The sequence below is a fragment of the Methylobacterium sp. Leaf94 genome (genome assembly GCF_001426045.1).
In the GTDB taxonomy this organism is placed as follows: domain Bacteria; phylum Pseudomonadota; class Alphaproteobacteria; order Rhizobiales; family Beijerinckiaceae; genus Methylobacterium.
Genome location: NZ_LMRM01000064.1, coordinates 1 through 56,536 on the forward strand (window position 1 = coordinate 1; position 56,536 = coordinate 56,536).

Sequence of the window (56,536 nt, forward strand, 5' to 3'; positions counted from 1 at the left end):
TGTCCGTCGTCAGATGATTTGGGACATTCAGCGGTGTTCAGGAGCGGAGGCTCTGGTCCATCTGGGGTGAGAGGTTAGGCAGCCTGCGCGTGATGGCGCAAGCGGCGATCCATCAGGGTCTGGCGCTTGATGCGTTCCCGCTCGGCCAGGATCCCTTCGCCGCGTCCGAAGTAGACGTCGGCGGGTGTGAGGTTGCTCAGGCTCTCATGAGCTCGGGCATGGTTGTAGTGTTCGACGAAGTCGGCAATCTGCGTCTCCAGCTCGCCGGGCAAGTAGGCGTGTTCCAGCAGGATGCGGTTCTTGAGCGTCTGATGCCAACGCTCGATCTTGCCTTGCGTTTGAGGATGGCATGGCGCACCGCGGATGTGGGTCATGCCTCGGCTGGCGAGCCAGTCGGCCAGGTCGCTGGCGACGTAGCTCGGCCCGTTGTCGGAGAGCAGGCGTGGCCGCTGCATCACCCGCGCCTGATCGAGCCCAGCCGCACCCAGCGCCAGGTCGAGCGTGGCGGTGACGTCGCTGGCCTGCATCGTCGCGCACAGTTTCCACGCCACGATGTAGCGTGAGAAGTCGTCGAGCACCGTCGACAGGTAGTACCAGCCCCAGCCAACGACCTTCAGGTAGGTGAAGTCCGTCTGCCAAAGCTGGTTGGGCGCGGTGGTCTTGTCGCGGAACTCCCTTGATGACGATATAGGCCGGGCTGGTGATCAGGTCCTGAGCCTTGAGGAGCCGGTAGACGGTCGCTTCCGAGACGAAGTAACGGCGCTCGTCGGTGAAGCGCACCGCCAGCTCACGCGGACTGAGTTCAGGCTGCTCCAGAGCCAGGGCAACGATCTGCTCGCGGATCTCCGCAGGTAGACGGTTCCAGACCCGGCTCGGCTGCGAAGGATGGTCCTTCAGCGCCTCGAGGCCGCCGCGCTGGTAGGCGTCGTACCAGCGGTAAAACGTCGAGCGCGTGATGCCGAGCTTGTCCAGGGTGGCACGCACCGGCAGGTGGGATTGCTCAACCAGCCGGATGATCTCCAGCTTCTCAGAGGCCGGGTACCTCATGCCTCGTCGCCCCCAGCCCCGCTCATGCTTTTTTTGAGCAGACGATTCTCCAGGACGAGATCAGCTACGACCTCCTTCAGCGCCCCTGCCTCGCGGCGCAGATCCCGCACCTCATCCGTAGTGGCAGCACGAGCCGTGTCCCCCGACAGGCGCTTCTTGCCAGCCTCCAGGAACTCCTTGGACCAGCCGTAGTACATCGAGGCGGCGATCCCCTCGCGTCGGCACAACTCGGCGATGCTGTCCTCGCCACGCAAGCCTTCCAGCACCACGCGGATCTTCTCCTCGGACGAGAACTGCCGACGTGTGGCCCGACGGATGTCCTTGATCACCGCTTCTGCCGGTTTCTTGGCCGGTCCGGATGTCTGCTTCATCTTCGCTCCTCAGGGGCTACGATGAACCAGCCATCCTCCGTTCGTGAAGACCCTCAATCTGTCTCACAGGTGCTGACGTCGGACANTCCGGATGTCTGCTTCATCTTCGCTCCTCAGGGGCTACGATGAACCAGCCATCCTCCGTTCGTGAAGACCCTCAATCTGTCTCACAGGTGCTGACGTCGGACACTGAAGGAAGAACCAAGATGGTACTCCGAAATCATCCCTGCGGGCTGGCTCTGGCGGCGCTCGTTTCCCTCTCGACCCTTTCCGAGGCCGCGTACGCGCAGGCAAACCCGAAGGCGTTGCCCGGCCCGACGGAGGAGCAGCTCACGAAGCTGAAGGGCATCTACGAGGATCTCCACGCCAACCCCGAGCTCTCGATGCAGGAGAAGCGCACGGCCGGCATCGCCGCGAAATGGCTCAAGGATCAGGGCTTCGACGTCACCGAGGGCGTCGGCGGCACGGGCGTGGTCGGTCTCCTCCGCAACGGCGACGGTCCGACCGTGCTGCTGCGCGCCGACATGGACGGCCTGCCGATGAAGGAAAACACCGGCCTTCCCTATGCCAGCACGAAGAGGGGGACCGATCCGGCATCCGGCCGCGAGACGGCCATCGCGCATTCCTGCGGGCACGACCTGCACGTGACCTGGCTGATGGGCGCGACCCAGATCCTGGCCGCCAACAAGGACAAGTGGCACGGGACCGTGATGGCCGTGTTCCAACCTGGCGAGGAGATCGGCGAGGGGGCCAAGGCCATGGTCGACGACGGCATGGTGAAGCGCTTCCCGAAGCCGGTCGTCACTCTAGGGCAGCACGTGCTGCCCTTCCCTGCAGGGCAGGTGCGGCTCGCCAGTGGCCCCGTGCTCTCGCGGAGCGACAGTCTTAAGGTGACGCTCTACGGACGCGGCGGGCACGGCTCCGGCCCGGAAACGACCATCGATCCGGTGGTGATGGCCGCCGCCACGGTGATGCGGCTCCAGACCATCGTCTCGCGCGAAGTCTCGATGAGCGACAGCGCCGTGGTCACGGTCGGGTCAATACAGGCTGGGTCGAGCGCCAACATCATCCCGGACGAGGCGCAGCTTCAGCTGAACGTCCGGACCTACGACGATGCGGTGCGGGACAAGGTGCTCGCGTCGATCAAGCGGGTCGTCGACGGCGAGGCCTCCATCTCCGGCGCCCCGAAGCCGCCCCTCCTCACCATGCTAGGGCAGTTCCCCCTGACGGTGAACGACGAGGACGCGACGGCCAAGGTGGCCGAGGGCCTGAAGCAGCGACTAGGGGCGGCCCGGGTGCAGCCCGCCAGCAGCGCGAACGCCAGCGAGGACTTCACCGTCTTCGCCCGCGCCTGGGACGTACCGTCGGTGTTCTGGTTCGTCGGCGGGACCGACCCGAAGCGCTACGCCGAGGCGGAGCAGGCGGGGACCCTGAACGCGCTGCCCGCGAACCACTCGCCTGAATACGCCCCGGTTCTGAACCCGACCCTGCGCATCGGTGTGGAGACGATGCTGGCGGCCGCTGGTCAATGGTTGGTTGCGACATCTCCGGCGTCAGGGGCACGCTGATGGACGGCTCTCCCGGCAGATAGGCCTACCTCTCGACCAGGAAGCGATGTCCGAATTTTGGTAGGCGAGGCTGAAAGCGGCCAGACTGGTCTCGACCCAACTTGGTAGTTGAAGGTCGTTTCTATCGTCCTCAGAAACGGACCTTCCCCGTAAAGGCTTACGGAATGGGCATGTGAGATTGTGTATCTTACGCCCAATATTTAATTCCATATGTTATGGACATCAAGCATCCAGCAACAATCACCGCCCGCCGCACCCATTCGGCTGGCAAAATCCTTATGAGATAACCTCCCATAAAGCCGCCTATAAGCGCTCCTAGCAACATAATAAAAGTTTCCGGCCAACTTATTGCGCCTTGAGTAATAAATATCGTCGTGGATGCGACGCTAACAACAGTCGCAAGTAGGTTTTTGAGCACCTTAACCGTGCGAATATCCCGGCTGACACTGATCGACAAAAGTGCAGTCAGGATGACACCGAGCCCCGCACCGAAGAAGCCGCCGTAGATGGAAGCCACTCCGATCACCGCAGGACCAGTCATTGTATCGACGGGTCTCGGGCCACGTTTCGCCTGGTGGGCCTGTATCGTTGGTGCGAACGCAAACAAGATCGTGGCGAACGCGATGAGCACCGGCACAGGGCCGGTGAACAAGGCTTCGGGAAGCCAGAGCAGGAGAAGTGCACCTGACGCGCCTCCGAGGAGGGATGCGGCAGTCAGCCACCCGAGGCGGCGGTCAAAGGGCGGCCATCGACCAGGGTCCGCGAGGACAGCGATAAGATGACCCGGCATGATGGCCACGGCATTCGAAGCATTGGCGATCACGGGAGGCAGGCCGACTTGGAGCATAGCTGGAAACGTGATCAGCGTCGCGCCGCCCGCTACCGCGTTGATCACGCCGCCGACCGCTCCTGCCCCCATCAGAAACAGTGCCGTCATCCAATCCATCACGCACCTCCAGCACCGGTTGTGATGGCTGCGAGACGAGATGTCTGGAACGTTTGTGACCGCTCTCAGGCAAGCTGGTAGCGGGAGGGGGTGGTCCCAAAGGCATGCCTGAACGAGCGGCCGAAATGGCTTTGGTCAGCAAAATCTGTCGCCGCAGCCACCTGTGCGGGGGGCGTACCCGTCCGTAGCATCTGACGGGCATTATTGAGGCGGAGCATGCGTCTGTAAGCATGAGGTGGCATGCCGTGGTGGCGCGAGAAGCGGCGCGTGAAACCCTCTCGGCTCAAGCCAGCCTGGGCTGCGACGCAAGCGATTGACGCAGCCCCGTTAGAGGAAGGCATATCTGGGAAGAGTTCCGCCAGCGGCCTCGTCATGCTCATCAGGGCTATGGAGTGGTCAGAGTGAACGTAGAGATTGAGGGATACCGTGTCTGGAGCACAATTAATCCCCTGGTGTGGGACACCAGCAGGTATGATGCAGGAGCTTCCAGCCGGTACATCGATGTAGCGGCCGCCGACCAGGAACTGACGCCAACCGGTTAGAACGAAGCTGATCTGCGCTTCTTGATGGAAATGCTGGACGAGAGATTTATTGTAGCCATCACAGCACACAGCCAGCTCGATATCTTGACTAATACTTGACCGCACGTAGCGCCATGACACGGAACCTCCTCCTCTCACATGATGGGACCGACTACACCCGTTGAGATAGTCCGCGACTGCGTTCAGGATGCCACCCCTCGCACAAACGTCCGCTTCACATGCTATCTCATCCAAGAGCGGACCGGCAAAAAGCCACCCAGGTCAGACGTTGGTTACTGCCTCAACGGACTGGAAGCGGACTCTCCAAGGGTCAGAATGAGGCGCAGGTAGCACCTCGAACGGTCAGGCCGATGGGGTTTGACCCTGATTACCGACAGGTCTCGTCGAGGCGTTCGTACAACGTGCCCAGGCCGGAGAGATCGATGTCTTCCGAGATGGCCTCATGCCACCGGTCGAGGATCCGAATTCTGAGGCGACGTCCTTTGACGATGTCTCGGGCGGCGTCGCCCTCGATGCGGATCGCGCCCTCCGTCTGCATACCCTCCGAGGGAAAGATCGGCGTCGAGGCCGGTCCGTCGTCGATGCGATATTGGTAGTTGAAGATCGAGTTCCGCGGCAGTCCGGTCACGGTGATCCGCCCTCGGGTGACCTGGACGCGGGACGGGGTCTTCGGCGTCAGGACGCACGTGCCGCCATCATGGCCGGCGTCCAGCTTCCTGAGATCCCAGTTCCCCTCGCTGGAAAGCACGGCGCCGGGCGCTTGTGCCGTGGCAACATTGGCGGCGAGGCAAGCCAGGCAAACGAAGATCGGCAGCTTCACGACGGTTCCCCTCCACCGACTCATTGACCCCCGACGGCCCCGCCGGTTCCATCGAGCTGGTGGCTGCATCGCTTCGGCTCCCCGGTGCGTTTGCCTGCCGCCAACCCATCGGCGGATGGGACTGACCCAGCCGCGAGCCGGAGATGAACCATGAGCGATAGCTACCCCTCAATGACGGCGCTGCTCGGCCTCCTCGCCCTGGCCGGGTATCAGAACCGCGACAAGCTTGCCGAAATGCTGGGTGGGGCCGGGCAGGCCTCACCGGCGCCGTCGGCGACAGGAGCTGGGTCCGGCAGCACGAGCAGCGGGTTGGGCGGACTCCTGGGCGGCTTGCTCGGCGGCCAGCAGAACACGGCTCCCGGCAGTTTCCTCAACAGCGGTCTCGGTGAGATGCTAGATCGCTTCCAGCAGGCCGGACAAGGATCCGCCGCGCAATCCTGGGTCGCCCAGGGTCCGAACCAGGACATTGCCCCACAACACCTGGAGCGGGCCATCGGTCCCGACGTCCTGGCGACCCTGACGCAGCGCACCGGGCTGTCCCGCGAGGAGCTTCTCTCCCGGCTGTCCAAGGAACTTCCGCAGGCCGTCGACCGCTACACGCCGGAGGGCCGGATGCCGGCTTAGTCCCTTGCGGACCGGCGCTCCCGGCTCGTGTCGAGAGCGCCGCTCTCTGTGCTCCGTCTAACTTTATGCCTCGGCAGTACCCCGATTCCTGCTGCGTTCGATCCCTCGCGACGCAGACGATTTCATGGGACACGACATGCCGACGCCCTTTTACAGTCTTCCGAAAGCAAACGGGCTGAAATTGACCCAACATAATCGTAGGGATCGGCATCAGCGCTTCCCGAAAGCAGCCATTCGTCGGCCGTCCGCAACTTCGGCTTGGGGTGGAGGCTGTGTGAAAAGAGCGCTTGGTGATCAGGCTGACCTGACATCACGGAAGGTTGCCCTGAGCTTTTGCAGGACATACGAGTCGTTGGTGGCGACCTCGTAGAAGCTGCTGTCGATGGCGCGCACGATCAACACGGGCACCGTAGCGCTCGCATTCGCGTAAGCCTGAAACTCGCCCCAGATGACCTGCTGGGTTCCGTTCGCGAGGTCTCGCAGCCGATCTCCCTTGATCCGCCTGCCGGAGGTCGCAAGCTCTTCGAGACGTCCGGCCTGTCCGCCCGTCGCATCGAAAGCTGCATCGTATGCGGCGACACCGCTCACCATCCATGAGCATTCGATGGCCTGCGCTCCGAGTGCTGCCAGGATATGACGCAGATCAAAATCAAGCATGCTGTCGGTCATGTCGTATATGCGAACAGTGTGCATGGCCGATCTTCCTGTTCGAGGTTCATACTCATTATGATAGTCTTTCTCCCAAGGCGGGAGATGAAAGATGGCACGCTTTGTCGAAGCAGCAGACCGTGATCAGGTCACGTTGCTTCCTGCCTGTCTGGACGATTACGTCGCCCAGGATAACCCGACCCGCGTCGTCGATGTGTTCGTCAACGAACTCGATCTGACGGCCATCGGCTTTGCCGGCGTGACGCCCGCCGCCACCGGTCGACCGGGCTATCATCCCGCGACGCTGTTGAAGCTCTACCTGTACGGCTACTTGAACCAGATCCCCTCCAGCCGACGCTTGGAACGGGAGGCCGGCCGCAACGTCGAACTGATGTGGCTGATCGGCCGCCTCGCACCCGACTTCAAGACGATCGCGGACTTCCGACGCGAGAACGGGGATGCGCTTCGCGCGACCTGCCGGCACTTCGTGATGCTCTGCCGACAGGTCGGTCTCCTGGCCGGAGGCGTCGTGGCCGTTGACGGCAGCCGGTTCAAGGCCGTGAACACGCGCGACCGGAACTTCACCCCGGCCGCGGTCCGCAGGCGCATCGAGCAGGTCGAGACGAGCATCGTGCGCTACCTCGCGGCCCTCGATACCGCCGACCGTCAGGAGGCCGAGGTGACAGAGCTTCGGACCCCGCGCCTGAAGGAGCGGCTCTCCGCACTCCGGGACCGGCTGCGCGCGCTGCAGGCGATGGAGACGCTCGTCGAGGCCGCGCCGGACCGACAGATCTCGCTGACCGACCCCGATGCGCGGGCCATGGCGACGAACGGCAAGGGCACCGGGCTCGTCGGCTACAACGTCCTGGCAGCGGTGGACACGAAGCATCACCTCATCGTCGCCCATGAGGTGACCAATGTCGGCCACGACCGCACCCAACTTGCCAACATCGCGGGGCAAGCTCAGGCCGCCGTGGGCGAGGAAGCCATCCAAGTCCTCGCGGATCGCGGCTACTTCTCCGGCGAGGAGATCCGGGCCTGCGACCGGGCGGGGATCGCGGTCACGCTGCCAAAGCCGATGACATCCGGTGCGAAAGCCGAGGGCCGCTTCGGCAAGCAGGACTTCGTCTACCAGGCGAGCGACGACACATACCGCTGTCCGGGAGACCAGACGCTGACCTACCGCTTCGAGGGCATCGAGAACGGGATGACCCTGCGACGCTACTGGACATCGGCTTGTCCAACTTGCCCGATCAAGAACCTTTGCACGCCTTCCGAGCAGCGTCGCGTCACGCGCTGGGAGCACGAGCACGTGTTGGAAGCCGTGCAGCGCCGGCTCGACGAGAACCCGAACGCGATGCGTGACCGCCGCCAGACGGTCGAGCACGTGTTCGGCACCCTCAAAGCCTGGATGGGAGCGACCCACTTCTTGACCCGGGGGCTGAAGAACGTGGCCAGCGAGATGAGCCTGCAGGTGCTCGCCTACAACATGAAGCGGGTGATCGCGATCCTCGGTGTCGGCCCACTCATCGCAGCCATCCGAGGCTGAAAGCCCGGCCCCCTGGCGCAATGCGCTGTCAGATCTCTTCTGGCCGCAAATGCGTTCTCACACAGCCTCGGTGGAAAGCGGACCCTTGCCTGGTAGGCTCAAAGACCCTGAGAGGCCGCTGGCGGCTGCATGAACTCGATCGTCGCGCCGTCAGGGCCAACCGCGTAGATTACCCGCGTTCCGGCCCGTTCACCGCTGGTGATCGTCTGCGGCGTGCCTTGTGTTTTCCAGCCGTAGGCGACGATCCTGACCAAGAGCGCATCGATGTCGTCGACCACGAGGGCCAGGTGCGCGAAGCCCGGGTCGAACGGTTTGGCTGGCACGTTTGGTCGGTCCGGACCCTGATACTCCAAGAGTTTGATCGTCTGCTCCGCCAGAGAAACGATCGCCAAGCGCACCTTCGCCCCGTGCGCTCCGGTCACCTGACAAAGAAACTCGCCCCCCATCTCGCTCGTCCGCACGAGCTGCGCACCGAGACAATCGACCCAGAACCAAAGCGCCTCATCTAGGGAGGCTACCGCGAAGCCGACATGGTCGGCACGCTGCACCTGAATATCTACGTGGTCCGTCATACGAGCCGTCCTACCGACAAACGGGGCGTGCGACTGCAATGGGTCATGAACGGGTGCAACGGTAGTGTCTGCTCCTGCCAACGACCACCCGGAAGCAGACCGTCGCAAATGCACCCAGGGCGGAAGGGCTGGGTTCGTTCGAGAACGCCTATGTCCGGAACGGTATTATGTCGGGGTAACCGACTGCATCAAACGCGCTGCATTCCCGAAGCGTGCGTGGCCTCCTCAACTTTGCCGCCGAGGAGGCCGGGCTTCAGATTTCGGTCCCTTCCGCCAGAGCGAGCGCGTCTTCAACGTCCACGCCGAGGTAGCGTACCGTACTCTCGATTTTGGTATGCCCGAGCAGAATTTGCACAGCGCGTAAGTTGCCTGTTCGCTTGTAGATCAACGCGGCCTTTGTTCGACGTAGGGAATGTGTTCCGTAGTCCTCGCGCCGTAGCCCTATGCCTGTCACCCATTCATCTACCAGACGGGCGTACTGTCGGGTGCTTATGTGCGCTTCATGGTCGATCCGGCTGGGAAAAGCGTAATCATCAAGCCCGCCCCCTCGACACCCAAGCCAAGTCAGAATGCTGGTACGTGCTGGTTCAAGCAGTTCGAACTGTACCGGCCGTCCAGTCTTTCGTTGAACGACGATGACTCGCGCCCGCACCTGCTCGCCGCTGACAAGCTCACCGATCTTCAATTTGACGATGTCACAACCGCGCAGCTTGCTGTCGATGGCGAGGTCAAACATGGCACGGTCACGTACACGCCGCTCTCCATCGAGCCAGAAACGGATGGCCCAAACCTGCTGAGGTTTGAGAGCGCGCTTGGCGCCGAGCTTCCGTCCTGCGTTCCACGGTCGGCGGCTCTTGAAGGCTGGGTCGTGCTCTGAATGTCCCATTTCTCGTCTCCCAACCGGCCCATGCCGGCAGGGAGAGAAAGGGTGCTACGAATGTAATCTGCGCTCCACCGGTTCGACGTTCGGGAGCTGTGCCACTTAGCTGCCAAGCTTAGAATGCAGTCCCGCTGTGTCCGACCCATTGCGAACCTTGACGGTTCGCACTGACAGAGGCTCATGAAGTTATCCTGCCTGCCGCTGGAGAGCATCGGCCTTGGAACCACGCCTGAGCCTCATCACCCTCGGCGTCGCTGATCTCGGTCGAGCGACGGCATTCTACGAGGGGTTGGGATGGCCCCGGCGCGTGCAATTCGCACAGGGTGTCGCCTTCTTCCAACTCGGCGGCTTGGGCTTATCGCTGTATCCACGTGCTGACCTTGCCAAGGACGCTGGCGTACCTTTGGAGAATCGCCCCTCTCAGGGCTTCACGCTCGCCTACAACACACGCAGCCGCAACGAGGTGGGCAAGGTGCTCACGAAGGCGGAAGCTCTCGGTGGACGGATCACCCGGCACGCGCAAGATGCAGTTTGGGGCGGCCATCATGGACACTTCTGCGATCTGGATGGCTTCCTATGGGAGGTCGCATGGAACCCGGATTTCATTATCGGCAACGATGGCTGCCTCATCCTCCCCGCGTAGTCTTTCTTCGCGCGATGAGAATGTCCGATTTCTGCCCAGCCCAGCTGTGAACTCGCATCGGTCGGTGTCCATTTACGGGAGCCATTGCGAGGCTTCTATCGAGCCTCTGGAAGAGGGCATCTCCTGGCGGGCCTACAAGTAGCTTAAGCCCGGCAACGCCGCCCGACGTTTCAGGCCGACCATCCAACGGCAGGCGAGCCAGAGCGGGGGGACCAGGGCCGCGGCGACCAGCCAGATCTGCACCGGTGCTCCCGCCTCGATCCGGCCGGAGGGGTCGCTGAGGCCGAGCGCCAGTGCGCCGTCATGGAGCAGTCGCAGCAGCCAGAGATGCGCGAGGTAGAAGAACAGCGGCGCGCCCCCGAAGGTACTTAGAACACCGAGGCTTCGCGCCGGCACCGCCTCGAACAGAGCGAGGAGCCCGATGCCGAGGCCCAGGGTCAGCAGCAGGAAGTCGGCCGAGGGCGGGTATTTGGTCAGGTTGACGAAGGAGAGCGCGGTGAGGAGGGGCGTCGCCCCCGACTGCCATGGCACCGGCTCACCGTAGCCGTTGAAGCTCCGCAGGATCAGGAACGCAAGGAGTGCCGCGCCGCTCATCGCCATGAGCCATTTGCGACGAGAGGCCGGTCCGACCGCTCCGGCGAAGAGGGGCCCCATGGCGTAGCCCGCCGCGATAACGCCGAACCAGGGCAGCACGGGATAGGAGGTGCGCGCCACGCCCCAGGGTAGTTCGATGAAGCCCCGCTGGTGCAGGATCGACCAGAGCACGTAGCCTGTGTCGCCCGGCTGGAGCACGAGTCCGTCGAGCAGGTTGTGGCCGAGCATCACCGTAGCGGCGAAGACGATGAGGGCAGCGCGCGGTATCCAGAGCAGGGCGGCCAGCGCCACCATGCTGAGGCCGATGGCCCACATCACCTGCAGGTAGAGGATCGGTGGAGCGAGACTGCGGGTCCAGGCGAGGCTGACCAGCGTCACCTCCATGAGGATCAGCAGGAGGCCGCGCTTGAGCAGGAAGGCACTAGCCGCCCCCCGGTCGCCATGCTTCTGCGCATAGAGGCTGGCGGAGAGGCCGGTGAGCAGGATGAAGACCGGCGCGCAGAGATGCGAGGTCAGCCGGGTCATGACGAGGTCGGGCGGCGTGAGGCTGAGGTCCATCGGGTCGCGAACCTGGGCGTGCAGGTAGACGAACTCCCGCACGTGGTCGACGAGCATGAGCAGCATGACGAGGCCGCGTAGGGCGTCGATGGAGACGATGCGGGACCGCGGACCGTGCGCTCCTTCGAAAGTTGCAGGTCTCATCGCGCGCGCTCCGTTCCGATCCGATGCAAGAGCCGGCCGACATCGACTGGTGTCCAGACTGCGCCGCCGCGCGGCTTGCAGATCCCTCGCCGCGTGAGCTCCAGGGCGAGGCACTGGGGCGTCTGCCCGACTACCCCACGCATCGCGTCGATAACCGGCATGAGATCGAGAGCGTAGCGGCGGGCGCGCGCGGACGAGGCCCCGCGTCCGGCATCCCCGCGCCGGACGCGGGCGGCGGAAACGTCACGGGGCTGGGTCGGCACCGCGCTGGCATCCTCGGAGGCTTCGTTCCGGTTCGGGCGCATCATGCAGGCCATCTGGAAAGACGACGGTAGGCCAGCGCGGTCAGGAACAAGGCACCTGCCGTGAGACAGCCGAGAGCGACCAGCGCCTGGTGTTCGGCCGCTGCGCGCGGGACGCAGGGCTCGAAAGCCGGCACGGCGTCGTAGGCGGTGAAGTCGAGACGCGCGGGGCAGCCCTCACACACCGGGACTGGATCGCGGGCTTGGGCGAGAATGCGAGGCTCGAAGAACGCACGCAGGTCCCGGCGATAAGCGGCGCCCGACGCCAGGAAGGCGGAATGGCGCTCTGCGTCGGTTCCCGCCGCCATCTCCAGTGCGCGTGCGAGGACGGTCGCGGGTGACAGGATCGCCAGGCGCCGGCTCCAGGCCGCCACCGCCCGGGAATGGTCCTGCGCGGCATCACGGTAGCCCGCCAGCGCTTCGTCGTAGAACGCATCGCGGGCGAGGCGCTTGATCTCGGGCGCTTCTGCCAGCTCCGGCCGGCTTACGGCCTTCGGAACCTTGCCGGTCAGCCAGGCCGCGGTGATCCGTGCGCCTTCCTCCCCGGTGTAGAAGCGGACCTGAGCCTGCCGGCTCGCATCGATGGCCGCGATCCGAGAAGGCGTCGGTGCGAGGACATCGACCACGAGGCCGAGCGAGCTTGGGAGGGCTACCGTGACGCAGGCCCAAGCCAGTACGAGAATCGCGAGGGCGCCGACGCCCCCACGCCATAGGCTGGCCACCAGGGCGCAGGCCGACACCCACAAGACGACGTAGGCGGCCAAGGCCGCCGCGAGGAGGGCCAGCGTGCCCGCCCAACCGTCGAGCTCTCCGAGACCGCCTGAGACGATGAGCGCCAGCGCCGTTCCGCCGAGCACAGCCGTGATGGCGACCAGCACCACGGCCCCGAACTTCGCGCTCGCCACGCGACGCGGCCCGACGGGCTGCGACGCGATCATGCGCAGGATGCCGCTGTCGTGCTCGGAGGAAAGCCGCGTGCCGGCGAGCGCGATGACCGCGAGCGGCACAAGGTAGACCAGCACGAAGGCGAGATCGAACGGGCCGAGCCTGAGCCGGGCCGTCGAGCCGGGCTCGTAGGCGGTATCGTCGAAAACCGTGCTGAAGCCGAAGCTGGCCCGCATGATCGCCGGTTGCACGTCGGACTGACCGGCCGCGAACGCAGCGAGCGGCGTCGGCGGCTTCACCGCGTAGGCGGCCATGAAGTAGGTCATGTAGCCGAAGGCGTCGGTGGGGTCCTGCCAGTAGTTCACCTTGATTGGCGAGGGCTTGGCGTAGCGCTCATGGGCGGCCCTGGCGTCCCGCACGACCCGGTTGGTGTCGGCGGCGGCCTGCGCGAGGGCGGCCCGCTCCGAGGCGACGCGCCCGGCGCCCGTCCACGCCGCCAGGCAGAGCGTCACGAGGAGGGCGGCGAGGATCGCCCAGGTCAGGCGCTCGCGCAGGATCAGGCGCAACTCAGCCTGGACCAGGACAGGGAACCGTACGGTTGTCACGGCTTCAACCTCCGGACCAGGGGAAGGCACAGGGCCGCCATTAGACAGAGCCAGAGAGTGAGGACGAGGGCCGGAACGCGTGCGTTGGCCAGCGTGCTCGCGAACGGCAGTGGCCGGGGGACGAAGGGCGGGATCTCCTCCCAGAGACCCGGCCCGGCGACGAGGGTGGTTCCGCCGCGTTGGGGATGGTCGCGGATCTCGGCGTTCATGCGTTCGGAAATCCCGCGCCGGTAGGCCTCCGCCGCCCAGACGAAGTGGGCGTGCTGAGCGAAATCGGTGCCCGCCAGCGTCTGCGAGAGGGCCTGCAGGGCGACCCGCGGCGACAGGAGGCCGGCCCAGGCCAAGGCTCTGTCCTGGGCCACGAGGCTATCGAAGAAGGCACCGAGTTCGCGGTCGTAGACCGCGAAGTTGTGTCCCTCGTTCTCGGACATCATCAGACCGCGAAGGTCCACGGGCAGTTCGTTGGGGTCGCCGACGCCATAGCGGGCCAGCACCTCGCGCGTACGAACATCGTTCGCCTCGGCGGTGCGATGGCTCCGGAATTCGGCCTCGATCCGGGCTCGGACCTCCCGGTAGGACAGGGTGGGCACGACGGCCTCGACGCCGACGACCGCGAGGCGGGGAGCCGCGACGCAGAGGAGGACCCAGGCAGCGAGCGAAGCGGCGAGCGCGCCCCGGGCCGTGCGGGCGACCAACGAGACGAGCATCGCGAGCAGCAGGAACACCGCGCCGTAACCGAGTTGTGCGGCGATCCAGGTCAATAGGCGTGGAACGACCTGCCAGCCCGTATGGTCCTGGCTCATCACCGCGAGCGCGCCGATCCCAAGGAGCGGGAGGCCCGCCACTAGGGCGAGGGCGGCAAAAAGGGCCGCGAACCGCGTCGCGAAGAGACGTCCCGGCGGAACGCCATTGCCGAGCGCGAGACGCAGCGTGCCTCGCTCGCGGTCGGCCGCGAAGGCGGAGAAGCCCAGCAGGATGGCGGCGAGTGGCACAACGAGCTGGACGATTTCGGCGACGCTGCCGATGCCGGACCTCGCGAGCGGTCCGGCATCCTGGATGGCGCGGTAGACCGCGTCGTTGAAGACATGCGCTTCGACCCGTACCATCCGGCCCGTATAGGGCTCGGTACCGGGATCGAGCACGGCAAGCGGTGCGGAGGGACGGAACACCCACAGCCCGAAATGGTCGGCCGAATGCGGGTTCTTGGCATCCTGGCCAAGCCAGCGCGCGCGCTCGGCGGCCGCGACCTGAGCGACCTCACCGGCGTAGCGCGTAGCATCCCGCCAGGCGCCGAGGCCCGCGACCGTGAGGAGCAGGACGAGGACGGCGCCGATCCAGCGCAGGCGCGCATCGCGGGCGGTGCGCCCGAGTTCGGCCAAGAGGCGCCTCACGCCGCGCTCCCCGCCAGCCGCTGGATGTAGAGCCGCTCCAGGCCGACATGGTCGAGCGTCGTGGGGTCGATCTCCTCGACGATGCGGCCTCGGCTCAGGACCCCGACGCGCCCGGCCATCTCGCGCACCCGGTAGAGGTCGTGGGTCGCCATCAGGATGGCGGTGCCGCGCTCAGCGGCCGCCCGGACCGTGGTCGAGAAGTCCGCGGCTGCGCTCGGATCGAGGCCGGAGGTGGGCTCATCGAGGAGAAGGAGCCGGGCACGGCGCGCGAGCCCCACCGCGATGCCGACCTTCTGGCGCATACCTTTGGAATAAGAGCCGGCGGGACGCTCGTAGGCAGTCTCGGCGAGACCGGCCTCGGCCAGGAGCGTGCGGGCTGTCCCCTTGCCCAGGTCGAGGCCGGCCAGGGTCGTGAAGTAGCGCAGGTTCTCCACGCCGGAGAGGCCGGGATAGAGCGCCACCTGTTCGGGGATGTAGGCCACGTGGCGGCGGGCACCAACTGGATCAGCGCCGGCATCGATCCCGCAGACCCGGACCGTGCCGGCATCCGCCTTCAGGAAGCCGAGGATCAGGTTGACCGTGGTGGTCTTGCCGGCACCGTTCGGCCCGAGCAGGGCGAAGACCTCGCCGGGGCGGAGCGACAGGTCGAGGCCATCGAGGGCCTGGCGTTCGCCGAAGCGCTTGCCCGCCCCCTGGATCTCAAGGACGAAGTCACCCGCATGGGTCGTGACCTCAGTCATCAGAACCGCACCGAGACGGTGCCGGTGAAGCGCCGGGGCGCGCCGGGATAGACCCGGAAGGCGTTGTTCGAGCTCTCGTAGTAGGTCGCGTCGAAGATGTTCTCGACGTTGAGGCCGAAGCGCATGTTCTCGTAGCGGTAATGGGCCAGGGCATCGACCGCGATGTAGGCCGGGAGCACGAAGCCGGAGCCTGCCGCGTCCCCGGCGCGTTCGCCGACGCCGCGCACGCCGCCGCCGAGGCTTAGCCCCTTCCAGGGGCCAGCCTGCACCTCGTGCACGGCGAGTAGACTGCCCGAGTGGCGCGGGATGTTGATGAGTGGTGCGCCTACCGGCAGCACGTTGTCCTTGGTCACCTCGGCATCGGCGTAGACGTAGCCCGCCAGGATCTTGATCTCTGTGGTGATCTGGCCGGCGGCGGTAAGCTCGAAGCCCTGGCTGCGCACGCCGCCCGCTGCCAACGAGAAGCCGCTGTTGTTGGGGTCGGCCGTGAGCACGTTCTGCCGCTCGATGCGGAAGGCCGCCGCCGTCAGGCCGAGCGCGCCTCCAAACAGATCGAGCTTAGCGCCGACCTCGTAGCCGATCCCGGTCTCGGGCTCGAACGGAACCGAGCGAGCTACCGCGAAGGCGTCGGGGCCGATATTGGGCCGGAAGCTGGTGCCGACATTGGTGTAGAGCGAGAGCTCCGGCAGGGGCTGGTAGACGAGGCCGGCGCGCGGCGTCGCCGCCACCCGGGATTGTTCCGTCTGCGTCGCCGTCGTGCGCTCGCGGAAGGACTGCTCGAAGAAGTCGAAGCGCACGCCGAGCAAAGCCTTCCACTCGGGGCTCAGCGCGATCTGGTCCTGCGCGTAGAGGGCGGTGTTGGTGACCCGCTCTAGGTTGTTGCGCCGGATGGTCAGCGGCGGCAGCGCCTGGCCGTAGCGCGGCTCGTAGATGTTGAGCCTGTAGGGGCTCTCGCGGAAGTTCGAGCGGTCGTAGACCACGCGGCTGTCGGTGCTCTCCCGCTCGAAGCCGAGAAGTACGGTATGGCTCAGATCGCCGGTGGCGAAGCGCCCCACCACCTCGGCCTGGCCGATGGCGGTATCCCAGCGGTAATCGCGAAAATTCCGGTCGCGCAGAACCGTGCGGTTGTCGGCGGCGAGGCCACGCACCTCTGCCGATTCCCCGACCAGCGAGCCGGTGTTGAAGTGGGTGGCCAGCCGCATCTGCCAGTCGGCGTCGAAGCGGTGCTCCACCCGGACCTGCATCGTGTCCGAGCTCTGGTACGTGCTCTGCCCGGGCTCACCGAGGAAGCGGGAGATCGGCAGGAATCCGAGCTGCTTGTTGATCGCGATCACGCCCCGGTCGACCACGATGCGGTTGCGCAGAATCTCGGTCTCGACGGTGACCTTCGTGTCCGGCGTGACCTGCCAGCTCACCACGGGCGCGACGAGGAGTCGGTCGCCATCCACGAAATCGCGAAAGCTGTTCTGGCGGCCGCCCGCGAAGTTGAAGCGGTATAGCAGCGTGCTATCCTCGTTCAGGGCGCCGCCGGCATCGACTGTGCCGCGGAACTGCTCGAACGAGCCCCACAGGCCGCCCATCTCGACGAAGCGTTCGGCGGTCGCCTGCTTGGTGACGAAGTTGACGAGGCCGCCCGGGTCGCTGCGCCCGAACAGGCCGCCGCCGGGACCCTTGAGCACCTCGATGCGCTCCACGTTTTGGGTATCGGGCGGCGGCGGCGAACCACGGTTGATCGGGAAGCCGTTGCGGTAAAGTTCCGAGGTGGTCGTGCCGCGGATGGCGTAGCTGAACACCGTCAGGCCGCCGAAATTGTTCTGCTGGGCGACGCCGGGCGTGTAGTTGAAGACTCGGTCGACCCGGGTGGCGGCGAGATCCGTGATGACCTCGCGCGGCGCCACGGTAACGACCTGGGGCACGTCGCGCTGAGGCGTGTCGGTCTTCGTGCTGCTCACCGCCCGGTCGGCCCGGTAGCCCGGGGTCGGACCGATTAGGCCTATCCCCGGGTTGGGGCCAGCACCAACGACGACTGGGGCACTCCCGCCAGCTCCCTCTACGGAGAGTTCCTCCAGCGTGACGGCCTCCTGCGCCCGAGCCTCCAAGGCAGGCGCCCCCGCCGAGAGGATTGCGGCGAGCGCGTAGTGCGATCCTCGACGCCTCGACATCCGACGACGCTTCGCCGGAACGGGCAGGTTCAGGATCGGGGCCTTCGAGGTCGGCAGGTTGGGACGAAGGGGCACCGGTGCGCTCAAGGTTGTCGAGCGGCGGCCGAGCGGGTGCCCTCACGGGATCGGCCGCGTCAGCAGCCGAGCCCGCTCATGCGCTCCGCCGGGACACCCCGCCCGAGAGACGTATCGTGGTGCAAGGCAGGTCTCCTGGCTCGCGGGTCGTTGCCCTCGCCTCGGCCTTCCCGGTGCAACGCACCAGTGACCATGATCGGAAAGGGCTCGCCGCTGACAGTTGCGGGGGCAGCTTCGGAAGCACTCCTGCGAGCACCCCGAATTCCCTCTTAGCCCGCGAACCGACGACCCGCAGGAACCTTGACGGTCAGACATTCGCTGGGCGCCGCCGCATAGTCAATCGAGGGGACGCCATTTTCCGCAACATTGTAACATTGCATCGGTATGGTTCTGGATGGTTGTGCGTCTTCAGATGGTTTGGGGCTGTCTGCGGTGTTCAGGAGCGGAGGCTGTGGTCCATCTGGGGTGAGAGGTTAGGCAGCCTGTGCCTGGTGCTGCAACTGTCCGATGCCCGATGGCCTCCACGATAGGCCACTTAAGGACATCTTCCGATCGAAAGCAGCCGGACCGCATTCCACACAACCCGGTCATACAGCGGACCGTCAGGACCCGACCCGATGTCGCCATTGATGCCCACGCCTGAGCATCTCGAAAGCGGTCGTTCGTCGATAGATATCGCCGCGGTCGAGGCGTCCCTGGGCTCCGTGTCATGGCTTGATCGAGTGCTTCATCGCCACGCTCGAACATCGGGGCAGGCAGCAGGTGTCTAGTGACATGGATGGTGCAAGGCCGAGGTTCCGAAAGGTGCCCCTCGGAAACTTGCACCCCATGTCACATCAGACGGCAGTGCATCGTCACTCACGTGAACCAATCACGTGGGAGAGCTCGATGATCAAGACGATTCCGGTACTCGCCGGCATCCTCGGCGCAGGACTGGCCGGAAACGGCATCTTCATGCTCACCTCACCCGAGGCATGGTACTTCGCGGTGCCGGGCGTGACGACAACAGGCCCCTTCAATCAGCACTTCCTGCGCGATATCGGCCTGATCTTCGTGCTGATCGGGTTGGGTTTCGTGTACGGGGCCGTGAGACCCGGATCGCGTGTCCTGCTCTGGAGCATGGGTGCGATCTGGCTCTCTGGCCATGCGCTGTTCCACTTCTGGGAAGTTGCAGTGGGCATCTGCGGGCCGGAGGCGCTGCCCCGAGACTTCCCCGCGGTGACACTTCCTGCGCTTATTGCTGTTGCCCTCAGCGTCTGGTCGTTCCGCCATGCCGACCATTGATGATCCGACCCGCGTCTTCGAGCAGGAACGGTCGCGGCTCATCCGGCTCGCCTATCGTATGCTCGGGTCGCTCGGCGAAGCCGAGGACGTCGTACAGGACGCATGGCTGCGCTGGCGGCACGTCGACCACGCCGAGGTCGCCTCGGCCGGTGCCTTCCTCTCGCGGACAGTGACGCGGCTCTGCCTGGACGTCATGAAGTCCGCCCGAGTGCGGCGTGAGACCTATTTCGGAACCTGGTTACCTGAACCCGTTGCCCTGGTCCCGGACGAAGCCCCGGGCGACGACCTGACGCTTACACTGATGCTCGCCTTGGAAAGGCTTTCGCCGCTGGAGCGGGCCGCGTTCCTCCTGCACGACGTCTTCGCAGTCCCGCTCGCGGAAATCGCGGTCACCCTCCGGCGTGAACCACCGGCGGTCCGTCAGCTCGCCGCGCGAGCCAGGAAGCACGTGCAGTCCGCACGCCCGCGCTTCCCTGTCGAGCCGGAAGAGGGTGTACGTATCGCCAAGGCTTTCTTCGAGGCGGTGTCCTCGGGCGAGATCGCGGCGCTCCGCACCATGCTGGCCGACTCCATTATCGTGCACTCGGACGGAGGCGGAAAGGTTCTCGCCTTTCCTCGGCCTATCATCGGCATCGACAAAGTCACGCGCATGTTCGAGGGGGCTGCGCGTAAGTCGTGGATCCAGCATGCCCGGAAGCTGCAGGACCTCTGGATCGACGGCCTGCCGGGCTATTTCAGCCTGGAGCCCGGTGGAATGCTCCAGACCGTCGCTGGAATCCAGACAAGCTTGAGCGTCTGGCGAGGCGGTTCGGAGGAGCGGCGGAATCACTTTCGCCCCACTGAGCCTTAACGGCGGGCGATTGCCAGTTCCCTGCGGCAAACGATTGAGAACGCGCAGAGCGGGTCGAGACCGCTGGCGTGGCGGATGTCCGCGAAGGCGACGAGATCCTTGTTCGGAGCGAAGTAGGTCTCGCCAATGCGCTGCATGACACGCTCGGCCTCCTGGAGCGTCTCCGGCTCTCCGAAAAGCCGGATTTTGTTGACGATGGCATAGAGGTTCACCAGCTTAGCCGGGTCGTCGAGTTCGTGCCGGAAGGCGTCGCCGAACAAGGTCGACGCCTCCCGGATGAACTCGCCATAGAGGGCTTCCCGTCGCGCTCGGTCCTGCACCAGGAGGGTCGCGCGCTCCTGGCTGTGTTGCGTCAGCCAAGTGGTCGCAAAGGAGGCCATCGCGCCAATGGCGGACCCCGCAAGCGCGGAGAGCGCCGAGATGTAAGCCGCATCCATTGGCTAGAGGCCTCAAGCCACTCGTTTCGGCTGTGCCGCCAGCCAGTCGCCGTAGCGCCGTTGCGAGAGCCATGCGTCACCTGTGGGCGTCAGCCAGGGGCCTGCGAGAACCACCCCGAAATACGCGGCCGTATCGTCCGTGATGACGTCCCGTAGCTCACCGATGCCGTCAAAGTGGCGCTTCACCAGCTCGGCCATCGGCAGACGCTCAGGGCCGGCGATCTCGACCATGCTGTTTCGGGGTGGCGCCAACGCGGCCTCGGCGACCTTGGCCGCAACATCGGCCGACGCGATGGGCTGGATCAAGGCGGAGGTCACACGTGCGACGCCGTCCACGAGTGCGGCGCTCGCAATCGCGGCAACGAACTCGAAGAACTGCGTGGCGCGGACCAACGTCCAGGGCACGCCCGCCGAGGCTATCAGTTCCTCCTGAGCGAGCTTGGCGCGGAAATAGCCGCTGTCGAGCAGGAGTTCGGTCCCGACTACCGAAAGCGCGACGTGGTGGGACACACCAGCCTTCTTCTCGGCCTCGGCAAGATTCTGACCGGCGCGGACGAAGAAGTTCATCGCGGCGTCGTCGGCAAAGGATGGCGAGTTGGCGACATCGACCACCACGCTGGCACCCTTCAGGGCTTGCGCGAGGCCTTCACCCGTTACGGCGTTCACACCCGTATTCGGCGAGGCCGCAAGGACCTCGTGGCCGGCAGTCTTCAGGGTGGTGACGACCTGCGAGCCGATCAGCCCCGTGCCGCCGATGACGACGATTTTCATGTGATGCTCCGTCCTGTGTCCGGTCCCGATGGGGACGTTCGAAATCAAGACGAGAGCGATCCACCCAGTGTGACATGGACTCCGACAAAATCGATGCGGCCGCGTGTCAAGCGCCCCTACAACCACGGAGAAGTTCGTTCGGCCATGTCACGTCCGCGCCGGCTCTCTCGTCATACAGACAGCATCGCGAGGAACGACGATCATGACACCCGACATCGAGAGGCTGACATGGGACAGTTCCCATGTGCCCCCTGGGCGAGGGACGAACGGTTGAGGCCTCCCCGTCCGCTCAGGTGGCAGTTCCTCACCCTCTTCGTCGGCCTGCTGGTCCCAACCTTACTGTTCGTGGGTGTCCTGCTCTGGCGTTTTGCGGCTTCCGAACGAACGCGCGTCGAACAGGACGTCCAGACCCGAGCGCATGCTCTGTCGGTAGCGTTCGACCGCGAGATCTACGGCGTTCTCACGACGCTCCAAGCGCTCGCGACTTCGCCGAGCCTAGCGAACCACGACCTTCCGGCTTTCTACGCGCAGATGCAGGAGATCAGTCGCCTGCAGGGGATCAACATCAACCTCCGGCATATCGATGGGACCGCCGCGTTGACGACTCGTGCGCCGTTCGGATCTGCTGCACCTGCGCCCCGTGTTCTTGCGGAAATCGACGGGGAGGTGCTGCGAATTGGCGTTGCGATGGTCAGCAACGTCTTCCTGACTTCCGTTTCCCAAAAGCCAGTTTTTCAGATCGTCAGCGCTCCTATCCGCATCGGTGAAACGCCAACCTATATCCTCGCGGCGAGCCTCGATCTCGCTTACCTGGTCGCAACGACGCGCCGCGAGGATCTCCCTTCCGGGTGGATCGGGTCGCTGGTGGATCGCAACGGAATCGTCGCCGTCCGGACCGAGCGACAAGAAGACTTCGTCGGCAAGCGGACCTCAACGGATTTTCGCACTCACACGATCGATGACGCTGGACGGTATTATGGTCGCAACAGGGTCGGCCAGGATGTCCTGGTCGGCTATGGCAAATCCAAGCTGACGGGTTGGACCGCGGCGGTCGTGGTCGGCAGAGAGCTCGCCGAAGCGCCTCTGCTGCGTTCGATCACGATCCTCGTCGGGTTGGGCCTCGTACTCGGACTACTCGTCGTGGGTATCGCGTTGGGCGTCGGCGGACGGGTGGACCGCGCGATGCGTCGCCTGAGCGAAGGCGCCGAGGCGATTGGCCGAGGTGACCCGGTCAGCGCAATCGCGACCCCCATCCTGGAAGTGAACCAGATCGGGGCGGCGCTCGTGACAGCGGCACTACAGTTGCAGGCACGAACATGCGAGCGCGAGGCCGCTGAGATCGCGTTGCGCGACCTCAACCTGGTCCTGGAAGACCGGGTCACGGCGCGTACACTGGAACTCGACACCGCGAACCGCGCGCTCATAGGCGAGATGCAGAGCCGCGAGACGGCCGAAGCCCATCTGAGGCAGCTGCAGAAGATGGAGGCCGTCGGACAGCTCACCGGCGGCATCGCGCACGACTTCAACAACATGCTCGCCATCGTGATCGGCAGCCTCAACCTGATCCGCAAGCGCCTGGCGCGCGGCGAGAGCGACATCGAGCGCTTCATCGATGTTGCGACGGACGGCGCGAACCGCGCAGCCTCGCTGACCCAACGCCTGCTGGCTTTCTCGCGCCAACAGCCGCTCGCGCCGGAGCCCATCGATGCCAACAAGCTCGTGTCCGGGGTGTCCGAGATCCAGCGCCGCACGCTCGGCGGCGGTATCCGGTTGGAGACCGTGCTGGCTGGCGGCCTGTGGCGCACCCACGCCGACGTGAGTCAGCTGGAGAACGCTATCCTCAACCTGGCCGTCAACGCGCGGGACGCCATGGAGGAGACCGACGCCGGAAGCGGCCGCCTGACCATTGAGACGGCCAACGCCAACCTTGACGAGGCCTATGCAAAGACCGTCGAGATCTCTCCGGGTCAGTACGTGCTAGTGGCCTTGACGGACTCCGGCGCCGGCATGTCACCGGAGGTTATGGCCAAGGTGTTTGATCCGTTCTTCACCACGAAGCCTGTCGGTAAGGGAACGGGATTGGGCCTGTCACAGGTCTACGGTTTCGTACGGCAATCGAACGGGCATGCACGGATCTATTCGGAGCTCGGGCAGGGCACGAGCGTGAAGCTCTATCTGCCGCGCTTTTATGGCGAGGGCGAAGCTGCCATGTCTCCTCGGGATGATCAGATCGCGCCGGCACTCGGCAACCAACGCGAGATCGTCCTTGTGGTCGAGGACGAGGAGGCCCTTCGTCTGCTTAGCGTCGAGGCGTTGCGCGAACTCGGCTACAGCGTCCGCCACGCAGAGAGCGCCACCGCTGCCTTGCGTGTTCTGGACGCCCAACCAGACATTGCCTTGTTATTCACCGACATTGTCATGCCCGACATGAACGGGCGGCGGCTGGCTGAGGAAGCGGTCCGGCGGCGTCCTGAACTCAAGGTTCTCTACACGACGGGGTTCACACGCAATGCCGTGGTGCATAATGGCGTGCTCGATCCCGGCACGCATTTCCTGCCGAAGCCCTTCACCCTTCAGCAATTGGCGAGCAAGGTCCGAAGCGTGCTCGATCATGAACCCGGAATGGTCGACGCTTGACCGTTGACCGGACCGGTCGACCAGCATCGCCGTAGCCCTCCGCGACCGCAGACACTGCGTTTACCATCACTCGGCGCGCTCTGCCCCCCTCGCACCATGTGTGGGGAATTTCTCCAGTGCGGAGCCTCGAAACCCCATCCCCGAGGCAAGCTCGGCGATGAGGTTTTATTTGTCGGTGACGCGGGAGTGGCTTCTCCGGCGAACCGTTGCCTCAGCGGTTGCTCGGCGCGTGGTCAGTAATCCCAGAAGACCGGCACCCAGCGAAAGGCATCACCCTGGACCGCGACCCTGCCGACGGACGGGAATGGTAGGTGTGTAGCCACCAACTGCTCCCTGGTCCCGGCCAGTTCTCTGAGAAGTCGAATGCGAACGCGAGCCGCCTCTTCTGGGTCGTGTTCGAATCCGTTGTGCCAATCGGGCTGGTCGAACCCGACGGGGAATATTGCGTCACCAGCGAACGTGAGGCGCTCGCCGCCGGATGCCAAGCGAACCACGCTGTGCCCAGGCGTGTGGCCACCAGTGCGATGGACGACCACCCCCGGCGCGACCTCAAACGTCTCCTCGAACGTCTGCAGATGGCTGCGATACGCCTCCGAGAACCTTGTGGCTGTGGCTCGCAGCGCGTCCGGAAAGCCCGTCGGCATGGAGGTCCGGGAGAAATCGGGCTCCTCCCAGAACGCGACCTCGGCGGCTGCCACGTGGATCCGCAGGTCCGGCCGAAGCCGCTCCTTCACCCCATCGATGAGCAGACCGCCGATATGGTCCATGTGCATGTGGGTCAGGACCACATCAGTTACGGACGTCAGATCGATGCCGCCCGCTTCCAGTCGTTTGACCAGCTGGCCGGCTCGCGGCAGAGCCAGGTTCGGGTCCAACCCGAGCCCGGCATCGATGAGGATTGTCTGCTCACCGCTCCGCACCAGCACGGCATTCAACGGCCAGTCGAATGCGTCAGGCGCCAGGAACATGTCGTCCAGCCATCCCGCCCGAAGCGCTGGGTCCGCGTTATGAGCGAGCATCGCCGTTGGAAGTGGCAATACCCCATCGCTGACGACCAGCACGTCGATCTCGCCGATGCGTAGGGCATATCGCGACGGCACCAACTCTTCGGTCCCTGGACGCAGTCGGCCACGATCTCTCGGATCGGTTTGGCCGGTCAATAAAGTGCTCATGGTCGTCCCTTTCATGGGACGCGCGGGTATCTTGCTCACCAGGATCTCAGACCGCGCGCCATCTAAATGGACGAGAGTGAGTCGGCAGATGTGACATGAGCGGTCAGGCTTCGAATTTGTCGCCGATAAATGACCGGTTCAGTCAAAATGCTTCCATAAGCAGACAGACAGAAATCCACCCCCTCCAGTCATACAACTCCGGTTCACGGGACACCCGGGAAGCGGACATTCGCGAAGTCTGAGAAAGGTCGCGAGCGGAAATGATCATGTTTTAATTAGGCGAGTCAAAAGCTCCGCACCGGGTGGCCAAAAAAGAAACGTCATAAAAGCTGTGAATTATGATGTTCGATATCAAGCTAAGTCTTTGCTGGCGCTGATTTAGTTCTAGGCCTCGCCTTTCCAGTCAATTGGAAACAGCATGCTTTGTTGCTGATCCGCACAAAACATGAGGTTCTGATGAAGCAGGCCAGGGTGCCCACCGAGGCTGAATTCAAGCGTCTGGCTGTAGTGGTAAGCCAGGCCAAATATGGGCATCGCAACCGTATGGCCCTCATGCTGAGCTACTTAGCCGGGCTACGAGTGGGAGAGATTGCATCCCTCAGGTGGGGCGACCTCCTCAACGGCGAGACTAAGGTTCGGGAGCAACTGAGGCTCAGCGCGGCCGTCACCAAGGGCGGGCACGCACGAGTGGTGTTCCTGAACGCTCGGCTGCGCAGGGAGGTGGAGCAGTACCGGGGCAGCCTGGCTCAGCCCCCTGCCCTAGCGCAGCCGGTGCTGATCACTCACAAGCGCTCGGCGTTCAGCGCGAATACGCTGTGTCAGCTCATGCGGAACTGGTACGACATTGCAGGTTTGGATGGCGGATCGAGCCATAGCGGCCGGCGCTGGTTCATTACAAAGCTCGCTCACGCGGGCATCTCGCCGAAGGCCATCATGATGCTCGCCGGGCACCGACATCTCTCCACCACGCAGCGCTACATCGACGTCAACGATAAGATGATGCGCGCTGCCGTGGAGATCCTCTGACCCCCGCGGCAGCTTATCGCTCGGTAATGTTCTCGACTGCCGCTCAGGCCGCCTCAGCCATCGGCGCTGGGCTCGGAGTATCCATTGCTCGCATGTAGACGTCGAGGAGCGTCTCGTGCTCATCACGCTCATCCTGATCAAGCTTGCGCAGCTTGAGGATCTCCTTGAGAATCTTTACGTCCAGACCCTCGCCTTTAGCCTCCAGGAAGATCTCCTTTTTGGCCTCCATGAGGTCCTTGATCTCTTCCTCGACCTTCTCGACGCGCTCGATCATCGAGCGGATGCGGTCGCCGGCAACGCCAACGGTGTCGATGGTGTCGGACATGCTGTCTCCCTAGCCAATCCAGGCCGGCAACCTCGCGGGTTTGGGTAAGCGAGAGGTTAAGGCTGTCCGCTCGATGTGAGTGGTGCCACCATCAGTGTGTCAAACCTGGCGCTCGTTGAGAGACGGTCGCGTGCCTTTCAGGCCCGCTTCAGCGTCTTGCACATCAGACCTACTGGCTGCCCCCTAAGATCAGCCCCTGAGGCATCACAGCTGTGCCGCCGAACAGTTCGTCTGCCGGTGCGTTGGCACGGGTGAGCCGCCTCGTACAAACCCGCCTCGTAAATGATCCCTTCTCGGATCCTTGTGTCTACCTCGACTTCCGCGAGAGCCGCCGCGCTCTGCTATTCGACCTCGGCGATGTCGCAGCACTTTAGGCACGGGAGCTGATGCGCGTGAGCGACGTCTTCGTCTCGCACGCGCATATGGACCACTTTGCCGGCTTTGACCGTCTGCTGCGTGTCTGCCTTCACCGGCCCCAGCCGCTTCACCTCGTTGGTCCAGCCGGCTTCATCAAGCGTGTGGCGCACCGTCTCCACGCCTATAAGTGGAACCTCTTGGGCGAGCATTCCCCGGATTTCCGCATCACCGTCGACGAATTCACCCATGGACACGTGTCTGCCGCAGCAGAGTTTCGGGCGCGTGATGCATTTCGTGAGCGCCGGATTGAGCCGCCAGCGCTCGGACTTGGGTTGGTACTGATCGAGGAACGCTTTCGGGTTGAGGCCGCCGTTCTCGACCATGGCATCCCTTCGCTCGCCTTTGCGCTCGTAGAGCCGATACGCGTCAGTGTCTGGCAGGGAGCGCTCGACCAATTGGGCTTTGCGCCGGGTCCGTGGCTTCGTGAGGCCAAGCTGGCTACGCTTCGAAAGATGCCAGGTGAGACACGCATCCCTGTAGCCCCCGATATCTCTCTCAGCCTTGCCGAACTTCAGGAGCAGGTGCTTCGCATAGGTCCTGGTCAGAAGATCGCCTACGTCACTGATGCGGCCGATACCCCAGACAATGCTGAGCATATCTGTCGGCTGGCCCTAAGGGCTGACGAGTTTTTCATCGAGGCAGTGTTCCTGGAGGCAGACCGAGAAGTCGCCGAGCGTACTCGCCATCTCACCGCTCACCGAGCGGCGACGCTCGCTCGCGATGCTGAGGTCCGGCGTGCGGTGCTATTCCATCATTCGGCTCGCTACATGGACCAGCCAAATGCGCTGGCTACCGAGTTCCAGGTTGCCTTCGAATCACAATGAACGAATGCGCGTGTGCCGGTTTGGCTGGGCGGGAGAGAGAGCACGTCGCTACGGGCGGAGCTGTTGGGGTTTGGCGGAGCGCTGGGGTAGTTCACGACTCCTCAACGATGCGGCACCAGGATGGGGGCATGCTGAACCTCTCCCCGCCACGAGCTATCACGTTCCTTGTTTCGCTCGTTCTGATCGGGCTCGCTGTCGCCAGCCTCTACCTGCGCATCCCCACGATCGGCCCCACGGTTGTGAAGTTTCGGACGTGGTTCTTCCTCGGTGCATACCTCGTGCTGGCCCTCGGGGTTGTTTCGAGGAGCCTTTGATCACCCCGCATGCATCCGATCCTTTCGGAGATGGATCACTGCTGCGCAGAAGCCGGCACTGCGTGCTGAACCCACTCTTGGATGTCGCTGTTGCTGGTCCAGGCTATCGGAGCCGAATGCGTGAGGTTGTGAACGTCTGATGCCAACAGTGTTTCTGGATTGCGATGGCGTACTTGCTGACTTTGATGCCGGCGCGACCCAAGCCTTCGGGATGCCACCGGAAGAGTTCGAGCGCCGCTTTGGCCTCAAGCGCTTCTGGGGCAAGCTCGCCTCGCTCGACAGCTTCTTCGGTGTACTGCCGCTTCTGCCGGATGCCATGGAACTGTACGAGGCAGTTCAGCACTCGAAACCGGTCATCTTGACCGGCCTGCCACGCGGAAACTGGGCTGAGCCACAGAAGCGGCTATGGGCGGAACGTCACTTTCCGGGCGTCGAAGTGATCACCACAAGCGCCGCGTTGAAGCGGGAGCACTGTCGTCCCGGCGACGCGCTGGTGGATGACCGGGAGAAGTACCGGCACCTGTGGGAGCAGGCTGGCGGTATCTTCATTCATCACTGCAGTGCGCAAGGATCGATAAAGGAATTGCGCAAACACGCGTTTATCTAGGGCGGAAGGCGCATCTGTGTTGAAGCGTGGCTGGACACGGATAGCCTGTGCGTCATATGATGTGCTTCCGCTGCCGGCGCGTTTTGCGCCGCTGAGCGTGTAATTTTCAGGATCTTTCCATACATGAAGCGCCGTAGCGCGCGACCGCTCACGGTCGAAATCAAGCATACCCGTACCTCCCGCGTTTCGCTGATTGTTGCCACGGCCCGCACTCGGACAAGCCAGAGTGTCTGGGGTGCAGAGCTGACTGCCGCGGCGAAGTCGACGGCTGAAGTTGAACCTACATACGTGCCGCCTGCCGAGCCTGTGCGTGCCGAAACGCCGGCACGGCGAGTGCTGCCAAGTCTTGTGCCGATGTTCGCCATGCCCGTTGAGTCAGAAGCTTCTGAGGTGCGCGAGGCCCCTGCTGAGGAGCGGTTGCCGCGGGTACGCCGGGTAAAGCCGCCCGCCAAACGCACGAAGAGCTCGGCAATCGCTGATGTAGGCACGCCGGTCTCTGATGAGGCACAGGCTCAACGGCAGGTCCCCACGTCGGCTGTTGACGCTATCGCTGAAGCTGATGCCGCCGGAGTTGCGCTGCCTGTCGTGGCACAGGTGCGTTCCGCGAGGCGTACGCAGCAGGTCGCAACCTTGAAGCCCGGCGAGCGCTGGAAGCGTCGGCTTCCTCGGGCCCTCTGGTGACTTGATAGCCCTGGTTTCCGTGATACCTGACCCTCGTGAGGTTCAGGTCTCAAGGAGCACGGATGGCCATTGAAGCTGGCGAACATGACGATCTGGTGGAACTCACCACGCAGATCGTTACCGCCTGTCCGACGTCAGCACCTGTGGGACAGAATGAGGGTCTTCCCGAACGGAGGATGGCTGGTTCATCGTAGCCCCTGAGGAGCGAAGATGAAGCAGACATCCGGACCGGGTTCAACACGAGGACGGCATGACGATCTGGTGGAACTCACCACGCAGATCGTTACCGCCTGTCCGACGTCAGCACCTGTGGGACAGAATGAGGGTCTTCCCGAACGGAGGATGGCTGGTTCATCGTAGCCCCTGAGGAGCGAAGATGAAGCAGACATCCGGACCGGCGAAGAAACCGGCAGAAGCGGTGATCAAGGACATCCGCCGGGCCACACGTCGGCAGTTCTCGTCCGAGGAGAAGGTCCGCGTGGTGCTGGAAGGCTTGCGCGGCGAGGACAGCATCGCCGAGCTGTGCCGGCGCGAGGGGATCGCCGCCTCGATGTACTACGGCTGGTCCAAGGAGTTCCTGGAGGCTGGCAAGAAGCGCCTGTCCGGCGACACGGCGCGTGCGGCAACGACGGACGAGGTGCGGGATCTGCGCCGCGAGACGGGGGCGCTCAAAGAGGTCGTGGCTGATCTCGTGCTGGAGAATCGCCTGCTCAAAAAAAGTATGAGTGGGGCTGGGGGCGACGAGGCATGAGGTACCCGGCCCCCGAGAAGCTGGAGATCATCCGGCTGGTCGAGCAATCCCACCTGCCGGTGCGTGCCACCCTGGACAAGCTCGGCATCACGCGCTCGACGTTTTACCGCTGGTACGACGCCTACCAGCGCGGCGGCCCAGAGGCATTGAAGGACCATCCTTCGCAGCCGAGCCGGGTCTGGAACCGCCTGCCTGCGGAGATCCGCGAGCAGATCGTTGCCCTGGCCTTGGAGCAGCCTGAACTCAGTCCGCGTGAGCTGGCGGTGCGCTTCACCGACGAACGGCGCTACTTCGTCTCGGAAGCGACCGTCTACCGGTTACTCAAATCTCAGGACCTGATCACCAGCCCGGCCTATATCGTCATCAAGGCYGCCGCCGAGTTCCGCGACAAGACCACCGCGCCCAACCAGCTTTGGCAGACGGACTTCACCTACCTGAAGGTCGTTGGCTGGGGCTGGTACTACCTGTCGACGGTNGCCGCCGAGTTCCGCGACAAGACCACCGCGCCCAACCAGCTTTGGCAGACGGACTTCACCTACCTGAAGGTCGTTGGCTGGGGCTGGTACTACCTGTCGACGGTCCTGGACGACTTCTCACGCTACATCGTCGCCTAGAAGCTGTGCACGACGATGCAGGCCAGCGACGTCACCGCCACGCTCGACCTGGCGCTGGGTGCGGCGGGGCTCGATCAGGCGCGGGTGATGCCGCGGCCACGCCTGCTCTCCGACAACGGGCCGAGCTACGTCGCCAGCGACCTGGCCGACTGGCTCGGCATTCGGGGCATGACCCACATCCGCGGTGCGCCATGCCATCCTCAAACGCAGGGCAAGATCGAACGTTGGCATCAGACGCTCAAGAACCGCATCCTGCTCGAACACGCCTACTTGCCCGGCGAGTTGGAGACGCAGGTTGCCGACTTCGTCGAACACTACAACCATGCCCGAGCCCATGAGAGCCTGAGCAACCTCACGCCCGCTGACGTCTACTTCGGACGCGGCGAAGGGATCCTGGCCGAGCGGGAACGCATCAAGCGCCAGACCCTCATGGAACGACGCTTGCGCCACCACGCGCAGGCCGCCTAACCTCTCACCCCAGATGGACCAGAGCCTCCGCTCCTGAACACCGCTGAATGTCCCAAATCATCTGACGACGGACAGCATTCTTAGTCTTGAGTTCCAAGTATCGAGCGGAATGCTTCCAGTCGCGACGGTCTGCTCTCGATGGCTTCCGGCAACGCCTCGGGCCCTTCGGGACGTCGGGCAAGCAGGGCGTGCGCCACCACGCGCAGGCCGCCTAACCTCTCACCCCAGATGGACCAGAGCCTCCGCTCCTGAACACCGCTGAATGTCCCAAATCATCTGACGACGGACAGTCTCCACGAACGCCCCATGTCCCGGCCCGGGACCCCTCGGCCAAACCGCTCTCCACCGGCCTCGTCACCTTCGCGCCGGAGGGCGAGGCCACCCGCCACATCACGCGGTTGCGGCACTGGTCGGCGGAGGACTGCGCGGCCCAGGTGGCCATGGGCTTCCCAAACGAATGGGGCCGCGCTCGCCGCAAACCTCTGACGCGGCCTTCGCCCAGGCCGCCCTGAGGACCAACGAAGTGGAATGCGGTCATCTCCGAGAAGAGCGTCAAGGTCAGCGCGCCAATCTGCACGAACCTCCGGTATACGTGCAATGCAGAAGAGGCGATCCGCCACGACGTCTCGCGGGTGCCGGACTCCCGCCCCGATCACCTCCCGCGGGCCCGCGGCCCCTGGCCCGGCGACGTGATCCTGATCCGCTCACCCTCGGCGGGCAGAGCTTCCAGGCCCTGAACGGCGACGTGGCGGCCGATGACGGCACGGCCGCTGCGATCAAGGTTGCCTGCGTGGATCGGGCAGCGTCGACTGGCTCCGGATCGGGCGCCGGGCGGAGGGCGGTTCCCATATCCCGTGGGGCTGGCTGCGCGACCGCTGGGGTGTGCCCTGGCCGATCGTTCCGGCGATCCCGCCTGGGCCGGTCGGGTCTTCACCGCCATGCAGTCCCTGGTAAAGGCGACGTCGCCGCCCTCCAGCGCGCGGCAGAAGGAACGGATTAAAACCGGGGGCGCCGCAAAAATGACGGAATCCTCGCGGGCCGTGGAACCACTCTCCATGCTTACGCTTGTATAGCAAAGGTTACGGCATAGGTAAGGGACCCAACATGAAGACCTTGGCGACTGCCCTCGCAGGCTTACTCGGTGTCTGCGTTCTCTCCACGAGCCCTGTTGCGGCGGCTCCCTATGATCCGTTCGGCACGAATGCCGGCGAGGATTACTACGCGTCCGATCCGGCCTACGGCTACGGCCGCGCGACCGACGATCCGTACGGCTACCCGGCCACCGCCGGCCAGGGCTACCAGGCGGCGCCCCAGGCGCAGGTCGCCCCGATCCCGCGCGAGATCGTGGCCTTCGACGGCAACTACAAGCCGGGCACGATCGTGGTCTCCACGGCCGAGCGGCGCCTCTACTTCGTGATGCCGAATGGCGAAGCGATCCGCTATGGCGTCGGCGTCGGCCGTCCGGGCTTCACCTGGTCGGGCGTCAAGACGGTGACGGCGAAGAAGGAATGGCCGTCGTGGACGCCCCCGGCCGCGATGATCGCCCGTCGCCCCGACCTGCCGCGTTACATGGCGGGTGGCGTCGAGAACCCCCTGGGCGCCCGCGCCATGTACATCGGCAACACCGAATACCGCATTCACGGCTCCAACGAGCCGGATACCATCGGTCAGGCCGTGTCGTCGGGCTGCATCCGGATGACCAACGAGGACGTCACCGACCTCTACGAGCGTGTGAAGGTCGGCGCCAAGGTCGTCGTTCTGAACTGATTTCCCGCGACAGGGACGATCACGCGAAGGCCGCGCCATCCGGAAGGATGACGCGGCCTTCGGCGTTCCGGGCGTCGGATCGTCGACCGCTCACGGGACCACGCGCCCGACCGCGGTCTGCGGTGGGCTGAAGGGCGCGATCGGCATGTCGCAGAAGCAGCGCGCACCGAGGGGGCGCGGACCCGGCAGCGGGCAGGAATAGGGCTGGTAGCCGGTCAGGCCCGACTGCACCGCATCGCAGTTCAGGCCGACCTCGCGACGGGGCGGCAGGCGGCGCTCGTCATAGGCGCGGCGCGGCGGCGGCCTGTCGTAGCCGTCGTCATCATATTGCGCGCTGGCGCCCTTTGCCGCGAAAAGCCCGGCGAGGACCGTGAGGATCAGACTGCCTCGGGTGATACGTCGCATGGTCATACGCCCTCGTTGACAGCGCCGGCCCGGAACACTCGGGCAAGCGCGGCGACAGGGTTAGGAGACCCGCCCGTGGCGGGCAAGTCGGGTTCGCGACGGTTCGCATCGCAGCCGGTGCCGCTCTGCACGCCCGGGCTCGAACGCGAACAGCCCGCTTGGCCGAAGGGCGAAGCGGGCTGCGAGGCGGAAGCCGCGAGGGCTTCGCGGAGCGAGACTTAGGAGTTGGTGGCGTTCCGCATGGCCTGCTCGGCATCGCTGCCGGCCTTGCGAGCGGCTTCGGAACCCTGCTCCATCGCCTTGCGGGCGTGCTCGGCGCCCTCCTGCATGGCGCCCTTGGCCTTCTCGGCGCTCTGCTGCATCGCCGACTGGGCGAGGCCGCCGAATTCCTTGGCCTGGGCCTGGATGGCGGCGAACTGGCTGCGAACGAACTCGGCCTGATGCTGCATCGCTTCCTGCAGGTCGCGGGAGCGGACGAGCTTCTGGGCGAGGTCGAACGCCGCCGTCACGTTCTGCTCGGCGAATTCGAAGCCGCGGGCGGACACGTCCTGGGCGTTGGTGCGCGCCATCTCGGCGGAGCCCTGCACGGTGTCGGCGGTGCGGCGGGCGGCGCTGATGAAGGTGTCGAACGCCTTGCGGGCCTGATCGACGCTCTTCTCGGCGAAATCGCGCATCTCGGCGGGAACCTCGTAATTCGGGGTGCTGTTCATTATCCTCTCCTCGATCTCGTTGTTGATGGCGCGTTGTGCACTGCACAATAGCACAGCGCCGGCCCTATGCCACCCTGCTCGGGCGCATTAAGGTTGACAACAGGTAAACGTGCGGCGGCCCCTCTCGTGGCTTATGGAGAGGCGGTGACGCGGTAAAAAGGACGTCACGTTCCAAGATTCGTCACGCGAAACAGGTGCGGATGTTCGAGAGTGGAGCCTCAGGGCCTGGCGGGAATGACGACGGGGCGATTCAGGCGGCTCTGCGTCGATGCGCGGATGATTCGCGCCTCGGCCCCAGCCTGAGCGATTCGAAGACGGCGGTTCTGCTCCTTGATGCGGACGGGACGCGCATCCTGCACGCGTCGCCGCGGGCCGCGAATCTGCGGGACGGCATCAGCGGAGCGGACGGCCGCGTCGACGCGGGGCTCAGGCTCGGCGAGCAGATCGCGCAGGCTCGCCTGCGAAAGGACCAGCCGGTGCTCATGCGCCTGCATCTCGATGCCCGGCGCCTGGCACCGCCGGTCCTGGTCAGCGTGATGCGCATTGCCCTCGCCGAGTCGCGCGACGCGGTCGTGCTCCTCGCGAACTCACCGCTCCCGATGCGTCTGCAGGCTCTCCGCGGGCGCCGCGCACCCGGTGTGCCGGCCGTCGACACGGCTGCGATCGCCGAGCCGGACGCGGCGGAGCACACGGGCGCGCCGGTCGCGAGCGAACCCGTCGTGGAGACGGGGGAGCCGATCGTCGCCCGGCAGCGCTTCACCTGGGAAAGCGACGCGGCGGGGACGATCCTCCAGGTTTCGTCGGCGGCCGGACCGGGCTTGCGCCGGCGCCTTGAGGGGCGGAGCTGGCAGGCGCTGGCGGATGCGGACATCCTGCGCGATGCCGGCGGCCTTCTCGCCGCCCTCGATCTTGGGCGGACCTTCCGGGCGATCCCGCTGACGTTGATCGCGGCGGATGGCGCCCTCTGCGATCTCGAAATGTCCGGCGCTCCGAAGAGCCGGGCCGGATCGGGATGTCGCGGCTTCGGGCAGATCCGGTCGATCACAGGTCCCGTCGCGGCGCCGCCGGCACCGACGGTCGCGGCGGCGCCCGCCCAGGCGACGACCGCGGACGCGGTCGTGCCCGACGCGCCCGCGGCCTCGCATACCGAGGCCGATGTGCCGGTCGAGCCGGCGGTCGATTCCGGCGATCCGCATCTCTCGAGCCACGAGCACGCGGCGTTCCGCGAGATCGCACGGGCCCTCGGTGCCCGGTTCGCGGGCGACGATCGTTCGGACAGGGAGGCCGAGCCCAGCCTTCCCTGCGCGGTGATGCCGTTTCCGGTTCCGTTCGCGCGGTCGGCCGACGACCTGTCGCCCGACGCCTCCATGGTGGCGACCCTGGAGCGCATCCCCTCCGGCGTCTTGGTCTATCGCGACGACACCGTGCTGTTTGCCAACCAGACCCTCCTCCGCCTCGTCGGGTACGCGACGCGGGAGGATCTGACGGCGGCCGGTGGGATCGGACACCTGTTCGGTGGCCTCGATCCCCAGGCCCGACCGGCGGGTGAGGCACCCTTGGTGCTGACGACCCGGGACGGCGGACGGGTCAGCGTCCTGATCGAGCATTCCGCCCTCGATTGGGCCGGCCGACCGGCCCACCTCCTGCTCGCCCGCGATGCCGAGCCGAGCGAGGAAGCCCGCGCCGCGACGGCGACCGCGATCGCCCAGGATTTCGCCGCCCGCCATAGCGTGGATGCCCGCGCGGTCCTCGATGCGCTGGAGGACGGCATCGTGCTGCTCGACCACCAGGCCCGCATCCTCTCCCTGAACCGCCGGACCGCCGAGACCTTCGGGCTCGATCCGCGCGAGGTGGTGGGCGCGAGCTTCCTTGGCCTGTTCGCCTCGGAGCATGCCGTCGATCTGCTGGCACGCCTGCATGCCGAGCCGGGCTCAATGGTGCGGGACGAGGTGCCGGTGGCGGTGCGCGGCACGGGACGGCGCCTTCGGGTGAAGGTGCTGCCGCTCTCGGGGGACGCGGAGGAACGTGTCTGCGCCGTGATCCGCGACGAGGCCGCAGCCGCCGACCGGAGCGGGGCCGACCTGCGGAGTTCGATCGCGGCACGGGAGGCGATCTCGCAGCAGGCCGAGCTCCTGGCTCAGGTCGCTCAGACCCTTCAGGCGCCGGTCAAGCAGATGCTCGATTCGCTCGGGGGCCTCGTCGACGAGACCGTCGGTCCCGTGGGGTCGGAGCGTTACCGCGTATCCCTCCGGGAGGTGCACGCCTCGGGCGCGCGCCTGCTGGATCTCCTCACGGATCTACTGGACCTGGCGCGGATCGAGGCCGGGAAGATCGACCGCGTCGTCGCGGACATCGCGCTGAACGACGTGGTGACGCACTGCGTCACCCTCCTCCACCCGGAGGCCGTCCGCCGGCGCATCGTCCTGCGCACCAGCTTCTCCACCGACCTGCCGGTTCTCTCGGCCGACGAGCGTTTCGTGCGCCAGGCGACCATGAACGTCATCGCGAACGCCATCGCGCTGACCGAGGCCGGCGGACAGGTCATCGTGTCGACGTCGCTCGCGGATCGCGGGGAGATCGCCCTGCGCATCCGCGATACCGGGGTCGGGATGACGGCGGCTGAGATGGAGGGCGCCCTGCATCCCTTCCGGTCGGGCTCCCGGGTCGAACCATCCCGCGGTACCGGACTCGGGCTGCCGCTGACCAAGGCCCTGACCGAGGCCAATCACGGTCGCTTCCGCATCTCCAGCCGGAAGGACGAGGGAACCCTGGTGGAGATGCTCTTCCCCGTACCGGGGGCGACGAAACGGGCCTGACACCGGGCCGGGGTCGCTGCAACCGGCCCACGCAGCGCGCGTTGGATTCACAGCGGAGAGGAGCCCTCCCCTGCCATGGAGACGATGATGCGTGCGTTGACGTTGATCGCCGGTCTGGCGATCGGTCTGCCGGGGGTGGCCCTGGCCCAACAGAGTGGCACCGAGCCGAATCTAGGATCGGCCGGCCAGTTCCGGAATATCACTTCGACCGGCGTGACCAAGCCTCCAGGCCGGGCGGCCGCCCCCGAAGAGGATCGCGTGTCGGACACCACCCGCAAGCAGCGCGCCATCGACAAGAAGGTCGAGACCGGCATCTGCATTGGGTGCAACTGACGAGTGTTCAGACAAAAGACCGGTCCTGTCCCGCACCGCGCCATATGGGTGCTTGCGGGGAATATCTCGTTGAGCCTATGACGGTATTTGGAAGACCCGGCTGCGTGAACAGTCGCGATACGATCGGGCACCGATAGGGACAACGCGATGGACGAGAAGGTAGTCGAAGTGCGTTCGACGTGGAGCGAGGGCGCCCACGTCGACAACGCGAAGTACCTGGCCATGTACGAGGCCTCTGTCGCCGATCCAGAGCGGTTCTGGAGCGAGCACGGCAAGCGCATCGACTGGATGACACCCTTCACGAAAGTGAAGAACACGAGTTTCGAGCCCGGTCACATCTCGATCAAGTGGTTCGAGGACGGGCGGACGAACGTCGCTTACAATTGCATCGACCGCCACCTCGCGTCGCGGGGCGATCAGGTCGCGATCATCTGGGAAGGTGACGACCCGAGCGAGTCCAAGCACATCACCTATCGCCAGCTTCATTCTGAAGTCGGCAAGATGGCCAACGTCCTGCGCAATCGTGGCGTGTCCAAGGGTGACCGGGTCACGATTTACCTGCCGATGATCCCCGAGGCTGCCTACGCGATGCTCGCCTGCGCCCGCCTCGGCGCCATCCACTCCATCGTGTTCGGCGGCTTCTCGCCGGATTCGCTGGCCGGGCGCATCGAGGGCTGCGCCTCGAAGATGGTCATCACGGCGGACGAGGGCCTGCGCGGCGGCCGCAAGGTGCCGCTTAAGGCCAATGTGGATTCCGCCATCGCGCGCCTGCCCCAGGACAGCGTCGACCACGTGGTCGTGGTGCGCCGCACCGGGTCGTCGATCGCCATGGAGCCCGGCCGCGACGTCTATTACGACGAGGCCGCCGCCCAGGTCACCGACGAATGCCCGGCCGAGCCGGTGGAGGCCGAGCACCCGCTCTTCATCCTCTACACTTCGGGGTCGACCGGTCAGCCGAAGGGCGTCGTCCACACCACCGGCGGCTACCTCGTCTACGCCTCGATGACGCACCAGTACGTCTTCGATTACCGCGAGGGCGAGGTCTATTGGTGCACGGCCGATGTCGGCTGGGTCACGGGCCACTCCTACATCGTCTACGGGCCCCTCGCGAACGGCGCGACGACCCTGATGTTCGAAGGAATCCCGACCTATCCGTCGAACTCCCGCTTCTGGGAGGTTGTCGACAAGCACAAGGTCAACATCTTCTACACTGCCCCGACGGCGATCCGCTCGCTCATGGGCGGTGGCGAAGGCCCGGTGAAGAAGACCTCCCGCGCGTCCCTGCGCGTCCTCGGCTCGGTCGGCGAACCGATCAATCCGGAGGCCTGGGACTGGTACTACAAGGTCGTGGGCGATTCCCGCTGCCCCATCGTCGACACCTGGTGGCAGACCGAGACCGGCGGCATCCTGATCACGCCCCTGCCGGGCGCGACCAAGCTGAAGCCCGGCTCAGCGACGCGGCCGTTCTTCGGTGTCCAGCCCATCGTGGTCGATGCCGAGGGCAAGACGCTGGACGGGCCGTGCGAGGGCAACCTCTGCATCAAGGATTCCTGGCCCGGCCAGATGCGTACGGTCTACGGCGACCACGAGCGCTTCGAGCAGACTTACTTCTCGACCTATCCGGGCAACTACTTCACCGGCGACGGCTGCCGCCGCGACGCGGACGGCTATTACTGGATTACCGGCCGCGTCGACGACGTCATCAACGTCTCGGGCCACCGGATGGGCACGGCGGAGGTGGAATCCTCCCTCGTCGCGCACCCGAAGGTCTCAGAGGCGGCGGTCGTCGGGTATCCCCACAATCTCAAGGGCCAGGGCATCTACGCCTACGTCACCCTGATGGAGGGCGAGGAGGGCTCGGAGGAACTGCGCAAGGAACTCGTGACCTGGGTCCGCAAGGAGATCGGTCCGATCGCCTCGCCGGATCTGATCCAGTTCGCGCCGGGCCTGCCGAAAACCCGCTCGGGCAAGATCATGCGCCGCATCCTGCGCAAGATCGCCGAGGACGAGTTCTCCTCGCTGGGTGACACCTCGACGCTCGCCGAGCCGGCGGTGGTCGACGACCTCATCGAGAATCGTCAGAACCGGACGCACTGAGCGCCCCGTTCTCTTCGATCGCGCGGATACGGCAACCCCGTGTCCGCGCAATTTGCTGCGCCGACAATTCACACGCCTTCAATCCGGAAGCCGCCCTGACAAGAGGCGGATCCCTGGGAGAAAATCGTCATGGCCGATCTGGAGACTGCGCGGATCGCGCAGAGCCCGCACTTCAAGGAACTGGTCCACGAGCGGACACGCTTCGGCTGGACCCTCACCATCATCATGCTGCTGATCTATTTCGGCTTCATCGGCTTGATCGCCTTCGACAAGGCGCTGCTCGCCGTCAAGATCGGCGGCGGCACCGCCTCCCTCGGCCTCGTCCTCGGCGTCGCCGTGATCGTGCTCGCCTTCATCCTCACCGGCATCTACGTCCAGCGCGCCAACGGCCGCTTCGACCAGCTGACCGCTGCCCTCAAGCGGGATCTCGGCCGATGATCCGCGCGAAGCATCCCCTCGTCCTCGGCACCGCTCTGGCGGCCCTGGCGGTGACGGCGGCCTACGCGGCGGGCCCCGATCTCGGCGCGGTCAAGCAGTCGGCGACGAACTGGCCGGCCATCGGCATGTTCGCGTTCTTCGTGCTGTTCACCCTCGGCATCACTTACAAGGCCGCTAAGGGCACCAAGTCGGCGGCCGATTTCTATGCCGCCGGCGGCGGCATCTCGGCCGGCACCAACTCCCTGGCCATCGCGGGCGACTACATGTCCGCCGCCTCGTTCCTGGGCATCTCGGGCCTGGTCTACACCTCGGGCTTCGACGGCCTGATCTACTCCACTGGCTTCCTCGTCGGCTGGCCGATCGTGCTGTTCCTGATCGCGGAGCGCCTGCGCAACCTCGGCAAGTTCACCTTCGCGGACGTCGCCTCCTTCCGCCTCGACCAGACCTCGATCCGCATCATATCGGCCACCGGCACGCTGGTGGTGGTGGCGTTCTACCTGATCGCCCAGATGGTCGGCGCGGGGAAGCTGATCCAGCTCCTGTTCGGCCTGCCCTACCTCTACGCGGTCATCATCGTCGGCGTGCTGATGATCGTCTACGTGGCCTTCGGCGGCATGAAGGCGACCACCTGGGTGCAGGTGATCAAGGCCTGCCTGCTGCTGGGCGGGGCGACCTTCATGGCCGGCGCCGTGCTGTACAAGTACGGCTTCAACCCCGAGACCCTGTTCGCCGCTGCCGTCGCCACCCACCCCAAGGGTGACGCGATCATGGCGCCGGGCGGCCTCGTCAACAATCCGATCGAGGCGATCTCGCTGGGTGTCGGCCTGATGTTCGGCACGGCCGGCCTGCCGCACATCCTGATGCGCTTCTTCACGGTGTCGGACGCCCAGGCGGCGCGCAAGTCGGTGTTCTATGCCACCGGCCTGATCGGCTACTTCTACATCCTCACCTTCATCATCGGTTTCGGCGGTATCGCCCTGCTGATGTCCGACCCGGCCTACTTCTCCCTCGACGCGGCCGGCGCCTTCGACAAGCTCAAGGGCATGATCGGCGGCACCAACATGGTGGCGGTGAACCTCGCCAACGCGGTGGGCGGCCCGTACTTCCTGGGCTTCATCTCGGCCGTGGCCTTCGCGACCATCCTGGCGGTGGTGGCGGGCCTGACGCTCGCCGGCGCCTCGGCGGTCAGCCACGACCTTTACGCTCAGGTGATCGCCCGCGGGCGCACCAACGAGGCGGCGGAGGTCCGGCTTTCCAAGATCGCCGCCGTCGTCATCGGCATCGTGGCGATCTATCTCGGCTACGTTTTCGAGAACCAGAACGTCGCCTTCATGGTCGGCCTCGCCTTCTCGGTGGCGGCCAGCTGCAACTTCCCGGTCCTGACCATGTCGATCCTGTGGAAGGGCACCACCACCTGGGGTGCCCTCATCGGCGGCCTCGTCGGCCTCGTCGCGGCGGTCGGGATGGTGGTGCTGTCGAAGGCAGTCTGGGTGACGACCTTCGGCAATCCCGTGGCGATCTTCCCCTACGACAACCCGGCCCTGTTCTCGATGCCGCTGGCCTTCCTGACGATCTTCCTCGTCTCGAAGCTCGACAACACCCGGCGGGCGAAAGCCGAGCGCGCACTGTTCGACGCGCAGTTCGTTCGCTCCGAGACGGGAATCGGTGCCGACGGCGCCCACGCGCACTAGCCGCCGCTGACGCAAACGAAGGCCACTCGAGGGGGGCGCGACGCGAGTCGCGCCCCTCTTCGTTTCCGGGCCGGACTTTAATCCCGGCCAAAGACAAAAAAACTTCGCGGACGGCTAAAAAAATATCTGGATTCGATCTCTCGCGGTCGTCGGGGGACTTGGGCGAAAACGTGGCATGGCCTAGCATCGAGCCGCGGGTCCTCAGACTTAGGCTCAGGCGAGCCGCGGGCTGAACAGTCCGGGCAGCTTTTGCCGCAATGCTGCGGTCGCCGCAGGGTCCAACACGTCACGGGCGGACTACGCCTGGGCAAAACAAGACTTGGAGAAACGTCCCATGGTTGCGTCCAGCGCAATTCCCGTCAGCGATTCGGCCACACGGCCGATGAGCGCCGGCGAGAAGAAAGTCATCCTAGCCTCTTCCCTCGGTACCGTCTTCGAGTGGTACGATTTCTACCTTTATGGATCGCTCGCGACGATCATCGGAGCGCAGTTCTTCTCGGCCTACCCGGAAGCGACGCGGAACATTTTTGCGCTGCTGGCCTTCGCGGCGGGCTTCCTGGTCCGGCCCTTCGGCGCCCTGGTGTTCGGCCGGCTCGGCGATATGGTCGGGCGCAAGCACACCTTCCTCATCACCATCCTCATCATGGGCATCTCGACCTTCTGCGTCGGCCTGCTGCCCTCCTACGACACCCTGAACGGCTACGGCATCGGCTGGGTCGCCCCGGTGACGCTGCTGGCGCTGCGCATGCTGCAGGGCCTGGCTCTGGGCGGCGAGTACGGTGGCGCCGCCGTCTACGTGGCCGAGCACGCGCCCCGCGGCCGCCGCGGCTTCTACACCGCCTTCATCCAGACGACGGCGACGCTGGGCCTGCTGCTCTCGCTGGTCATCATCCTGTCGACGCAGGGCTACGTGAACGGCGCCTACGCGCCCACCGTCACCACGGCCGCCGACGGCACCCAGACCACCATCACGGCCTTCCAGGCCTGGGGCTGGCGCATCCCGTTCCTCGTCTCCTGCGTGCTGCTCGGCATCTCCGTCTGGATTCGCCTGCAGATGAACGAGAGCCCAGCCTTCAAGAAGATGAAGGAAGAGGGCACCCACTCGAAGGCGCCGCTCTCGGAGGCTTTCGGCCAGTGGCGCAACGCCAAGTGGGCGCTGCTCGCGCTCCTCGGCCTCACCGCGGGTCAGGCCGTGGTCTGGTACGCCGGTCAGTTCTACGCCCTGTTCTTCCTCCAGAGCATTCTCAAGGTCGACCAGTTCACCGCCAACGTGCTGATCGCCTGGTCGCTGCTTCTCGCCACCGGCGGCTTCCTGTTCTTCGGCGCGCTTTCCGACAAGATCGGGCGCAAGCCGGTGATCCTCGGCGGCTGCCTGATCGCGGCGCTGACCTACTTCCCGCTGTTCGAGCAGCTCACCGCCAACGCCAACCCGGCGCTTTACCAGGCGCAGTCCACGGTGCCGGTGGTGGTCAAGACCAACCCGGACGAGTGCTCGTTCCAGTTCAATCCGGTGGGCACCGCCAAGTTCACCAAGGAGTGCGACGTCGCCAAGGCGCTGCTCGCCCGTTCGGCCGTGAACTACACCACCGAGCCGGTCGCCGCGGGCGCGGCGACCATCGTGACCATCGCGGGCAAGGACTTCCCCGTCGCCGACCCGGCCTTCGCCAAGTCGGTTCCCGCCGCCCTGACCGCCGCCGGCTACCCGGCGCCCGCCGGCAACGCCACCATCGTGAAGGTCGCCAACCCGATCGACATCTTCACGGGCCAGAAGCTCATCGTCATCGGCATCCTGACGATCCTCGTCCTCTACGTGACGATGGTCTACGGCCCGATCGCGGCGGCCCTGGTGGAGCTGTTCCCGACCCGCATCCGCTACACCTCGATGTCGCTGCCCTATCACATCGGCAACGGCTGGTTCGGCGGCCTGCTGCCGGCCACCTCCTTTGCCATCGTCGCCCAGACCGGCAACATCTATAACGGCCTGTGGTACCCGATCGCGATCGCGGCGATGACCTTCGTCATCGGCCTCCTCTTCATCCCGGAGACCAAGGACCGCGACATCTTCACCTACGACGAGAACCCGGTCCGCTGAGGCCGGCTCTCCCCAGAGGGGCCCCGCCGCGAGGCGGGGCCCTTTTCGTTTCAGGTGGCTTGAGGCTCAGGCGTCGTCAGGAAGTCGGTGACCAGCAGGGCGTGGTCGGCGATGCTCTGGCGGGCATACGCCATGGCGAAGTCGGCGACCGCCTCGTCGAAGGCGGATCCCTTGCCGAGATAGCCGGCGATCATCGCGGCATCGCCCGAGCGGGCATGGGCGCGGGCGAGGGTCGTGCCGCAGAGCCGGGCGTAGGGCTTGGCCCCGCTCTCGGCGAGGATCTCCGCCACCGCCGACAGCTTCCGGTTCTTCAGCTGGCGCACGTAGTAGCAGCGGCCGCTCGCGTCGGAGACCGTCGTGCCGAGGAAGAGATCGCTCGCCGCCTGCATGATCCGCTGGCCGTCGATGACCCGCTGGCCCTCCGAGGCGACGCTGAAGGGCTTGAGCGCGAGCTGGCCGATCACGGACGGGCGGGCTTCCTTGATCTGCAGGAACAGCGGGGCGCCGTCCGCGTCGCTGTAGATCCCGACGGTGCAGACCAGCCCCACCGAGCCGATGCCGACGACCTTGAAGGCGACGTCGCGCTGCGCGTAGCGCGAGAGGAGGGTCCAGCGGTCGGCGGTGAGGCTGTGCGGGTAGGCGAGCAGGGCCGCCGCCGCGTCGCGCACCGCCTCGGTGAGGCCGCGGGGCCCCTCGTGGAAGATGATCGGCGCCTTGTCGGCGATGCGCCACTCCACCGGGTCCGTCTCGTGCGGGGCCACCGCGAGGGTGGGCACGTCGCCGCGGCTGAGGCCATCGGCATTCTCGGTCCCGGCCTCGGACAGGAGGCGCCGGCAGAGGTCGCCGTCGCCGAGGCGCCCGACCTCGTGGTCGAGGTCGATCCGGCTGTGCCAGATCGCCAGGGGCGAGAGGGCCGCGAGCTCGCGCATGTGTTCGCGATAGGCCCGGACGCCGGCCCGCGCCGCACGGCGCGCCTTGTCCGCGCCGTGCGGCAGGGCGGCCAGGGCGATGCTGGCGGCGAGGCGCTTCACGTCGACGGTGAAGTCGACGTTCCACAGGGTCTCGTCGAAATCGTTGATGTCGAACAGCGTCTGCCCCTCGGGGCTGCGGTAGACGCCGAAATTGCCGATGTGGCAGTCGCCGCAGGCCTGAACCGGGATGCCCGGCACCGGTACGCCCTCGAGGTCCGCCGCCATCACGGCGGCGGCCCCGCGCAGGAAGGCGAACGGGTCGGCCCGCATCCGCTCGCGGCGCAGGGGCACGAGCTCGGCGAGCCGGCCGGTTTCCCCGGCCTCGAGGATCGCGAGGGGATCGCGCTGCGGTGCGGGCCGCCAGTCGGCGTGCGACTCCCGCGAGACCTGCTCGCGCAGGCGCTTGCCCGCCGCCCGGCGCTCGTCGCGGCGGCTGGATTGGTGCGTATGAGTCATGGGATCGGGCCTCGTGGACTCGAAGAAGCGTAGCCGTTCCCAGCCGCCCGGGCGAGGCGTCAGTGCCGGAAATGGCGGTGGCCGGTGAACACCATGGCGAGACCCGCCGCGTCGGCGGCCTTGATCACGTCGGCGTCGCGCATCGAGCCGCCCGGCTGGATCACCGCCGTGGCGCCGGCTTCCGCTGCCGCGATCAGCCCATCGGCGAAGGGGAAGAAGGCGTCGGACGCGACCACTGAGCCCTTGGCCAGGCTCTCGGTCGCGCCGAGGCGCTTGGCGCCCTCGGCGGCCTTCCAGGCGGCGATGCGCGCGGAATCCACCCGCGACATCTGTCCGGCTCCGATGCCGACCGTCGCGCCGTCGCGCGCATACACGATGGCGTTCGACTTGACGTGCTTCGCGACCCGGTAGGCGAAGCGCAGGTCGGCGTATTCGCGCTCCGACGGCGCGCGCTGCGTGACGACCGTCAGCGGCATGTCGTCGACCACCGCGGCGTCGCGGGCCTGGACCAGGAGGCCGCCCGCGAGGGTCTTCACGGTCTCGCCGGCCCCGCGCGGATCGGGCAGGCCGTCGGCCAGGAGGAGGCGCAGGTTCTTCTTGCCCGCGACGATCGCGATCGCCTCGGCGGAGGCGTCCGGTGCGATGATCACTTCGGTGAAGATCTCGACGATCCGGCGCGCGGCCTCGGCATCCAGGGGGCGGTTCAGGGCGACGATGCCGCCGAAGGCGGATGTCGGATCGCAGCTGAGGGCACGCTCGTAGGCTTCGACGAGGCTCGCGCCCTCGGCCACGCCGCAGGGATTGGCATGCTTGATGATCGCCACCGCCGCCGAGCGCGCCGGGTCGAACTCGGCCACGCATTCGTAGGCCGCGTCGGTGTCGTTGAGGTTGTTGTAGGACAGGTCCTTCCCCTGGAGCTGGCGCGCCGTGGCGACGCCCGGGCGCGGCAGGCCGGGAGACCGGTAGAAGGCCGCGCTCTGGTGGGGATTCTCACCGTAGCGCAGGGGCTGGGCGAGGCTGCCGCCGAAAGCCCGATAGGTGGGCGTCGCCGCGCTTTCGATTTGGCCGGCGAGCCAGTTGGCGATGGCCGCATCGTAGGTCGCCGTGCGGGCGTAGGCCTTCTGGGCGAGGCGGCGGCGGGTCTGCGCGTGCAGGCTGCCGGCATTCGCCTCCAGCTCGGCGAGGAGATCGGCGTAGTCCGCGACGTCCACCACGACCGCGACGTCGGCGTGGTTCTTCGAGGCGGCGCGGATCATTGCCGGGCCGCCGATGTCGATGTTCTCGACGCAGTCGTCGTAGGCGGCGCCCTTCGCCACGGTCGCCTCGAACGGGTAGAGGTTGACCACCAGGAGATCGATGGCGCGGATCCCGTGCGCCGCCAGGGCGGCCTGATGCTCGGGGTTGTCGCGCACCGCCAGCAGGCCCCCGTGGACGCCGGGATGCAGGGTCTTCACCCGCCCGTCCATCATCTCGGGAAAGCCGGTCAGGTCGGCGACCTCGGTGACCGGGAGTCCGGCCTCGCGCAGAGCCTTGTGCGTCCCGCCCGTGGACACGAGCGCGATGCCGAGGCGGTCGAGGGCGGTGGCGAACGCGACGAGGCCGTCCTTGTCCGAGACGGAGAGGAGTGCGCGGGTGACCCGCACCTGGTCATGCGACATGGCGTTGCGTCCGGAGGCAAGCGACGAGAAACTGAGCGGCGCCTACCATGAAATTGTGCGCTGCGGCCAGTCGTCCCCTCAGCCCTGGCGCGCCGGAACCCGGGCGAAGCCCCAACGGATGCGGGTGTCGTCCGCGACCGGCAGGTAGAGGACGATCTGGTCGGTGCGCCGGGCGCCGGTGATCCCCGCGAAGTAGACGCTCTCCTCCAGGGCCACGGGCACGCCCTCGGCACCGAAATGCCAGATTTCGCCGATCGGCGAGGTCAGTTCGAGGCGGCCGTCGTCGAGACCGCGTGCGGCGATCGCCGGATGGAGGTGGAAGCGCACCGCCACCTCCTGCGGCCGATGCCGGGCCTTGCCCCGCTTGCCGGCCGGCGGACGCAGGAAGGCGTCCTCGCCTTCGAGGACGTTGCCGTTGCTCGCCAGGCGCCAGCGTCGTTCGTGGACGATGCCGAGATCGCCCGCATAGCCGTCGTGGCGCGCCGCCAGGATGGTGGCGCCCTCCTCCGTCGTCCGCTCGGACTTCACGTCGCGCGGGCCGCGCAGGATCACGGGTCCGATCCGGTGCGAGAGCCAGGTCACGGCCCAGCGCTCGTACCAGGCTCCCCCCCCGACGAGGAAGCGGCAGGACGAGGTGTCGCCGACCGTCGCGGTGGAATGGGCGGCGGTGCTGCGGGCGAGACGGCGCAACTCGGGTCCGCTCGCGGGCAGGCCGCAATTGACGACGATGCGCTGGGGGCCGCTCGACATCTCGAAGGACAGGCACCCTGCCCCGGCGTTGATGGAATCGGGCAGCGGCGGCGGCGCGCCGACATCGGCGACGACGAGGACCCGCCCGCCCTCCAGGCGCTCGTAGCCGGAATTCGGCGCGTGCATCATCGGTTGGGCCAGGGCGCCGTCGTAGACCAGCAGGGTGGCCAGGTGGTCGGCCGCCGTGGCGCCCATGCCGTTGAAGTGGCTCAGCGACGCATCGGGGTGCCGGAGCAGGCGCAGGAGCGGCAGCATGCGGTCGATGGCGTGCAGGAGCGCTTCCGGCGGGTCGATGCTGCGCGACAGGAAGCTCTGGCGTAGGGGCAGCAGGTCGAGGAGCAGTTCCATGGCGAAGCGCGGATCGCGGCTGCGATGGCCGCCGTCGCGCAGGATCTGTCGCTCGAGTTCCCGCACCAGGATGCGGGTCGAGCGGCGCAGGATCGCCTGGATGCCGTCGCAGCACAGGCCCGCGTAGCAGAGCGCCACCGCCGCCAGCAGGCGGTTTTGCGGGGAGATGCTCCGGCGCAGGTCGCTCTCGAGGTCGCGGGCCGTTTTGCCGAGGGCCTTTAGGAAAGCCTGGTAGAAGGCGTGGTCGGCCCCCTCCAGGACGAGCGGCGACTGGCACAGGAAGGAGATCAGCCGGCGGGCGGCGACCGGCGTCGGCCGGGCGAGGGCCGCGTCGCCCCGGCCGGCGATGAAATCGGCCACGAAGGCGCGGGCATTGGCGCGGGCCAGGGCCGTATCCGCCGCGCGCAGGTGGCGCAGCCAGCCGAAGCCGTAGAGGATGTCGGCCCATTCCGGAGAGGGCGGTGCGTAGTCGAAGGGCGAGCGACCGCTCACAGACAGGGAGCGCCCGGCGAAGACGAACAGGCCGGCATAGATGTCGTCGGCGAAGGTCGCGTCGCTGGTGCGTAGGTCGTGCGGTGCGATGACGAGCGCTGTGACGCGGGCGCGGGCCAGAATATCGGGTCGGCCGGTGACCCGGGCATAGGTGTCGCGCACCGAGCGCGCGACTTCGCGTCCGATCAGCCGATAGAAGCGCCAGCGATCAGTCCCCCAACGCACGCGCTCTCCTCTTCAGGGGGCACAGCCGCGGGCTGGCGTCGCTCCGCGTCCTGTCCATCTTGTAACTAGGCCGTGGGCCTTAACCTGCGGTTAACCTCAAGTCACCCGCCCCATCGGGGGCAGACGGCCTCATTCCGCCGGGCCAGAGGCGACCGGGCGCATCGGCCGGGCGCTGCGGGCATCCGCGGCCTTCAGCGCCTTCCAGCTGTTTGGCTGCGCCACGAAGGCCCGCAGCGCCGCGGTGTTGGCCGCCGCTTCCTCGGGCGAGAGATCCTGGCGAGAGACGGCGTCCGCCTCGGCGAACTTGCCCTGCAGCCCGAGCACCAGGGCGAGGTTCTGGCGTACCCGTGCGTCGGCGCGGGGCTGTTCGGCGGCCCGCCGCAGGGTCGCCTCGGCCTGCGGCAGCTGGCGGCCGAGGGCGTAGGAGAGTCCGAGGTTCGACAGGATGACGGGATCGTCCGGCTGGATCTTCAGCGCCGCCTCGTAGAAGCCCTGGGCCCGGGTGTGGTCGTTGAGCTGGTCCGCCACCGCGCCCTGGGCGGAGAGGACGCGCCAGTCGGGACGCGCCGGCGTGTGGGCGTTCTGAAGGACGTCGGCCGCTTCCTGGAACCGGCCGACCTCGGACAGGCTCTTGCCGTAGGCAGCCAGGACGGTGTTGTTCTTCGGGTTGCGCAGGGCCGCCTGCTGCAGGACCGCGACGGCCTGCGTCTTCTGGTTCGTGGCGCGCAGGGCTTGGGCGTAGCGCAGGGCCAGCGACAGGTCGTTCGAGTCGGCGGCGTACTTCTCGCCGAGGGCCTCGACCTCCCGTCGGCTGATGACGGCGGGGCTCGGGGAGCGGCCGAAACCCGGAAGGGAGATCCCCCCGATGGAGCCGGTCGTTTCCGGCGACCGGGACTGGCAACCGGCGGTGAGGGCCGCCACGAGCGCTGCCGCCAGGACGGGCATCGGGCGCACCCGGGAGAAGTTGACCAGCGGCCGGACCATGACGCGCTCCACGACGGCCCGCAGGGGCCTAGCATTTGCTCCGGCGAGCGCTTCGCGCTCCCGTTGCCCCGGTGATAGAGCGTTAACCCTAACCCGCCGTTAATCTCCCGCCCCTGCCCTCGCGAGCGCCATGATCCAGACTCTGTCCCGCCTCGTTGCCGATCCGGGCGACGCGATCCCGATCCTCGGCGTCACTCCAGAGAGCTGGCCGCAAGTCGAGGCGGCGCTGCCGGCCCCGCAGGCGGCCTATGCCCGCGCGACCGAGTTCGTGCCGAAGGCCGGGCGGATCGCCCTCCTCCCGGCGGCCGACGGTCGGCTGGGGCAGATCCTGTTCGGCCTGGGCGATCGCAGCGATCCGCTGATCGCCGGCAAGCTCCCCGGCGCCCTGCCGCCCGGCACCTATCGCCTCGTTCCCGCGGACGGGTTCGATGCCGGCGCCGCTTCCCTCGCCTGGCTCCTCGGGAGCTATCGCTTCGCACGCTACCGCGAGGCCGGCTCCGAGCGCCCGGCCCTCGTCGTGCCGGACGGTGTCGACGGTGCGGCCGTCACCCGCATCGCCGAGGCCGTGGCGCGGGGCCGGGACCTCGTGAACACGCCGGCGAACGATCTCGGTCCGGCCGAGATCGAGGCCGCGGTGCGCGCGGTCGCCGAGCGCCACGGCGCCACCGTCTCGGTCGTGACCGGGGAAGACCTCGCCGCGGCGTTTCCCCTCGTCCACACCGTCGGGGCGGCTTCGCCGCGGGCCCCGCGCCTCATCGACCTCGCCTGGGGACCGACGGACGCGCCCCGCGTGACCCTGGTCGGCAAGGGCGTCGCCTTCGACACCGGCGGACTCGACATCAAACCGTCCAGCGGCATGCTTCTGATGAAGAAGGACATGGGTGGCGCCGCCGCCGCCCTGGCGGTCGCCGACATGGTCATGGGCTCGGGGCTGCACCTGCGCCTGCGCCTGATCGTGCCGGCCGTGGAGAACGCCATCTCGGGCAGCGCCTTCCGTCCGGGCGACGTGATCCGCAGCCGGGCCGGGCTCACCGTCGAGATCGGCAACACCGATGCCGAGGGGCGGCTGATCCTCGCCGACGCCCTCGCCCTGGCGGATGCCGACGCACCGGACCTGCTCCTCGACTTCGCCACCCTGACGGGGGCGGCACGGGTCGCGCTCGGACCCGACCTTCCGGCCTTCTTCACCGAGGACGAGGCGCTGGCCGCGGCGGTGTCCGAGGCCGGGATCGCCGTCGCGGATCCGGTCTGGCGCCTGCCCCTGCACAAGCCCTATGCGCGCCTGCTCGATTCGAAGGTCGCCGACCTGAACAACGTCTCCGGCGGCCCCTTCGCCGGGGCGATCACGGCGGCCCTGTTCCTGCGCCGCTTCGCCCCCGGCACCCGGGCGCACGTCCATTTCGACCTGTATGGCTGGAACCCGTCCACCAAACCCGGTCGGCCGGAGGGGGGCGAGGTGCAGACCGCGCGCCTCGTCCACGACCTCCTCGCGCGCCGCTATCCGAAAGCCTGATTGCGAGGAGGCCCGCCCGGGCGCGTGGCTTCAGAGGCCGAGCATCGCCTTCTCGGATTCGTAGGCGGCCCGGACCGGCTCCGCCCCGTAGAGCCGCTCCAGCCGCCGCACGGTAAAATGCGCCCGGGCGGTGGACTGGAAGTGGTCCATGAAGGCGGCGTTCACCGCCGCCCCACCGACGGCTCCCAGGATGGGGACGGCCTGCGCCGCCACCTTCTGGGAGACGACCAGGCCGAAGCGGGCCGCGATCTGCGTCGAGAAGCGGATCAGGGCCGGCGCGGCCTCGTCGAGGAGGGCGCGGTTGCCGGCATAGCGCGCCGCCTCGACCATCGTCTTGGCCAGGGCCGCGCGCACGGCGAAGTAGCCGCTCTCGGTGAGCGCGCTGCCCGCCGCCTCGCGTCCGCCCAGGGCGAAAACCTGCACGCAGGCCAGGGCATTCTCGGGATCGCTGAGGTCCTCGCCCTCCTCCCGGGCGATCTGCGCGATCGAGCGCAGCATCAGGGTGGTGGAGACCGGCAGTTCGATCGCGAGCGTCGCGAGGCCGAAGGCGCCCCCGAGGGCACCGGAGACGGCGGCCATCGCCTTGTGGCCGAAGGCGCTGGAGGGCAGGTACTTCGCCAGGCGCGTGGTCGTGCGGACCGTCGCGGAATCCGTGTCGGCCGGACCGGCGAGAAGCGGATCGGCCGGAACCGCGATCGCGCGCCCCTCCGGCAGCGTCGCCAGGGCGACCTTGAGCGAGGCACGCATGGCGCTCTCCGTCGCCTGCGACACCGCGTCGGTGACCGGCGCCGGCAGGGCCCGTCCGATCATGTCCAGGGGCGCGCCGGCCACGGCCGAGAGCCGCGCCGCGAGGCCGGGCTTCTCCAGCGCCTCGACGGCGCGCCGCAAAGCCGCGCGATCGGCCTCGCTCAGGCCGGGAATGCCGGGGCTCACGGCCGGGGCGGTGGTGGTGTCGTCGACGAGTTTGATGTTGCTCACGTCTGCTGTCTCATCCGTGTGCCGGGTGGGGTTTCGCGGGCCGGCCTGCGCCAGGGTGGTCCTGGCCGGTGGAAGCAAGGCCGGGGCCCCGCGGATGGTTCCCGCCGATCTCGTCGCCCGCGGCCGCTTCGGGGCGGACCGGGTCCGTCGCGGTCGCTTCGGCGGCGGACACCTTTCGCCCGCCCGCCCGCCCGACCAGCAGGCAGAGGACGACCACCGGGATGCCGACCGCCGCCGTGAAGGCGAAGAAGACCGGATATCCGTAGGCCGCCACAACGAAGCCGGAGGTTCCGGCCACGAGCTTGCCCGGCAGCGCATAGAGCGAGGAGAAGAGTGCGTACTGCGTCGCCGCGAAGCCCGGCGCGGTCAGGCTCGACATGTAGGCGATCAGGGCCATCCCGGCGAAGGAGCCGCAGAAGTTGTCGATCGAGATCGTCGCCGTGAGACGCCAGACCTCCGGTCCGCCGAAGGACAGCCATGAGAAAGCGAGGTTCGAGGCCGCACCCAGGAAGGCGCCGACCACGAGAGTGGGGAACAGGCCGAAGCGCGTCATGGCCCAGCCGCCCACGAAGGCGCCCGCGATACCCACCCAGATGCCGTAGAGCTTCGAGACGGCTCCGATCTCCACGAGGCTGAACCCCACCTCCCGGTAGAGGGGGCTCGCCATCACGCCGGAGATGAAGTCCGGCAGGCGATAGAGGGCGACGAGGAGCAGGATCGCCCAGAGGCGGGCGCCGAGCCGCGTGTGCAGTTCGGTGAGGGGCTCCAGCACCGCGCCCCGGAAGGTCCAGGTCCTCGCCGGGGCGGCCGGCGTCGCGTCGGTGATCGCGCGGTCATAGGCCGGAGCGAGCAGCGCGGCCACCATGCCGACGGCCATCAGGGCCGCCATCGACAGGTAGGCGACGTTCCAGCCATAGGCGCTGGCGATGAAGAGGGCTCCGGCGCCGGCCGACATCAGGGCGAGGCGGTAGCCGAGGTTCGAGGTGGCGGCCATCACCCCCTGCAGGTCCGTGCCGGCGGCGTCGATGCGCCAGCCGTCGATGACCACGTCCTGCGTCGCGGCGCAGAAGGCGACGAGGAACGCACCGAGGCCGAGAAGCGCCAGGCTGGTGCCGGGATCGGCGAAGGCCATGAGGCTCAGCGACAGGGCGACCGTGCACTGGGTCGCGATCATCCAGGCCCGGCGGCGGCCCAGCGCCCGGCTCAGCACCGGCACGTCGAACCGGTCGATGATCGGGGCCCAGAAGAACTTCAGGCTGTAGGGGAGCGCCAGATAGCTGAACAGGCCGATCGATTTGATGTCGACGTCCGAGTAGGCGAGGCGCGTCGAGAAGGTCCCGAGGACCAGCAGCAGCGGCAATCCCGACGAGAAGCCCAGGGCGAGCATCAGGAGGATCCGGGGATCCTCGACGATGTCCCTCAGTCGGAGGCGGCGGCTCGGGATCTCCAGCGCGTCGCTTTGGGCCATGGCATGGAACTCCTGGGGGCCGAAAGGCTTGATGCCCGCAGACCATAGCAGGCCTCCGCGCCGCCCCGGCACGGGGCTGTCGCCGGGCCCGCGTGCCGTGGCGCATCGCTTACCATCGGCAGCATGCCTTCCGAAATCTTAACGCGAGGTCTCGCATCTTCCTGTTAGCGGCCCGATCGCCTCCAAGAGGTTCCTCGATCCAGGTGTTGACGGCGGGGTTTCCCGGCAGTTCAAGTCTGTGGTCGCGCCCGAGTGGACCGGCGACGGGCCAACGTTCAGGTCAACATTTCGGGTGTCTCGTCTTGGCTGAAGCCGATCATGACGCATAGGGAAACGCCGGCCACCGGAGCACACGGCCTCGGCATCAGCGCAGGCGCATTCGTGGCGGCGTTCACCGCGAGTCCGACGCCCATGGTCCTCACCGACCCGCGCCAGCACGACAACCCGATCGTCTGGGCGAACGAGGCCTTCCTGAGCCTGACCGGCTACGCCTGGGAGGAGATCTCGGGTCGGAACTGCCGCATGCTGCAGGGACCCGAGACCGATCCGCGGGCCGTGCGTCGGTTGCGCGACGCGGTGATCGCGGGGCGACCCATCGAGATCGAGCTGGTCAATTACCGGAAGGACGGGACCTCGTTCTGGAACGGCATGACGGTCGCCCCGGTGCGCGATGAGACGGGGCAGATCGTGCATTTCTATTCGGCGCAGGCCGACATGACCGGCAAGTACCGGACCGAAGTCGCGATGAAGGACGCGCACGACGAGCTCGAACGACGGGTCGGGGAGCAGACCGCCCACCTTCGCGCCGCCCTCGAGCAGAAGACCGCGCTCCTCCACGAGGTCGACCATCGGGTCAAGAACAACCTCCAAGTCATCTCCTCGCTGATGCTTCTCAAGGCGCGGCGCACCCCGCGCGGAGAGGCCAAGGATGCCCTGCAGGGCATGGCGGAGCGCATCGGCGCCCTCTCGACGGTGCACCGGATGCTCTACTCCACCGGCGACGTCACGCGGTTCGACCTGCGCGAGTTCGCCGACGACTTCGTCTCGGAGCTGGTGGCGGGGCTCGACACGGACCGGACGGCCGTCAGCGCGGAGATCGACTCGATCGCCGTATCGGCCGCGATGGCGGCGCCCCTGGCGCTGATGTTGCACGAACTGGCGACCAACGCCGTCCGGCACGCATTCCCGGACAGCCGGCCCGGGCGCATCACGATCAGCGCGCAGCGCAGCGACGACGGCCTGCGCATGCTGATCGAGGACGACGGCGTCGGTTTGGCCGGTGGCACGCCGAATCCGGCCGGCTTCGGTCGCTCCCTGGTGGAGATGGTGGTGCGGCAGCTTCGCGGGGTGATCGCCTGGAGCGACGTCGCGCCGGGAACCCGCGTCGAGATCCTCGTTCCCCTCGACGCGATCTCCCTCCAGAGTCCCATCACGGATCGGGCGCCGGGGCCCGAATGGGCTTCCCCATGACCGAGACGCCCCTGCGGATCCTCGTGGTCGAGGATGAGGTCCTGATCGCCCTCGAACTGGAATGCCTGCTCGATGACCTCGGCCACATCACGGTCGGCGTCGCGGGGAATTCGGCGGAAGCGATCGCCCTGGGGCAGGCGACCTCCCCCGACGTGGCGTTCGTGGACATCCACCTGATCGACGGCCCCACCGGCGTCGAGGTGGCCCGCGCCCTCAGCGCCGATCCTCACACCACGGTCGTGTTCATGACCGCGAACGCCAAGCGCATCCCCGACGATTTCGCCGGCGCGGTCGGGGTCATCGCGAAACCCTATTCCGAGCGGGTGGTCGCCGGCGCGCTGCGCTACGTCGCCGACCGGCGCGCGGGCCTCGCGGCCACGGTCGAGGGGCTGGACGGGTTTCGCCTGGCCTCGGCGCCCGAGACCGGCGAGCGGCATACACCGGTCCGTTGAGGTCCGGGGAGCGGCCTTCGCGGCTCCCGGCGCGCGAACGGGCTAGCGATTCGTGGGTCCGGCGCCAGCGGTAGCCAAGGCGCGGCGGTTCTCGGCCTGACTGCTGACTTCTCCATAGAACTTGTTCGCATCGCCGAGCTGGATCGAGGGCTGGCAATTCGGCGTGCACGAATAGGATTCGCGCTCGAGACCGCGCTGAACCGTGATGACGGCCGCCTGCGGTGCCTGCACGCTGATCGTGGATTCCGCCAGCATGTGGCCCGCGGCGTCGAGGGCGATCAGGTTGGTGCTGCCAAAGCTCTTCCCGGTCAGGATCAGGATGCCGTTACGCTGGAGGGCAACGTCGGCGATCATCGGATTGCCGACGATGACGGTCTGGGTCTTCTCGGGCAGGCGCATGACCTTGGCGTTGTCGACCGTGACCGCCACGATGGTCGGCGGCGCGTCCGGTGCCTGAGCGCGCACCGACCCGCATCCGAAGACGGCGTACCCGGCCAGGAGAAGCGCCGTCAGGATCCGGAGAGGGATGTGGGACGGATTGGTTGGGGAGTGCATCGGACGCTCACTGGACCGCACGGCACGACGCAGATCGTGATTGATCTCGGTGCATCGGGACGCACCCACCGGCCGAAGCTCGACGACCAAGAGACACCAGTACGGTAAACGAACCGATAATCGCGTTGTCCGACTTGTGATGAGAGACCCCCGTCGGAACCGCCCGTGAATGCGGGTGGCGTGAAGTCGACGCGTGCGATCACCAAAAGTCTCGGATCGAGCCCCCAGCTCCGCTGCCGAGGGCGGCGTGCGGCTTTTAACCAACCCTTCACCACATCACGAAGCGGTTTCCTCCGCCCGGGTTTCGGCGACCGATTTAACCCAATGGCAACGGCGCCGGGGCACACTCCACCTGTCGCCGATTGAGACGCCTACAGCGTGAACGGCACATGCCTTTCCAGGGGAGTTTTGCCATGACCACCATGTTCAAGCGTTTCGTGGCCGACGAGTCCGGCGCGACCGCGATCGAGTACGGCCTGATCGCGTCTCTGATCGCCGTCGCCGTCGTCACCGTTCTGACAACGGTCGGCACGAACCTGCGTGCGACCCTCACCACCGTGGCGAACAACCTCAAGAGCTCGTAATCGCGGTCCGCGCACCCGGGACGGTCTCGCGGCTACGGCCCCGGTGGCCGAGCGGTTCGCTGTAGATCTTCCGATTTTGCCGGTTTCGAGGAGTATTGCGGGATGTCCGCGATGCTCCTCGCTCCGTTTCGGATCTGCGGGATCGTTCGCGCGCGTGGCGTGCGCCCTTTCGGGTTTCGCGGCACGGACTCTTAATCCCGGTCCGGGATCATGGGGCAAGGCCGGGGTTCCCCAGGGCCTCCCGCCCGCGAGAGACCCGCGCCCGCGAAATGTTGCGCCCGCAAGAGACAGGACCGAAAACGACATGGCCAGCGTCAGCCTCCTCGTCGTGTTTCCGTTTCTCATGGCCTACGCCGCCGTCAGGGACCTCCTGACGATGCTGATCCCCAACACCGTCTCGGTGGCACTGGTCGTCGGCTTCGCGGTCTTCGCCGTCGCC

48 protein-coding genes, 3 pseudogenes and 1 riboswitch (1 of these 52 cut by a window edge) are annotated in these 56,536 nt (G+C 66.5%); of the genes and pseudogenes, 25 read left to right on the plus strand and 26 right to left on the minus strand.

Annotated features, from left to right (window positions below; all coding sequences use genetic code 11):
* Positions 1 to 74: 74 nt before the first annotated feature.
* Positions 75 to 1,418, minus strand: a pseudogene (locus tag ASG63_RS22645) (IS3 family transposase).
* Positions 1,419 to 1,624: 206 nt separating this feature from the next.
* On the opposite strand from ASG63_RS22645, the gene ASG63_RS22655 reads away from it, so the two are divergent.
* Positions 1,625 to 2,986 (plus strand): amidohydrolase, encoded by a 1,362-nt coding sequence (locus ASG63_RS22655; protein WP_244480008.1) that lies wholly within the window; start codon positions 1,625 to 1,627, stop codon positions 2,984 to 2,986.
* A gap of 187 nt (positions 2,987 to 3,173) precedes the next feature.
* Here ASG63_RS22655 and ASG63_RS24790 read toward each other — a convergent pair whose 3' ends face one another.
* From ASG63_RS24790 to ASG63_RS22660, 3 genes are all read right to left on the minus strand, one after another.
* Entirely contained in the window at positions 3,174 to 3,932 is a 759-nt protein-coding gene (locus ASG63_RS24790; protein WP_082559464.1) for a sulfite exporter TauE/SafE family protein, read from the minus strand.
* Between the two features lie 65 nt (positions 3,933 to 3,997).
* Entirely contained in the window at positions 3,998 to 4,594 is a 597-nt protein-coding gene (locus ASG63_RS24795; RefSeq protein WP_162248665.1) for an AraC family transcriptional regulator, read from the minus strand.
* Positions 4,595 to 4,841: 247 nt separating this feature from the next.
* Positions 4,842 to 5,294, minus strand: coding sequence for a hypothetical protein (locus ASG63_RS22660; protein WP_056222255.1), 453 nt, complete (start codon positions 5,292 to 5,294; stop codon positions 4,842 to 4,844).
* A gap of 150 nt (positions 5,295 to 5,444) precedes the next feature.
* Here ASG63_RS22660 and ASG63_RS22665 point away from each other — a divergent pair, with 150 nt between their 5' ends.
* Positions 5,445 to 5,918, plus strand: coding sequence for a YidB family protein (locus ASG63_RS22665; protein ID WP_056222258.1), 474 nt, complete (start codon positions 5,445 to 5,447; stop codon positions 5,916 to 5,918).
* Between the two features lie 294 nt (positions 5,919 to 6,212).
* Here the strand turns inward: ASG63_RS22665 and ASG63_RS22670 are convergent, their stop codons facing one another.
* A complete protein-coding gene (locus ASG63_RS22670; protein WP_156394317.1) occupies positions 6,213 to 6,587 on the minus strand; it encodes a hypothetical protein in 375 nt (124 codons plus the stop codon).
* 91 nt (positions 6,588 to 6,678) lie between these two features.
* On the opposite strand from ASG63_RS22670, the gene ASG63_RS22675 reads away from it, so the two are divergent.
* A complete protein-coding gene (locus tag ASG63_RS22675; protein WP_056222264.1) occupies positions 6,679 to 8,115 on the plus strand; it encodes an IS1182 family transposase in 1,437 nt (478 codons plus the stop codon).
* 98 nt (positions 8,116 to 8,213) lie between these two features.
* Here ASG63_RS22675 and ASG63_RS22680 read toward each other — a convergent pair whose 3' ends face one another.
* Together ASG63_RS22680 and ASG63_RS24800 are read right to left on the minus strand one after the other, a co-directional pair.
* Complete coding sequence (locus tag ASG63_RS22680; RefSeq protein ID WP_056222268.1) at positions 8,214 to 8,687, minus strand: VOC family protein; 474 nt, start codon at positions 8,685 to 8,687, stop codon at positions 8,214 to 8,216.
* A 253-nt stretch (positions 8,688 to 8,940) separates the two neighbouring features.
* Positions 8,941 to 9,573 carry a tyrosine-type recombinase/integrase gene (locus ASG63_RS24800; protein WP_082559466.1) on the minus strand — a complete coding sequence of 211 codons (633 nt, stop codon included), beginning with the start codon at positions 9,571 to 9,573 and terminating at the stop codon, positions 8,941 to 8,943.
* 211 nt (positions 9,574 to 9,784) lie between these two features.
* Between ASG63_RS24800 and ASG63_RS22690 the strand changes: the two genes are divergently transcribed.
* The gene (locus ASG63_RS22690; protein ID WP_056222275.1) at positions 9,785 to 10,210 is read left to right on the plus strand and encodes a VOC family protein; all 426 of its coding nucleotides are present in this window, start codon (positions 9,785 to 9,787) and stop codon (positions 10,208 to 10,210) included.
* A 132-nt stretch (positions 10,211 to 10,342) separates the two neighbouring features.
* On the opposite strand, the gene ASG63_RS22695 is transcribed toward ASG63_RS22690, so the two are convergent.
* From ASG63_RS22695 to ASG63_RS22720, 5 genes are all read right to left on the minus strand, one after another.
* Positions 10,343 to 11,506: a DUF1624 domain-containing protein gene (locus ASG63_RS22695; RefSeq protein ID WP_056222278.1), complete on the minus strand. Its 1,164-nt coding sequence runs from the start codon at positions 11,504 to 11,506 to the stop codon at positions 10,343 to 10,345.
* Between the two features lie 304 nt (positions 11,507 to 11,810).
* Positions 11,811 to 13,298 carry a DUF3526 domain-containing protein gene (locus ASG63_RS22705; RefSeq protein ID WP_156394318.1) on the minus strand — a complete coding sequence of 496 codons (1,488 nt, stop codon included), beginning with the start codon at positions 13,296 to 13,298 and terminating at the stop codon, positions 11,811 to 11,813.
* Entirely contained in the window at positions 13,295 to 14,689 is a 1,395-nt protein-coding gene (locus tag ASG63_RS22710) for a DUF3526 domain-containing protein (RefSeq protein WP_082559467.1), read from the minus strand. Before ASG63_RS22710 ends, ASG63_RS22705 begins: the two co-directional genes overlap by 4 nt.
* A complete protein-coding gene (locus ASG63_RS22715; RefSeq protein ID WP_056222289.1) occupies positions 14,686 to 15,429 on the minus strand; it encodes an ABC transporter ATP-binding protein in 744 nt (247 codons plus the stop codon). The genes ASG63_RS22710 and ASG63_RS22715 overlap by 4 nt, the downstream gene beginning before the upstream one ends.
* Positions 15,429 to 17,591 carry a TonB-dependent siderophore receptor gene (locus ASG63_RS22720; protein WP_056222935.1) on the minus strand — a complete coding sequence of 721 codons (2,163 nt, stop codon included), beginning with the start codon at positions 17,589 to 17,591 and terminating at the stop codon, positions 15,429 to 15,431. Before ASG63_RS22720 ends, ASG63_RS22715 begins: the two co-directional genes overlap by 1 nt.
* 183 nt (positions 17,592 to 17,774) lie before the next feature.
* Positions 17,775 to 17,984, minus strand: a riboswitch (cobalamin riboswitch).
* A 570-nt stretch (positions 17,985 to 18,554) separates the two neighbouring features.
* On the opposite strand from ASG63_RS22720, the gene ASG63_RS22725 reads away from it, so the two are divergent.
* Both ASG63_RS22725 and sigJ read left to right on the plus strand, forming a co-directional pair.
* Positions 18,555 to 18,950: a hypothetical protein gene (locus tag ASG63_RS22725; protein ID WP_056222292.1), complete on the plus strand. Its 396-nt coding sequence runs from the start codon at positions 18,555 to 18,557 to the stop codon at positions 18,948 to 18,950.
* Positions 18,937 to 19,800: an RNA polymerase sigma factor SigJ gene (gene sigJ, locus ASG63_RS22730; protein WP_056222296.1), complete on the plus strand. Its 864-nt coding sequence runs from the start codon at positions 18,937 to 18,939 to the stop codon at positions 19,798 to 19,800. The genes ASG63_RS22725 and sigJ overlap by 14 nt, the downstream gene beginning before the upstream one ends.
* Here the strand turns inward: sigJ and ASG63_RS22735 are convergent.
* Both ASG63_RS22735 and ASG63_RS22740 read right to left on the minus strand, forming a co-directional pair.
* Positions 19,797 to 20,237: a hypothetical protein gene (locus ASG63_RS22735; protein ID WP_056222300.1), complete on the minus strand. Its 441-nt coding sequence runs from the start codon at positions 20,235 to 20,237 to the stop codon at positions 19,797 to 19,799. The two genes, sigJ and ASG63_RS22735, sit on opposite strands and share 4 nt — an antisense overlap.
* A gap of 12 nt (positions 20,238 to 20,249) precedes the next feature.
* Positions 20,250 to 21,008 carry an SDR family oxidoreductase gene (locus ASG63_RS22740; RefSeq protein ID WP_056222304.1) on the minus strand — a complete coding sequence of 253 codons (759 nt, stop codon included), beginning with the start codon at positions 21,006 to 21,008 and terminating at the stop codon, positions 20,250 to 20,252.
* Positions 21,009 to 21,278: 270 nt separating this feature from the next.
* On the opposite strand from ASG63_RS22740, the gene ASG63_RS26695 reads away from it, so the two are divergent.
* On the plus strand, positions 21,279 to 23,645 hold the full coding sequence (locus ASG63_RS26695) for an ATP-binding protein (RefSeq protein WP_244480009.1): 2,367 nt from the start codon (positions 21,279 to 21,281) through the stop codon (positions 23,643 to 23,645).
* Between the two features lie 233 nt (positions 23,646 to 23,878).
* Here the strand turns inward: ASG63_RS26695 and ASG63_RS22750 are convergent, their stop codons facing one another.
* The gene (locus ASG63_RS22750) at positions 23,879 to 24,817 is read right to left on the minus strand and encodes an MBL fold metallo-hydrolase (RefSeq protein WP_056222310.1); all 939 of its coding nucleotides are present in this window, start codon (positions 24,815 to 24,817) and stop codon (positions 23,879 to 23,881) included.
* A 426-nt stretch (positions 24,818 to 25,243) separates the two neighbouring features.
* On the opposite strand from ASG63_RS22750, the gene ASG63_RS22755 reads away from it, so the two are divergent.
* Positions 25,244 to 25,843 (plus strand): tyrosine-type recombinase/integrase, encoded by a 600-nt coding sequence (locus ASG63_RS22755; protein WP_244480010.1) that lies wholly within the window; start codon positions 25,244 to 25,246, stop codon positions 25,841 to 25,843.
* A gap of 43 nt (positions 25,844 to 25,886) precedes the next feature.
* Here the strand turns inward: ASG63_RS22755 and ASG63_RS22760 are convergent, their stop codons facing one another.
* Positions 25,887 to 26,168, minus strand: a complete 282-nt coding sequence (locus ASG63_RS22760) for a DUF2312 domain-containing protein (protein WP_056222316.1) — start codon at positions 26,166 to 26,168, stop codon at positions 25,887 to 25,889.
* A gap of 392 nt (positions 26,169 to 26,560) precedes the next feature.
* Here ASG63_RS22760 and ASG63_RS24810 point away from each other — a divergent pair, with 392 nt between their 5' ends.
* The 6 genes and pseudogenes from ASG63_RS24810 (at position 26,561) to ASG63_RS22790 (ending at position 32,611) form a co-directional block, all read left to right on the plus strand.
* Positions 26,561 to 27,409, plus strand: coding sequence for an MBL fold metallo-hydrolase (locus tag ASG63_RS24810; protein WP_162248666.1), 849 nt, complete (start codon positions 26,561 to 26,563; stop codon positions 27,407 to 27,409).
* Positions 27,410 to 27,537: 128 nt separating this feature from the next.
* A complete protein-coding gene (locus ASG63_RS22770) occupies positions 27,538 to 27,723 on the plus strand; it encodes a hypothetical protein (protein ID WP_056222322.1) in 186 nt (61 codons plus the stop codon).
* Positions 27,724 to 27,862: 139 nt separating this feature from the next.
* Complete coding sequence (locus ASG63_RS22775; protein ID WP_056222325.1) at positions 27,863 to 28,330, plus strand: hypothetical protein; 468 nt, start codon at positions 27,863 to 27,865, stop codon at positions 28,328 to 28,330.
* 1,057 nt (positions 28,331 to 29,387) lie between these two features.
* Positions 29,388 to 30,237 (plus strand): annotated as a pseudogene (locus tag ASG63_RS26700) (helix-turn-helix domain-containing protein); the annotation flags it as partial.
* A 1-nt stretch (position 30,238) separates the two neighbouring features.
* Positions 30,239 to 30,844: pseudogene (locus ASG63_RS26705) on the plus strand (transposase); the annotation flags it as partial.
* A 1,104-nt stretch (positions 30,845 to 31,948) separates the two neighbouring features.
* Entirely contained in the window at positions 31,949 to 32,611 is a 663-nt protein-coding gene (locus ASG63_RS22790; protein WP_056222332.1) for a L,D-transpeptidase, read from the plus strand.
* A 90-nt stretch (positions 32,612 to 32,701) separates the two neighbouring features.
* Here the strand turns inward: ASG63_RS22790 and ASG63_RS22795 are convergent, their stop codons facing one another.
* From ASG63_RS22795 to ASG63_RS25745, 3 genes are all read right to left on the minus strand, one after another.
* Positions 32,702 to 33,016: a hypothetical protein gene (locus ASG63_RS22795; RefSeq protein ID WP_056222941.1), complete on the minus strand. Its 315-nt coding sequence runs from the start codon at positions 33,014 to 33,016 to the stop codon at positions 32,702 to 32,704.
* 218 nt (positions 33,017 to 33,234) lie between these two features.
* Complete coding sequence (locus ASG63_RS22800) at positions 33,235 to 33,726, minus strand: phasin (RefSeq protein ID WP_056222335.1); 492 nt, start codon at positions 33,724 to 33,726, stop codon at positions 33,235 to 33,237.
* 218 nt (positions 33,727 to 33,944) lie between these two features.
* Complete coding sequence (locus tag ASG63_RS25745) at positions 33,945 to 34,220, minus strand: hypothetical protein (protein ID WP_156394320.1); 276 nt, start codon at positions 34,218 to 34,220, stop codon at positions 33,945 to 33,947.
* On the opposite strand from ASG63_RS25745, the gene ASG63_RS22805 reads away from it, so the two are divergent.
* The 6 genes from ASG63_RS22805 (at position 34,209) to ASG63_RS22830 (ending at position 43,193) form a co-directional block, all read left to right on the plus strand.
* On the plus strand, positions 34,209 to 36,542 hold the full coding sequence (locus ASG63_RS22805; protein WP_156394321.1) for an ATP-binding protein: 2,334 nt from the start codon (positions 34,209 to 34,211) through the stop codon (positions 36,540 to 36,542). The genes ASG63_RS25745 and ASG63_RS22805 overlap by 12 nt on opposite strands.
* Before the next feature lie 75 nt (positions 36,543 to 36,617).
* Positions 36,618 to 36,875, plus strand: coding sequence for a hypothetical protein (locus ASG63_RS22810; RefSeq protein WP_056222342.1), 258 nt, complete (start codon positions 36,618 to 36,620; stop codon positions 36,873 to 36,875).
* A 147-nt stretch (positions 36,876 to 37,022) separates the two neighbouring features.
* Positions 37,023 to 38,972 (plus strand): acetate--CoA ligase, encoded by a 1,950-nt coding sequence (gene acs, locus ASG63_RS22815; RefSeq protein ID WP_056222345.1) that lies wholly within the window; start codon positions 37,023 to 37,025, stop codon positions 38,970 to 38,972.
* A gap of 129 nt (positions 38,973 to 39,101) precedes the next feature.
* On the plus strand, positions 39,102 to 39,410 hold the full coding sequence (locus ASG63_RS22820; protein WP_056222348.1) for a DUF485 domain-containing protein: 309 nt from the start codon (positions 39,102 to 39,104) through the stop codon (positions 39,408 to 39,410).
* Entirely contained in the window at positions 39,407 to 41,101 is a 1,695-nt protein-coding gene (locus ASG63_RS22825) for a cation acetate symporter (RefSeq protein WP_056222351.1), read from the plus strand. Before ASG63_RS22820 ends, ASG63_RS22825 begins: the two co-directional genes overlap by 4 nt.
* A 334-nt stretch (positions 41,102 to 41,435) precedes the next feature.
* On the plus strand, positions 41,436 to 43,193 hold the full coding sequence (locus ASG63_RS22830) for an MFS transporter (protein ID WP_056222354.1): 1,758 nt from the start codon (positions 41,436 to 41,438) through the stop codon (positions 43,191 to 43,193).
* A gap of 50 nt (positions 43,194 to 43,243) precedes the next feature.
* Here ASG63_RS22830 and ASG63_RS22835 read toward each other — a convergent pair whose 3' ends face one another.
* The 4 genes from ASG63_RS22835 to ASG63_RS22850 form a co-directional block, all read right to left on the minus strand.
* Positions 43,244 to 44,620, minus strand: coding sequence for a DUF2252 domain-containing protein (locus ASG63_RS22835; protein ID WP_056222357.1), 1,377 nt, complete (start codon positions 44,618 to 44,620; stop codon positions 43,244 to 43,246).
* Between the two features lie 59 nt (positions 44,621 to 44,679).
* Positions 44,680 to 46,278: a bifunctional phosphoribosylaminoimidazolecarboxamide formyltransferase/IMP cyclohydrolase gene (gene purH / locus ASG63_RS22840; RefSeq protein WP_056222360.1), complete on the minus strand. Its 1,599-nt coding sequence runs from the start codon at positions 46,276 to 46,278 to the stop codon at positions 44,680 to 44,682.
* A 78-nt stretch (positions 46,279 to 46,356) separates the two neighbouring features.
* Positions 46,357 to 48,093: a heparinase II/III family protein gene (locus ASG63_RS22845; protein WP_056222371.1), complete on the minus strand. Its 1,737-nt coding sequence runs from the start codon at positions 48,091 to 48,093 to the stop codon at positions 46,357 to 46,359.
* 129 nt (positions 48,094 to 48,222) lie between these two features.
* On the minus strand, positions 48,223 to 49,077 hold the full coding sequence (locus tag ASG63_RS22850; protein ID WP_056222376.1) for a CDC27 family protein: 855 nt from the start codon (positions 49,075 to 49,077) through the stop codon (positions 48,223 to 48,225).
* A 130-nt stretch (positions 49,078 to 49,207) separates the two neighbouring features.
* Between ASG63_RS22850 and ASG63_RS22855 the strand changes: the two genes are divergently transcribed.
* Positions 49,208 to 50,590, plus strand: coding sequence for a leucyl aminopeptidase family protein (locus ASG63_RS22855; RefSeq protein ID WP_056222379.1), 1,383 nt, complete (start codon positions 49,208 to 49,210; stop codon positions 50,588 to 50,590).
* Positions 50,591 to 50,620: 30 nt separating this feature from the next.
* On the opposite strand, the gene ASG63_RS22860 is transcribed toward ASG63_RS22855, so the two are convergent.
* Both ASG63_RS22860 and ASG63_RS22865 read right to left on the minus strand, forming a co-directional pair.
* Positions 50,621 to 51,568 (minus strand): EcsC family protein, encoded by a 948-nt coding sequence (locus ASG63_RS22860; RefSeq protein ID WP_056222382.1) that lies wholly within the window; start codon positions 51,566 to 51,568, stop codon positions 50,621 to 50,623.
* 10 nt (positions 51,569 to 51,578) lie between these two features.
* On the minus strand, positions 51,579 to 53,036 hold the full coding sequence (locus ASG63_RS22865; protein ID WP_056222386.1) for an AmpG family muropeptide MFS transporter: 1,458 nt from the start codon (positions 53,034 to 53,036) through the stop codon (positions 51,579 to 51,581).
* Positions 53,037 to 53,354: 318 nt separating this feature from the next.
* Between ASG63_RS22865 and ASG63_RS22870 the strand changes: the two genes are divergently transcribed.
* Both ASG63_RS22870 and ASG63_RS22875 read left to right on the plus strand, forming a co-directional pair.
* The gene (locus tag ASG63_RS22870) at positions 53,355 to 54,506 is read left to right on the plus strand and encodes a PAS domain-containing protein (RefSeq protein ID WP_056222390.1); all 1,152 of its coding nucleotides are present in this window, start codon (positions 53,355 to 53,357) and stop codon (positions 54,504 to 54,506) included.
* Complete coding sequence (locus tag ASG63_RS22875; RefSeq protein ID WP_082559482.1) at positions 54,503 to 54,958, plus strand: response regulator; 456 nt, start codon at positions 54,503 to 54,505, stop codon at positions 54,956 to 54,958. The genes ASG63_RS22870 and ASG63_RS22875 overlap by 4 nt, the downstream gene beginning before the upstream one ends.
* A gap of 42 nt (positions 54,959 to 55,000) precedes the next feature.
* Here the strand turns inward: ASG63_RS22875 and ASG63_RS22880 are convergent, their stop codons facing one another.
* On the minus strand, positions 55,001 to 55,513 hold the full coding sequence (locus ASG63_RS22880) for a pilus assembly protein N-terminal domain-containing protein (RefSeq protein WP_082501303.1): 513 nt from the start codon (positions 55,511 to 55,513) through the stop codon (positions 55,001 to 55,003).
* Between the two features lie 413 nt (positions 55,514 to 55,926).
* On the opposite strand from ASG63_RS22880, the gene ASG63_RS22885 reads away from it, so the two are divergent.
* A complete protein-coding gene (locus ASG63_RS22885; RefSeq protein ID WP_056222398.1) occupies positions 55,927 to 56,097 on the plus strand; it encodes a Flp family type IVb pilin in 171 nt (56 codons plus the stop codon).
* A gap of 304 nt (positions 56,098 to 56,401) precedes the next feature.
* Positions 56,402 to 56,536, plus strand: partial view of an A24 family peptidase gene (locus ASG63_RS22890; protein WP_056222401.1) — the 5' portion only. 372 nt of this gene lie beyond the right edge of the window; only the first 135 of its 507 coding nucleotides appear in the window; the start codon lies at positions 56,402 to 56,404; the stop codon falls past the right edge of the window.

Bases quoted from the DNA above. Each gene is read 5' to 3' on its own strand.
- ASG63_RS22735 (WP_056222300.1), bottom strand. From the start codon at position 20,237: ATGGATGCGGCTTACATCTCGGCGCTCTCCGCGCTTGCGGGGTCCGCC.
- ASG63_RS22695 (WP_056222278.1), bottom strand. From the start codon at position 11,506: ATGAGACCTGCAACTTTCGAAGGAGCGCACGGTCCGCGGTCCCGCATC.
- ASG63_RS22665 (WP_056222258.1), top strand. From the start codon at position 5,445: ATGAGCGATAGCTACCCCTCAATGACGGCGCTGCTCGGCCTCCTCGCC.
- purH (WP_056222360.1), bottom strand. From the start codon at position 46,278: ATGTCGCATGACCAGGTGCGGGTCACCCGCGCACTCCTCTCCGTCTCG.
- ASG63_RS22805 (WP_156394321.1), top strand. From the start codon at position 34,209: ATGCGCCTGCATCTCGATGCCCGGCGCCTGGCACCGCCGGTCCTGGTC.
- ASG63_RS22830 (WP_056222354.1), top strand. From the start codon at position 41,436: ATGGTTGCGTCCAGCGCAATTCCCGTCAGCGATTCGGCCACACGGCCG.
- ASG63_RS22795 (WP_056222941.1), bottom strand. From the start codon at position 33,016: ATGCGACGTATCACCCGAGGCAGTCTGATCCTCACGGTCCTCGCCGGG.
- ASG63_RS22775 (WP_056222325.1), top strand. From the start codon at position 27,863: ATGCCAACAGTGTTTCTGGATTGCGATGGCGTACTTGCTGACTTTGAT.
- ASG63_RS22870 (WP_056222390.1), top strand. From the start codon at position 53,355: ATGACGCATAGGGAAACGCCGGCCACCGGAGCACACGGCCTCGGCATC.
- ASG63_RS22720 (WP_056222935.1), bottom strand. From the start codon at position 17,591: ATGTCGAGGCGTCGAGGATCGCACTACGCGCTCGCCGCAATCCTCTCG.
- ASG63_RS22810 (WP_056222342.1), top strand. From the start codon at position 36,618: ATGGAGACGATGATGCGTGCGTTGACGTTGATCGCCGGTCTGGCGATC.
- ASG63_RS22740 (WP_056222304.1), bottom strand. From the start codon at position 21,008: ATGAAAATCGTCGTCATCGGCGGCACGGGGCTGATCGGCTCGCAGGTC.
- ASG63_RS22725 (WP_056222292.1), top strand. From the start codon at position 18,555: ATGATCAAGACGATTCCGGTACTCGCCGGCATCCTCGGCGCAGGACTG.
- ASG63_RS22855 (WP_056222379.1), top strand. From the start codon at position 49,208: ATGATCCAGACTCTGTCCCGCCTCGTTGCCGATCCGGGCGACGCGATC.
- ASG63_RS22850 (WP_056222376.1), bottom strand. From the start codon at position 49,077: ATGGTCCGGCCGCTGGTCAACTTCTCCCGGGTGCGCCCGATGCCCGTC.
- ASG63_RS25745 (WP_156394320.1), bottom strand. From the start codon at position 34,220: ATGCAGGCGCATGAGCACCGGCTGGTCCTTTCGCAGGCGAGCCTGCGC.
- ASG63_RS22885 (WP_056222398.1), top strand. From the start codon at position 55,927: ATGACCACCATGTTCAAGCGTTTCGTGGCCGACGAGTCCGGCGCGACC.
- ASG63_RS22875 (WP_082559482.1), top strand. From the start codon at position 54,503: ATGACCGAGACGCCCCTGCGGATCCTCGTGGTCGAGGATGAGGTCCTG.
- ASG63_RS22880 (WP_082501303.1), bottom strand. From the start codon at position 55,513: ATGCACTCCCCAACCAATCCGTCCCACATCCCTCTCCGGATCCTGACG.
- ASG63_RS22800 (WP_056222335.1), bottom strand. From the start codon at position 33,726: ATGAACAGCACCCCGAATTACGAGGTTCCCGCCGAGATGCGCGATTTC.
- ASG63_RS22655 (WP_244480008.1), top strand. From the start codon at position 1,625: ATGGTACTCCGAAATCATCCCTGCGGGCTGGCTCTGGCGGCGCTCGTT.
- ASG63_RS22670 (WP_156394317.1), bottom strand. From the start codon at position 6,587: ATGACCGACAGCATGCTTGATTTTGATCTGCGTCATATCCTGGCAGCA.
- ASG63_RS22790 (WP_056222332.1), top strand. From the start codon at position 31,949: ATGAAGACCTTGGCGACTGCCCTCGCAGGCTTACTCGGTGTCTGCGTT.
- ASG63_RS24800 (WP_082559466.1), bottom strand. From the start codon at position 9,573: ATGGGACATTCAGAGCACGACCCAGCCTTCAAGAGCCGCCGACCGTGG.
- ASG63_RS22715 (WP_056222289.1), bottom strand. From the start codon at position 15,429: ATGACTGAGGTCACGACCCATGCGGGTGACTTCGTCCTTGAGATCCAG.
- ASG63_RS22865 (WP_056222386.1), bottom strand. From the start codon at position 53,036: ATGGCCCAAAGCGACGCGCTGGAGATCCCGAGCCGCCGCCTCCGACTG.
- ASG63_RS22770 (WP_056222322.1), top strand. From the start codon at position 27,538: ATGCTGAACCTCTCCCCGCCACGAGCTATCACGTTCCTTGTTTCGCTC.
- ASG63_RS24790 (WP_082559464.1), bottom strand. From the start codon at position 3,932: ATGGATTGGATGACGGCACTGTTTCTGATGGGGGCAGGAGCGGTCGGC.
- ASG63_RS22680 (WP_056222268.1), bottom strand. From the start codon at position 8,687: ATGACGGACCACGTAGATATTCAGGTGCAGCGTGCCGACCATGTCGGC.
- ASG63_RS22825 (WP_056222351.1), top strand. From the start codon at position 39,407: ATGATCCGCGCGAAGCATCCCCTCGTCCTCGGCACCGCTCTGGCGGCC.
- ASG63_RS22835 (WP_056222357.1), bottom strand. From the start codon at position 44,620: ATGACTCATACGCACCAATCCAGCCGCCGCGACGAGCGCCGGGCGGCG.
- ASG63_RS22820 (WP_056222348.1), top strand. From the start codon at position 39,102: ATGGCCGATCTGGAGACTGCGCGGATCGCGCAGAGCCCGCACTTCAAG.
- sigJ (WP_056222296.1), top strand. From the start codon at position 18,937: ATGCCGACCATTGATGATCCGACCCGCGTCTTCGAGCAGGAACGGTCG.
- acs (WP_056222345.1), top strand. From the start codon at position 37,023: ATGGACGAGAAGGTAGTCGAAGTGCGTTCGACGTGGAGCGAGGGCGCC.
- ASG63_RS22675 (WP_056222264.1), top strand. From the start codon at position 6,679: ATGGCACGCTTTGTCGAAGCAGCAGACCGTGATCAGGTCACGTTGCTT.
- ASG63_RS22760 (WP_056222316.1), bottom strand. From the start codon at position 26,168: ATGTCCGACACCATCGACACCGTTGGCGTTGCCGGCGACCGCATCCGC.
- ASG63_RS22750 (WP_056222310.1), bottom strand. From the start codon at position 24,817: ATGAGCACTTTATTGACCGGCCAAACCGATCCGAGAGATCGTGGCCGA.